The sequence below is a fragment of the Streptomyces sp. NPDC047049 genome, from assembly GCF_040643995.1.
GTDB classification, from domain to species: Bacteria; Actinomycetota; Actinomycetes; order Streptomycetales; family Streptomycetaceae; genus Streptomyces; species Streptomyces mooreae.
In genome coordinates this window covers 57672-110799 of record NZ_JBEYVM010000025.1, presented here as the reverse complement: position 1 = coordinate 110799, position 53128 = coordinate 57672, and the positions used below count along the sequence as shown (strand labels likewise).

Annotated in this window: 43 protein-coding genes and 1 pseudogene (1 of these 44 running past the window's edge); 23 read left to right on the top strand and 21 right to left on the bottom strand. The window is 72.7% G+C overall.

Annotation, left to right across the window (positions count from 1 at the left end; all coding sequences use genetic code 11):
* Positions 1–193: 193 nt before the first annotated feature.
* The gene (locus tag ABZ851_RS34150; RefSeq protein WP_361136151.1) at positions 194–1585 is read right to left on the bottom strand and encodes an MFS transporter; all 1392 of its coding nucleotides are present in this window, start codon (positions 1583–1585) and stop codon (positions 194–196) included.
* Positions 1586–1803: 218 nt separating this feature from the next.
* Here ABZ851_RS34150 and ABZ851_RS34145 point away from each other — a divergent pair, with 218 nt between their 5' ends.
* Complete coding sequence (locus ABZ851_RS34145) at positions 1804–3066, top strand: type ISP restriction/modification enzyme (protein ID WP_361136148.1); 1263 nt, start codon at positions 1804–1806, stop codon at positions 3064–3066.
* Between the two features lie 265 nt (positions 3067–3331).
* On the opposite strand, the gene ABZ851_RS34140 is transcribed toward ABZ851_RS34145, so the two are convergent.
* The 3 genes from ABZ851_RS34140 to ABZ851_RS34130 all read right to left on the bottom strand — a co-directional run bounded on the left by ABZ851_RS34140 (position 3332) and on the right by ABZ851_RS34130 (position 5548).
* Entirely contained in the window at positions 3332–3595 is a 264-nt protein-coding gene (locus ABZ851_RS34140; RefSeq protein ID WP_088796964.1) for a hypothetical protein, read from the bottom strand.
* 271 nt (positions 3596–3866) lie between these two features.
* Positions 3867–4673, bottom strand: a complete 807-nt coding sequence (locus ABZ851_RS34135) for an SGNH/GDSL hydrolase family protein (RefSeq protein WP_336053285.1) — start codon at positions 4671–4673, stop codon at positions 3867–3869.
* A gap of 164 nt (positions 4674–4837) precedes the next feature.
* A complete protein-coding gene (locus ABZ851_RS34130; protein ID WP_361136143.1) occupies positions 4838–5548 on the bottom strand; it encodes a YoaK family protein in 711 nt (236 codons plus the stop codon).
* 297 nt (positions 5549–5845) lie between these two features.
* On the opposite strand from ABZ851_RS34130, the gene ABZ851_RS34125 reads away from it, so the two are divergent.
* From ABZ851_RS34125 to ABZ851_RS34100, 6 genes are all read left to right on the top strand, one after another.
* Entirely contained in the window at positions 5846–6208 is a 363-nt protein-coding gene (locus tag ABZ851_RS34125) for a hypothetical protein (protein ID WP_361136140.1), read from the top strand.
* A gap of 1 nt (position 6209) precedes the next feature.
* On the top strand, positions 6210–7304 hold the full coding sequence (locus tag ABZ851_RS34120) for a GNAT family N-acetyltransferase (protein WP_361136137.1): 1095 nt from the start codon (positions 6210–6212) through the stop codon (positions 7302–7304).
* Between the two features lie 475 nt (positions 7305–7779).
* Positions 7780–8595 carry a glycosyltransferase family 2 protein gene (locus tag ABZ851_RS34115; protein WP_361136134.1) on the top strand — a complete coding sequence of 272 codons (816 nt, stop codon included), beginning with the start codon at positions 7780–7782 and terminating at the stop codon, positions 8593–8595.
* On the top strand, positions 8592–9683 hold the full coding sequence (locus ABZ851_RS34110) for a glycosyltransferase family 2 protein (RefSeq protein WP_361136131.1): 1092 nt from the start codon (positions 8592–8594) through the stop codon (positions 9681–9683). The genes ABZ851_RS34115 and ABZ851_RS34110 overlap by 4 nt, the downstream gene beginning before the upstream one ends.
* A complete protein-coding gene (locus ABZ851_RS34105; RefSeq protein WP_361136128.1) occupies positions 9680–10483 on the top strand; it encodes a polysaccharide deacetylase family protein in 804 nt (267 codons plus the stop codon). Before ABZ851_RS34110 ends, ABZ851_RS34105 begins: the two co-directional genes overlap by 4 nt.
* Before the next feature lie 45 nt (positions 10484–10528).
* Entirely contained in the window at positions 10529–14035 is a 3507-nt protein-coding gene (locus ABZ851_RS34100) for a lipopolysaccharide biosynthesis protein (RefSeq protein ID WP_361136125.1), read from the top strand.
* Between the two features lie 62 nt (positions 14036–14097).
* On the opposite strand, the gene ABZ851_RS34095 is transcribed toward ABZ851_RS34100, so the two are convergent.
* Positions 14098–15444: a xylan 1,4-beta-xylosidase gene (locus tag ABZ851_RS34095; RefSeq protein ID WP_361136122.1), complete on the bottom strand. Its 1347-nt coding sequence runs from the start codon at positions 15442–15444 to the stop codon at positions 14098–14100.
* A gap of 127 nt (positions 15445–15571) precedes the next feature.
* Between ABZ851_RS34095 and ABZ851_RS34090 the strand changes: the two genes are divergently transcribed.
* Positions 15572–16684: a DUF5925 domain-containing protein gene (locus ABZ851_RS34090; protein ID WP_361136119.1), complete on the top strand. Its 1113-nt coding sequence runs from the start codon at positions 15572–15574 to the stop codon at positions 16682–16684.
* A gap of 105 nt (positions 16685–16789) precedes the next feature.
* Here the strand turns inward: ABZ851_RS34090 and ddaH are convergent, their stop codons facing one another.
* Positions 16790–17566, bottom strand: coding sequence for a dimethylargininase (gene ddaH / locus ABZ851_RS34085; protein ID WP_361136116.1), 777 nt, complete (start codon positions 17564–17566; stop codon positions 16790–16792).
* Between the two features lie 150 nt (positions 17567–17716).
* Positions 17717–18103 carry a GntR family transcriptional regulator gene (locus ABZ851_RS34080; protein ID WP_361136113.1) on the bottom strand — a complete coding sequence of 129 codons (387 nt, stop codon included), beginning with the start codon at positions 18101–18103 and terminating at the stop codon, positions 17717–17719.
* Positions 18104–18404: 301 nt separating this feature from the next.
* On the opposite strand from ABZ851_RS34080, the gene ABZ851_RS34075 reads away from it, so the two are divergent.
* Positions 18405–19340, top strand: a complete 936-nt coding sequence (locus tag ABZ851_RS34075) for a GNAT family N-acetyltransferase (protein WP_361136110.1) — start codon at positions 18405–18407, stop codon at positions 19338–19340.
* Between the two features lie 22 nt (positions 19341–19362).
* Here the strand turns inward: ABZ851_RS34075 and ABZ851_RS34070 are convergent, their stop codons facing one another.
* Entirely contained in the window at positions 19363–20061 is a 699-nt protein-coding gene (locus ABZ851_RS34070; RefSeq protein WP_361136107.1) for a class I SAM-dependent methyltransferase, read from the bottom strand.
* A gap of 195 nt (positions 20062–20256) precedes the next feature.
* Here ABZ851_RS34070 and ABZ851_RS34065 point away from each other — a divergent pair, with 195 nt between their 5' ends.
* The 3 genes from ABZ851_RS34065 to ABZ851_RS34055 all read left to right on the top strand — a co-directional run bounded on the left by ABZ851_RS34065 (position 20257) and on the right by ABZ851_RS34055 (position 24880).
* Positions 20257–22770 carry a SpoIIE family protein phosphatase gene (locus ABZ851_RS34065; protein ID WP_361136104.1) on the top strand — a complete coding sequence of 838 codons (2514 nt, stop codon included), beginning with the start codon at positions 20257–20259 and terminating at the stop codon, positions 22768–22770.
* 314 nt (positions 22771–23084) lie between these two features.
* Positions 23085–24146, top strand: coding sequence for a lytic polysaccharide monooxygenase (locus ABZ851_RS34060; protein WP_361136101.1), 1062 nt, complete (start codon positions 23085–23087; stop codon positions 24144–24146).
* 146 nt (positions 24147–24292) lie between these two features.
* Positions 24293–24880, top strand: a complete 588-nt coding sequence (locus ABZ851_RS34055; protein ID WP_361136098.1) for a helix-turn-helix domain-containing protein — start codon at positions 24293–24295, stop codon at positions 24878–24880.
* A gap of 138 nt (positions 24881–25018) precedes the next feature.
* Here ABZ851_RS34055 and ABZ851_RS34050 read toward each other — a convergent pair whose 3' ends face one another.
* The gene (locus tag ABZ851_RS34050) at positions 25019–25870 is read right to left on the bottom strand and encodes an alpha/beta fold hydrolase (protein ID WP_361136095.1); all 852 of its coding nucleotides are present in this window, start codon (positions 25868–25870) and stop codon (positions 25019–25021) included.
* 341 nt (positions 25871–26211) lie between these two features.
* Between ABZ851_RS34050 and ABZ851_RS34045 the strand changes: the two genes are divergently transcribed.
* On the top strand, positions 26212–26868 hold the full coding sequence (locus ABZ851_RS34045; RefSeq protein WP_361136172.1) for a pyridoxamine 5'-phosphate oxidase family protein: 657 nt from the start codon (positions 26212–26214) through the stop codon (positions 26866–26868).
* 32 nt (positions 26869–26900) lie between these two features.
* On the opposite strand, the gene ABZ851_RS34040 is transcribed toward ABZ851_RS34045, so the two are convergent.
* Entirely contained in the window at positions 26901–28028 is a 1128-nt protein-coding gene (locus tag ABZ851_RS34040) for a helix-hairpin-helix domain-containing protein (protein WP_361136092.1), read from the bottom strand.
* Positions 28025–31648: a DNA polymerase III subunit alpha gene (gene dnaE, locus ABZ851_RS34035; protein WP_361136089.1), complete on the bottom strand. Its 3624-nt coding sequence runs from the start codon at positions 31646–31648 to the stop codon at positions 28025–28027. The genes ABZ851_RS34040 and dnaE overlap by 4 nt, the downstream gene beginning before the upstream one ends.
* A gap of 357 nt (positions 31649–32005) precedes the next feature.
* Here dnaE and ABZ851_RS34030 point away from each other — a divergent pair, with 357 nt between their 5' ends.
* Positions 32006–32221 (top strand): tautomerase family protein, encoded by a 216-nt coding sequence (locus ABZ851_RS34030; protein WP_361136086.1) that lies wholly within the window; start codon positions 32006–32008, stop codon positions 32219–32221.
* Positions 32222–32319: 98 nt separating this feature from the next.
* Here the strand turns inward: ABZ851_RS34030 and ABZ851_RS34025 are convergent, their stop codons facing one another.
* On the bottom strand, positions 32320–33078 hold the full coding sequence (locus ABZ851_RS34025) for a DeoR/GlpR family DNA-binding transcription regulator (protein WP_361136083.1): 759 nt from the start codon (positions 33076–33078) through the stop codon (positions 32320–32322).
* Between the two features lie 72 nt (positions 33079–33150).
* Between ABZ851_RS34025 and ABZ851_RS34020 the strand changes: the two genes are divergently transcribed.
* Positions 33151–34341: an MFS transporter gene (locus tag ABZ851_RS34020; RefSeq protein WP_361136080.1), complete on the top strand. Its 1191-nt coding sequence runs from the start codon at positions 33151–33153 to the stop codon at positions 34339–34341.
* Positions 34338–35135, top strand: a complete 798-nt coding sequence (locus ABZ851_RS34015; RefSeq protein WP_361136077.1) for an alpha/beta fold hydrolase — start codon at positions 34338–34340, stop codon at positions 35133–35135. Before ABZ851_RS34020 ends, ABZ851_RS34015 begins: the two co-directional genes overlap by 4 nt.
* Before the next feature lie 168 nt (positions 35136–35303).
* Here the strand turns inward: ABZ851_RS34015 and ABZ851_RS34010 are convergent, their stop codons facing one another.
* Complete coding sequence (locus ABZ851_RS34010; RefSeq protein ID WP_361136074.1) at positions 35304–36074, bottom strand: SDR family oxidoreductase; 771 nt, start codon at positions 36072–36074, stop codon at positions 35304–35306.
* A 187-nt stretch (positions 36075–36261) separates the two neighbouring features.
* Here ABZ851_RS34010 and ABZ851_RS34005 point away from each other — a divergent pair, with 187 nt between their 5' ends.
* Both ABZ851_RS34005 and ABZ851_RS34000 read left to right on the top strand, forming a co-directional pair.
* Positions 36262–36945 (top strand): TetR family transcriptional regulator, encoded by a 684-nt coding sequence (locus ABZ851_RS34005; RefSeq protein WP_361136071.1) that lies wholly within the window; start codon positions 36262–36264, stop codon positions 36943–36945.
* A 370-nt stretch (positions 36946–37315) separates the two neighbouring features.
* Positions 37316–37753 (top strand): subtilase-type protease inhibitor, encoded by a 438-nt coding sequence (locus ABZ851_RS34000; protein WP_361136068.1) that lies wholly within the window; start codon positions 37316–37318, stop codon positions 37751–37753.
* A gap of 188 nt (positions 37754–37941) precedes the next feature.
* Here ABZ851_RS34000 and ABZ851_RS33995 read toward each other — a convergent pair whose 3' ends face one another.
* From ABZ851_RS33995 to ABZ851_RS33985, 3 genes are all read right to left on the bottom strand, one after another.
* The gene (locus ABZ851_RS33995) at positions 37942–39018 is read right to left on the bottom strand and encodes a S1 family peptidase (protein ID WP_361136065.1); all 1077 of its coding nucleotides are present in this window, start codon (positions 39016–39018) and stop codon (positions 37942–37944) included.
* A 433-nt stretch (positions 39019–39451) separates the two neighbouring features.
* The gene (locus ABZ851_RS33990; RefSeq protein ID WP_336053258.1) at positions 39452–40375 is read right to left on the bottom strand and encodes a slipin family protein; all 924 of its coding nucleotides are present in this window, start codon (positions 40373–40375) and stop codon (positions 39452–39454) included.
* A gap of 262 nt (positions 40376–40637) precedes the next feature.
* Complete coding sequence (locus ABZ851_RS33985) at positions 40638–41537, bottom strand: S1 family peptidase (protein ID WP_361136061.1); 900 nt, start codon at positions 41535–41537, stop codon at positions 40638–40640.
* A 310-nt stretch (positions 41538–41847) separates the two neighbouring features.
* On the opposite strand from ABZ851_RS33985, the pseudogene ABZ851_RS33980 reads away from it, so the two are divergent.
* Together ABZ851_RS33980 and ABZ851_RS33975 are read left to right on the top strand one after the other, a co-directional pair.
* A pseudogene (locus ABZ851_RS33980) lies at positions 41848–41994 on the top strand (ABC transporter substrate-binding protein); the annotation flags it as partial.
* 382 nt (positions 41995–42376) lie between these two features.
* Entirely contained in the window at positions 42377–42826 is a 450-nt protein-coding gene (locus ABZ851_RS33975) for a cell division protein SepF (RefSeq protein ID WP_336053256.1), read from the top strand.
* Positions 42827–42932: 106 nt separating this feature from the next.
* Here the strand turns inward: ABZ851_RS33975 and ABZ851_RS33970 are convergent, their stop codons facing one another.
* Positions 42933–44162 (bottom strand): acyl-CoA dehydrogenase family protein, encoded by a 1230-nt coding sequence (locus tag ABZ851_RS33970; RefSeq protein ID WP_361136057.1) that lies wholly within the window; start codon positions 44160–44162, stop codon positions 42933–42935.
* A gap of 180 nt (positions 44163–44342) precedes the next feature.
* Positions 44343–45995, bottom strand: a complete 1653-nt coding sequence (locus ABZ851_RS33965) for an MFS transporter (protein WP_361136054.1) — start codon at positions 45993–45995, stop codon at positions 44343–44345.
* Positions 45996–46206: 211 nt separating this feature from the next.
* On the opposite strand from ABZ851_RS33965, the gene ABZ851_RS33960 reads away from it, so the two are divergent.
* Together ABZ851_RS33960 and ABZ851_RS33955 are read left to right on the top strand one after the other, a co-directional pair.
* Positions 46207–47400 carry a glycosyltransferase family 39 protein gene (locus ABZ851_RS33960; protein WP_361136051.1) on the top strand — a complete coding sequence of 398 codons (1194 nt, stop codon included), beginning with the start codon at positions 46207–46209 and terminating at the stop codon, positions 47398–47400.
* A 286-nt stretch (positions 47401–47686) separates the two neighbouring features.
* On the top strand, positions 47687–48721 hold the full coding sequence (locus tag ABZ851_RS33955) for a phosphatase PAP2 family protein (protein WP_361136047.1): 1035 nt from the start codon (positions 47687–47689) through the stop codon (positions 48719–48721).
* 103 nt (positions 48722–48824) lie between these two features.
* Here the strand turns inward: ABZ851_RS33955 and ABZ851_RS33950 are convergent, their stop codons facing one another.
* Positions 48825–49040: an I78 family peptidase inhibitor gene (locus ABZ851_RS33950; RefSeq protein ID WP_088796989.1), complete on the bottom strand. Its 216-nt coding sequence runs from the start codon at positions 49038–49040 to the stop codon at positions 48825–48827.
* A gap of 532 nt (positions 49041–49572) precedes the next feature.
* Between ABZ851_RS33950 and ctaD the strand changes: the two genes are divergently transcribed.
* Positions 49573–51258, top strand: a complete 1686-nt coding sequence (ctaD, locus tag ABZ851_RS33945; protein ID WP_361136044.1) for a cytochrome c oxidase subunit I — start codon at positions 49573–49575, stop codon at positions 51256–51258.
* Here ctaD and ABZ851_RS33940 read toward each other — a convergent pair.
* Positions 51143–52183: a YafY family protein gene (locus ABZ851_RS33940; protein WP_361136041.1), complete on the bottom strand. Its 1041-nt coding sequence runs from the start codon at positions 52181–52183 to the stop codon at positions 51143–51145. The two genes, ctaD and ABZ851_RS33940, sit on opposite strands and share 116 nt — an antisense overlap.
* 71 nt (positions 52184–52254) lie before the next feature.
* Positions 52255–53128, bottom strand: the 3' portion of a protein-coding gene (locus ABZ851_RS33935; RefSeq protein ID WP_361136037.1) for a hypothetical protein. It continues 104 nt past the right edge of the window; 874 of the gene's 978 nt are visible here — the last part of the coding sequence; its start codon lies off the right edge, out of view; its stop codon occupies positions 52255–52257.

Sequence of the window (53128 nt, the reverse complement as noted above, 5' to 3'; positions counted from 1 at the left end):
CACCCCACCCGCGCAGGCCCGTCACCGCACCCCAACAGCCCCGCGCAGCGGACCCGCCCCGCGCAGCGGACCCGCCCGCCGCCAGGCGCAGGCGCAACGGACCCGCCCGCCGCCAGGCGCAGGCGCAACGGCGAGCGCACCGCGAAGCGGGCGAAAAACGACGAGTACCCCCCACGGCGGGAAAGCCAAAGCCTCAGATCCTCTCCAGGCTCCGCCCAGAACTCCGCGGCCCCAGCAACGCCACGTCCACGCACAGCAGCAGCATCAGCCCGGCCGAGCCGGCGAACACCGCGGCCGGGCCCAGGTCGTTCAGGATGCTGAGTGCCACGAACGGCAGCACGACCGACGTGAGCCGGGACAGGGAGTAGGCGATGCCGATCGCGCTGCTGCGCAGGGCGGTCGGGAAGATCTCGGTCTGGTAGACGTGAAAGGCGTTGGAGAAGACATTGCTGCACACCGTCAGCAGGAAGCCGAAGGTGACGATGGCCCAGGAGGCGGCGGCGAAACCGAAGGCCAGGCCGCAGGCGGCGATGCCCAGTGCCGAGGCGATGATCAGGGTCCGGCGTTCGATCCGGTCGATGAGCGGGACGGACAGCGCGGACCCGACCGGATAGCCGCAGAAGCTCAGCGCCGCGTACAGCAGCGACTCGGTGACGGTGTGGCCCTTCGCGGTGAGCACCACCGGTGCCAGCGACCCGAAGCCGTAGTAGCCGACGGTCTGCAGCACCTGGAAGATCCACCACATGACGGTGCGCCGCCGCTGGTCGCCCCGGAACATCTCGGCCAGCGGCACCTTCCGCTCCGGTACGGTCTCCGCCTCCGGCACCGACGGCAGGCTGCCGCCGCTCTCCCGGGCCGCCCGCTCCTCCAGCCCGGCCACGATCCGTTCGGCTTCCTCGCCGCGCCCGTGTACCACCAACCAGCGGGGGGATTCCGGGAGTTGGCGGCGCATCACCTGGAGGAACCCGGCGCCCAGCGCACCGGCGACCAGCAGCCAGCGCCAGCCCTCGACGCCCAGCGGCTGATGGGCGGCCACCAGCCGGGCGCCGAGCAGCGCGGCCACCGGAACGCCGAGGAACCCGAAGGTGTACGCATGCGCGATATAGCGGCCGCGTACCGCCCGGGGCAGGAACTCCGCGAGATAGGTGTCGACCAGCACGAGTTCGGCGCCCAGCCCCAGACCGGCCAGGAAGCGCAGCGCGAGGAACCAGGACAGGTCCGGGGCGAAGGCGCACAGCAGCGAGAAGACCGAGTACGCCGCGAGGTTGATCAGGAACATCCGGCGCCGCCCGAAGCGGTCGGCGAGCACCGAGAGCACATTCGCGCCGACGAACATCCCGAGGAAGCCGGCGGCGATCACCCAGGACTTCGCGGTGGGCCCGAGGTGCCACTGTTCGGCGAGGGCCGCGGCCAGCACCCCGCCGAGGAAGATCTCGTAGAGGTCGAAGAAGGCCCCGATGCCGACGACGAGGGTGATCCGGCGGTGCCACCGGGACGGCGGCAGCCGGTCCAGCCGTGCGGCGGCCCGGATGCCGGTGGGGGTCCCCCCGCGCCGTTCAGGCGTGGGAGAGGTGGTGTCCGTCATGGCGGTCCTCCCCTGAGCAGGTCCCGGCGCGCAGGACGGAGCCAGGTCCGCACCGCGTGGTCGGGCGTACGGCGAGGACCGTACTCCTCCAAGATCAGCAAGCGGAAGACCGCCTTCCCGGCCGCCCGGACGGTGGAGGTGGCCTGCGGATTCGGTGCCGCGGCCGGCCCGGTGGATACCATGCCGGGGTCAACCGAACGGTCCGGGAGGGGCTCCGCGTGACGGCGAAGCAGGACGCGCCACGGCTGTCCGATCTCATGCCCTGGTCCGTGGCTCCGCTGCGGCTCGGCCGCTCCTGGGTGCTGGCGCCGGACCCGGCCACGCTGCGGGCCCGCTGGTCGGCTCTGGTGGACGCCGAGGACGCGGCGGACCGCGAGCGGCTGTTCCGGCCGTCCCGGGCCCGGACCCTGCACTCCGCCGTCGGCCAGCTGCCGGGCCAGGCCACGGCGACCGAGCGGCTGTACCGTGTGGGCGGCCCGTGCCCCGAGCCGGTGCGGGTGACGCACGGCCCGTTCGACCAGCAGTGGCTGCTGCCCGATCACCGGCTGATCGACGGCGCCCGGCCGGAGTTGTGGCGGGTGGCGGACGAGCGGCAGCTGTTCGTGGTCGAGTGGGGGCCGGTGCCGCAGGTGCCCGGCCCCGCGGTGGTGTGCTCCGCGCTGCTGCCCGACGGGCGTTCCCCGGCCGGCCGCCCCGGCCGGATCCGCCCGTTCTACCGGCGTCCCGGCGGACACGAGCCCAATCTCGCCCCTGGCCTGCTCACCCTGCTCGGCCGGCGCCTGGACCGCCCGGTGGCGCCGACGGACCTGCTGGCCTGGCTCGTCGCGACCGCCCGGCACTCCCCCGACGGCTGCACGGTGCCGCTCACCGCCGACCCGGAGCTCTGGGACCGCGGCGTCGCCCTCGGCGAGCGGCTGCTCTGGCTCGCCACCCGCGGCGCCTACGCACCCGGGGCGGACGGCGGGCGCGGCGGCGAGCGGCCCCGGATGCCGGGCGGCCGGCGCCCGTACGTGCGCTCCGCGCTCCCCGCCCGCGGACTGCCGCAGGAGGTCGCCTACGACCCGGCGGAGGAGGCGCTGCTGCTCGGCGGCGGCCGGATCTCACCGGTGCCGCCGGGCGCCTGGGACTTCCACGCGGGCGGCGTACGCGTCCTGGAAGCGTGGCTGGCCGTGCGCACCGGCACGGCCGCGGCGGGTACGGACGCGCCCGAGGCCGGCTCGCTGGCGGCGCTGCGCCCCGCCGGCTGGCCGCAGGAGTGGACCTCGGAGCTGCTGGAGCTGATCACCGTACTGGCGCTGCTGTCCGAACTGCGGCCGCAGTGTGAGGAGTTGCGGCGGTACGCGGAGGACGGCGCTCCGCTGGTGACAGCCGGCGACCTGCGGGCAGCCGGCATCCTCCCGGCGCCGGTCTCCGCGCACCGTCCGGCCTCGGTGTTCGATCATCACGAGGAGGGCCCGGAAGGGCAGTTCGCGCTGCTGTGAGTCCGGCCTCGCGAAGGGACCCGGAGGCCCCGTAGGCACACAAAACCACCCGTTGCCGGGCAACGGGTGGTGGGGATTGCTGCGCCGGCCGGGTGGGGACGGGGCCGGAGCAATCGAGCGGATGCCGCACGGCATCTTCGGGGCAAGGATTCCCGCCCCGGCGAGCACACCGACGAGCTGCCGGCGCCCTGAGTCTGACGAGCGATCGGACCGCGGTGCCGCGCCGGGACGGTGTGATCGCCCGAGATGCCGCTTCAGCAGCGGATCAGCCGTGACCCCCGAACAGCGAGCGCCGCAGCCTGCGCAGCGGCGCGAACAACGACACCCTGGCGCCGCGGCTGTTCCTCGCACGCGAGTGATCGCGCGCGGTGAGCTCCTGCATCAGCGAAGTCGCGCCCTCCACCTCGCGCTGCGGGATGGCGGGACCACCCAGCACCGCGAAATGGCGGTCGAGACGCGCACTGGACGCACCGCTCCCGCAATTGATGGCAGGGACTCGCGCCCTGCTACGCACTGTTATCTGTTCCATGACTCTCCCCACCCTACGAGGGCACCCGGCCCGGGCAGGGTAACCCTATCTCTCTCAGAGGACACGCGTGCAGACCGGTCAACGGATTCACCTGCCTCGCCTTGACGTTGACGAACACCATACGGAATGTCACGTACACCGCATGGGCCAGGGCGAGTTGAGCGTCATCGGGCTGCCGCGGGGGCGTGCGGGGCGCCTGACGGGGCGCCAGGGGTCACGGGGAGAGACCGGAATCGCACCGCCTCTCCCCGGCGACCGGCGAGCGGGGTGATTACGCAGCGGAGGCGAACACCGGCAGATAGCCGCCGGACTGTCCGGTGGCGGTGGGGTGGTAGGACTCCAGCACGGGGAGGGTCACGCTGTGCAGCCACGCGCTGCCGGAGCACAGCTCATGGCCGGAAAAGGTGGCGTTGACATCGGCGAAGGTGAAGCCGTGGTCGGCGGCCCGCTTGGCGGTCACGCCGTTGATGTCGTCGGCAGCCGCGTTGATCGCGGCACGGGACTTCTCGGAGAGGCCGGCGATACAGCTTCCGGCGAGCTTGTAGAAGCGGGGGTAGCCCACGACCACCACATGCGCGGCCGGGGCCTTCCGGGAGATGGCGCTGTACACCCCGTCGAGCTGACCGGGCAGGGTGGTGTCGATGTAGGTCCTGGCCTGCGCCACCCGGGACAGACAGGCGCTCTCGCCCTGGAGGGCACAGGTCGTCATGGTGTCGGCGAATCCCGCGTCGTTGCCGCCGATGGTGATGCTGACCAGGCCGGTGGAGCTGTTGAGCGGAGCGAGCTGGCCGCTGAGAACGTCACCCGTTCGGGCGCCGGAACAGGCGGTGAACTGGAAGGAGGAGGGGGAGTGCGCGGCGGCCCACAGGGCCGGGTAGGCCTTGCTGCTGCGCTTGCAGGAGCCGCTGGCGCTGTCGTAGCTGCCGGCCCCCACACCGGAGGAGTAGGAGTCGCCGAGGGCCACATAGCCCGTGGCGGCGGGGAGTTGAGCCGATACGGCGGCGCTCGCGCCGGTGAGCGCGAGCGTCATGGTGACGAAGAAGGCGGATGTCAAGGCCGCACATCGGGACAGTCTCATGAAACCTCCCTTAGCAGGGTCTCTGCCACTTTCGTGGTAGCAAAACTCGCGGGTAGCCGGAAGTGTCCATGCCAAAAGTCATCGGCAGTTCACGGCAAATATCCCGATACGGGGGGATGTTCGCCCTCCCGTCACGGGCCCCGGGCCGGTGCGCGGAAGGCCGGTCATTCCTCGGTGGGGCCCAGCCGGCCGGTGAGGCCGGGGACGAGGAAGGCGGTGACCGCGATGACGACGGCCACCAGCAGGATCACCAGCGTCGGACGCGTCCCCAGACCGAGCAGTCCGGCACCGAGCAGGCCCCCGGCGAACATCGCGGACACCGAGACCAGCCGGCGGCCCGCCACATGGCGGCCGTACCCCAGGCGCTTGTCGTGCCCCAGCGGTGAACCGCTGACCAGGGCTGTCATCGCCCGGGTCTCCACCGTCGTCGTGAAGTCCGGGGCGGCGGTCCGTATGGCGGTGACATTGCGCATGCCCATCGCCACCGCCATCAGCCCGACGACCACCAGGCGCCGGCCCGGCGGCAGGCCCCGGACCGGCCCCCACTCCCATGCGGCCACCGCGGCCCCGGCCAGCAGCGTGGCCTCCGTGGCCAGCGCGACCGGGAACCACTGGCGCCGCCGCACGGCCAGCGCCGATTCCCACCGCGCCCCGAGCGCCGCGCCCAGGGCGAAGGCGCCGAGCGACACCACTGTCGCCAGGACCGGCAGTCCGCCCTGACCGGCGATACCGAACCCGAGGAAGAGCAGATTGCCGGTCTGGGTGGCGGTGAAGACCTGACCGAGCGACAGAAAGCTGACGGCGTCGAGCACCCCGGTGGCCACGGTCAGGCACACCATGATCACCGTCAGGGCGATTCCGCTCGGCGGCTCCACGGGCACGGCTCCTTCCGGCGGTCACCTCACCTCGCGGCACGTCCCACCAGTCTCCGGACGGCCGGCCTGCGCTGCCGCCATTGCGCCGTCCGAGGGCGGCCCGGCGCCGCGGCCCACTGCTCCGGCCCCGCACGGTTGCGCAGGTTTCCGGCCTTCGTCATGTCTTGACGGTGCTCCGAGCGTTGCGCGACATTGAGGCCCGGCATCCGGCGCTTATGGGGGGCAAAGCTGCCCATGCACACCGAGACCATCACTCGTCACGACTCGCACGACCCGCCACCGCCCGGGGAGCGGCCGGTGAGCGCCACCGCGTCGCTGGTCGCGGGGATGGCGGTCGGCATCGGCCTCATGGGCGCCGTCCTCGCGCTCGCCGATATCGGCTCACCCCTCCGCGCGCCGTTCACCCTCTTCTTCCTTCTGATGGCACCCGCCGGCGCGCTCGCCGTGCTGCTGGGCCGGATGGATCCGCTCGGCCGCACGGTCGCCGCCGGGGCCGGGGCGCTGGCCGTCGATCTGCTGGTGGCGCAGACCATGCTCGCGCTTCATCTGTGGTCCCTGCGCGGCGGCGTGCTCGCGGTGGCGGGGCTCAGCGGCGCCCTGCTGCTGGCCGGCGCGGTACGGCGGCGCGCGGGCCGGGCCCCCGGAAGCCGGGCGGGCTGAGATGGACGTGGCGGTGTACCGCCCCGGCGAACTCGCCGGGGCCGACCGGAGTGCCTGGACCGCCCTGCAGTCCCGGGCCCGGTCCCTGGGGGCGCCGCAGCTGGCGAACCCCTTCCTCTCCCCCGAGTTCACGCTCGCCGTCGGCCGCTGCCGGAGCGGCGTACGGATCGCGGTGCTCCACGAGCACGGCGAACCGGCCGCGTTCCTGCCCTTCCAGCGCTCGGCGCTCGGGACCGGGCGGGCGGTCGGCCTGGGCGTCTCCGATGCCCAGGGGCTGGTGCACCGGCCCGGGTTCCGCTGGGACGCCCGGGAGCTGCTGCGGGCCTGCGGGCTGTCGGTGCTGGAGTTCGATCACCTGGTGGACGGCCAGAAGCCCTTCGAGGCGGCCTCGTTCAGCGGGCACGCCTCACCCGTCATCGACGTGGACCAGGGCTTCGAGGCCTATCTGGCAGGACTGCGGGCCAGGTCGCCGAAGTTCACCCGGACCACGCTCGCCAAGGAACGCAAGCTCGGCCGGGACATCGGGCCGCTGCGCTATGTCCACGACGAGCGCGACCCGGCGGCGCTGCGGACACTCATGCAGTGGAAGTCGGCGCAGTACCGCAGGACGGGTCGCAGCGACCGCTTCGCGCACCCCTGGATCGTCCGGCTCGTCCAGCACCTGTTCCACACCCGCAGCGCTTCCTTCGCGGGGCTGCTGTCGGTGCTGTACGCGGGAGAACGGCCGGTCGCGGCGCACTTCGGGCTGCGGTCGGAGTCCGTCCTCGCCTGCTGGTTCCCCGCCTACGACCCCCGGTTCGCGAAGTTCTCCCCCGGGCTGGTCCTGCATCTGCGGATGGCGCAGGCGGCGGCCGCGGAATCCCTCGGGTATCTGGACCTGGGGCGCGGTGCGAAGGACTACAAGGACTCCCTCAAGACCCGTGAACTCATGGTGTCCGAAGGGTGGGTGATGCGGCGGCATCCGGTGGCGCTGGGGCACCGGGCGCGGCGCGCGCCGGTGCGTGCGCTGCGCAATGCGGTGCTGGCCAGGCCGGAGCTGTTCGCGCCCGCCGACCGCCTGCTCAAGCAGGTGGGCCGGATCCGGTCGGGGCGGTGACGCATAACCCGGCAGCGGCGGTCCGTACCGGGGTTTTGCGGAGTTCTCCAGGGCGCAACGGGGCGTGCGCCGGTGCATAAATACGGGCGTGCCCCGAGTGCACCGGCCAGTTGCCGCAAAGGGTTTTTGACGCGGAAGGGCGTGCCCTACAGTCCCTGACATCAATACCGACGCACATCCACCCGCACCGGATGATCATCGCAAGACGGCTCTGGGGAGAGCCCGCGCGACACGATGCAGCGACCGGTGCGGTGCGCAGTGGGGGGGTCCCGTGCGCGCGGTCCTCAGCTTGCCGATCACAGCTCGCCGAGGGCCGGAGCACGGGCCGCGCAGCCGGAATCACGCGTGCCTGCTCGCCCTGTCCGTACGGTGAACCCTGCCGTGCGACCGGGGTGTGAACCCCCCTTTCGAACCGGATAACCACACGGACCGCCCGGGGGTGGGCGGTCCACCGGACGAGAGGGCAAGAAACCCGATGAGCTCGTTCCTTCGCCCGGCCGATGCGGAAGAACCACCGCTGACGCTGCTGCCGGACCAGACCGTCTACCGTCCCGTTTCCTCACATCTGGCCATCGCTCCGCCGGTCAGTGTCGTCATCCCGGCGATGAATGAAGCGGAAAATCTCCCGTATGTCTTCAAGACCCTGCCGGACTGGATCCATGAAGTGATCCTGGTCGACGGGAACTCCACCGATGACACGGTCCGGGTCGCCCGTGAGCTGTGGCCGGACGTCACGGTCGTACCGCAGCGCGGCAAGGGCAAGGGCGATGCGCTGATCAGCGGTTTCGCGGCCTGTACCGGCGAGATCATCGTGATGGTCGACGCGGACGGGTCGGCCGACGGCGGCGAGATCGTCAGCTATGTCTCGGCACTGGTCTCCGGGGCCGACTTCGCCAAGGGCTCGCGGTTCGCCAACGGCGGCGGCACGGACGACATGACACCCGTCCGCAAGCTCGGCAACCGCGTACTGACCGCCGTGGTCAACACCAAGTTCGGCGCCCGCTACACCGATCTCTGCTACGGGTACAACGCCTTCTGGCGGCACTGCCTGGACGAAATAGCCCTGGACTGCGCCGGGTTCGAGGTCGAGACGCTGATGAACATCCGGGTGGTCAAGGCCGGGCTGCGGGTGCAGGAGATCCCCAGCCACGAGTACCACCGCATCCACGGCGTCAGCAATCTGCGGGCGGTGCGGGACGGGCTGCGGGTGCTGAAGGTGATCCTGCGCGAGCGGGGCTCCAGGAAGAACCGGGTGGCCCGGCCCGCGCTGATCACCGGGAACGCGCGGTGAGCGCGGCGAGACCGGCGGCCGGCCCGGCACCACGGATCTCCGTCGTCATCTGCGTGCACACCGAGGAGCGGTGGGACGACATCCTCGCGGCGGTGGCGTCGGTGGAGAGCCAGTCCCGTCCCGCCCATGAGGTGCTGGTGGTGGTGGACCACCACCCCGCGCTGCTGGCCCGGCTCAGGGAGCGCTTCAGCAGCGCTCACGCGGGCGCACCCGCCTCCCGTGCGCCCGCAACTCCCGTGCGGATCATGGCCAATTCCGGCCCCCAGGGGCTGTCCGCGGGGCGTAACACCGGTGTCGCCGTGGCCGGCGGCGAGATCGTCGCCTTCCTGGACGACGATGCGGTGGCCGGGCGGGACTGGCTGTGCCACTTCGCCGCGGCCTACGCCGACCCGGCGGTGATGGCGGTCGGCGGGCGCACCGAGCCGGTCTGGGCGTCCGGTCGCCGGCCGGCGTGGTTCCCCGAGGAGTTCGACTGGGTGGTGGGCTGTACGTACCGCGGTCTGCCGCCGGGCAGGGTGCGGGTGCGCAATGTCCTGGGCGGCAATGCCTCCTTCCGCAGGGTGGCGCTCGATCTCGTCGGCGGTTTCTCCGTCGGGATCGGCCGGGACGCCGGGCGGCGCCCGCTGGGCTGCGAGGAGACCGAGCTGTGCATCCGGATCAGCCGCTCGCTGCCGGACGCCGTGCTGCTGATCGACGACCGGTCGGTCATCCACCACCGGGTCCCGGCCGCACGGGAGCGGTTCGGCTACTTCCGCAGCCGGGCGTACGCCGAGGGCCTGTCCAAGGCGCTGGTGACCCGCAGTGTCGGCGCACGGGACGGACTGTCGGCCGAGCGGCGCTACACGACCCGGGTGCTGCCCGTGGGGGTGCTGCGCGGGGTGCGCGACGCGCTGCTGCACCGGCCGGGCGGCGCGGGGCGGGCGGGCGCGATCGTGGCCGGCGTGACCGCCGCCGCGGCCGGTTATGCGTGGGGCACCGTACGGGCCCGGCGGGCACGGCCAAAGCCCTCCGAAAGAAGGGGAGTTGACCGTCCGGCGGACGGTACGGCCGCGGGGGCGGCACCGGAGCGCTCGGGGGCGGCGGTATGAGCGAACGGCCTCCTGTGGTGCCGATATTGATGTACCACGCGGTGACCCCGGCTCCGGCCCCCGCCGTACGGGAGCTGTCCGTGCCGCCCGAGGCCTTCGCCGCGCAGCTGGCGGTGCTGGCCGACGGGGGCTTCACCCCGCTGACCACCGCTGCGCTCGCGGCGGCCTGGCGGGGCGGCGGACCGCTGCCGCCCAAGCCGGTGCTCATCACCTTCGACGACGGCTACGAAGGCGTGTACCGGCACGCGCTGCCCGCCCTCGCCCGGCACGGCTTCCCGGCCACTCTCTTCGTCTCCACCGGCTGGCTGCCCGGCCCGTACGACACCGGGGGCGCCCTGGACACCATGCTCGACTGGGACCAGGTGCGGGAGCTGGCCGCGGCGGGTGTGGAGATCGGCGGGCACAGCCACAGCCATCCCCAGCTGGACGGCCTCGGTGACGCGCGGCTGCGGCACGAGGTGCTGCGGTGCAGAGAGATCATCGCCGAGCAGGTCGGCACACCGCCGGAATCCTTCGCCTACCCCTACGGCCACTCCAGCCGGCGGGTACGGCGGACGGTGCGCGCTCTGGGGTTCTCGCAGGCGCTCGCGGTGGGCAATGCACTCGCGGACCGCCGTCAAGGGCCGTATGCCCTGGCCCGGCTGACGGTGCGGCGCCGTACGGGCACCGAGGAGTTCGCCCGGATCATCGAGGGCCGCGGGCTGGTCCGCGCCTTCGCCCGGGACCGGGTGCTCACCAAGGGGTACGCGGTGGTCCGCAGAGCGCGGCAGGCGGTCCGGCTGTGCACACCCGGCGACTGAGCACACCGCGGCACGCCCGCGGCGGAGGAAGGGGCGACCGAGCCGGTGTCTGACACCACCACCAAGGCCGAGGAGCACACGGGACCAGAGCCCCGGGGAGGCGGCGGCCGCGCGCGCCGGCTCCCCGGGCGGGGCGGTGGGAGTCCGCTGTTCCGCAACGCCTATGCGCTGATGCTCAACACCGGCGTCTCCGGGCTGCTCGGCCTGGGGTTCTGGCTGGTCGCGGCCCGCTACTACACGGAGACCGCGGTCGGCCAGGGCTCGGCGGCCATCGCCGCGATGAAGCTGCTGGCCGGGCTGACGGCGGTGACCCTGACCGGCGCGCTGGCCCGCTTCCTCCCGGTCGCCGGGCGGAGCACCGGCCGGCTGGTGGTGGCGGCCTACGCGGGCAGTTCGGCCGTGGTGGCCGCCGCCGCGGCCGTCTTCCTGCTCACCCTCGGCCTGTGGGGGCCCTCGTACCGCTTCCTGCACGGTCCGCTGAACGGTCTCGGCTTCCTGCTGGCCGTGGTCGCCTGGTCGCTGCTCACCCTGCAGGACGGGGTGCTGACCGGGCTGCGCAGTGCCCTGTGGGTGCCGGTGGGCAACTTCTCCTTCTCCACGGTGAAGCTCGGGCTGCTGGTGGTCTTCGCCGCGGCGCTGCCCACCGCCGGGGTCTTCGTCTCCTGGGCCGCGGCGATCGCGGTATCGGTGGTTCCGCTGGGCTGGCTGGTGTTCCGGCGGCTGGTGCCCCGGCATGTACGGGCCACGCACCGCACGGCACGGCCGCCGTCGCTCCGGGAGATGGGCCGCTTCCTGGCCGGTGACTCCACCGGGTCGCTGTTCTCGCTCGCCGTGGTCTATCTCGTGCCGGTCCTGGTGGCCTCGCAGGTCAGCGCGGCGGACAATGCGTACTTCTACATCACCACCACCATCGGCGGCACGGTCAATCTGCTCGCTCTCAACATGGGCGCCTCGCTGACCGTCGAGGGGGCGCACGATCCGGCCCAGCTGGCCCACCACACCCGGGACGCGCTGCGGCGGATGGCCCGCCTCATGGTCCCGGTCTGTGCCGTCCTCTTCCTCGGCGCCCCCCGCATTCTGGGGATCTTCGGCCCCGGGTACGCGGAAGCGGCGACACCGCTGCTGCGCTGGTTCGCGGTGGGGGCCGTGCTGCGGGTGGTGTTGGAGGTCCATTTCGCGGTGCTGCGTGCCCAGAGCCGTACGTCCCCACTGGCCGCTCTGCAGGGCCTGTTGTGTGTGCTGGTGCTCGGGCTGACACTGGTGCTGCTGCCGCGGATGGGGCTGACCGGCGCCGGTGTCGCCGAGATCTCCAGCCTGGCGGTGATCGTCGCGATCGCCGGTGTCCGGCTGAGCCGGGTACTGCGCGGGACGGTGCCCGCGCCGGCTCCCCGCACACCGGCGGGCGGGCCCGACGGGGTTCGGGCGGACCTGTCCGTCCACGGCGAGCTGGGGGATGCGGTGCGAGGGGACCAGGCACAGGGCACGCCTGCGGTCACCACCGTGTCCCGCCCGCTGTTCGGGGGCGGACCGCCGGGCCGCCCCCGCGCGCCCCTCGTACGCCTCCGGAGCCGCCCCGATCTCGCCGTCTGGGCGCTGCTGGCCGCCGCGCTCGCACTGTTCTGGCTGCCGCTGCGCGGGATGGGGGACTCCGCGCTGGACCGGATGAACGGGCTCGGGCTGATCTCGGTGCTGCCCGTGGCGACGCTCGCCGGGACCGTCTTGCTGGTGGCGGCCTTCGGCGCGGCGCTGTCGCTCTCCCGGCCCCGGCGGGCGCTGCTCGCCGCGGTGCTGCTGCTGACGGTGGTGGCGCTGCATACGCTGCCGGCCGTACTGGAGACCGAGCCGCGCTTCCCGACGGCCTGGCAGCATCTGGGGTTCCTGGACTACCTCGGCAGAACCGGCTCCGCGGTACCGGACCTGGACGCCCGCTGGAGCTGGCCCGGCTTCTTCGCGGCGGTGCAGTTCGTCGCCGGGGCGTGCGGGGTCACGGACCTCACCGAAGTGCTGCGCTGGTGGCCGCTGACGGTGGAACTTCTCTACCTGGCGCCGCTGTTCCTGCTGCTGCGGGCGGTACGGGCGAGCTGGCGGGCGAAGTGGTGCGCCCTGTGGCTGTTCGCGCTGTGCGGCTGGGTGGGCCAGGACTACTTCTCCCCGCAAGGGTTCACCTACCTCCTCTACCTCGCCTTCGTGGCCATCCTGCTGGTGTGGTTCCGCGACCCCCGGCCGACGTGGGGCCGCCGGCGGCCGGGCGAGGCGGAGGTGCGGCCGGCCGGCCGCGGTCAGCTGGCGTTGCTGCTCGGCGTGCTGATCGCCCTGTTCGCGGCGTCGGTGGCGGGCCATCAGCTCACCCCGTTCGTGATGCTCGGTGTGCTGACCTTCCTGGTGCTCGTCCGCCGCGCCTGCCTCTACGGCCTGCCGCTGCTGTGCGGCGTCCTGGTCCTGGCCTGGATCGGGTTCCTGGCCGAGCCCTACTGGTCGGGCCACTTCGACGAGCTGTTCGGCGGGCTCGGCGGCGTCGGCGGCAATGTCGCCTCGTCCGTCACGGACCGGATCGGCGGCGGCGACCCCACCCACAAGCTGGTGCTCTACGCCCGGGTGGCGCTGGCGGGCGGGGTCCTCGCGCTGGCCTGCTGGGGAGTGCTGCGGCGGCGGTGGGCCGGCTTCTCCGAACGCGCGCTGCCGGTGCTGGCCTTCGTGCCCTTCCTGGCGTTCGGGATGCAGTCCTACGGCGGCGAAATGGCGCTGCGGGTCTTCCTGTTCGCGCTGCCCGGCGCCGCCGTGCTGGCCGCGCTGGCGCTGTTCCCGCACGAGACCGGCGCCCGGCGCGGTCTCGGGCCGCTCGCCGCGCTGCTGACGGGCCTGCTGCTGACCGCCGGCTTCCTCGTCGCCCGCTGGGGCAACGAGCCGTTCGAACGGATCCGGCCCGGCGAGGTCGCGGCGATGGAGTACGTCTACGCGCACGACCGGCCGACCGCACGGCTGCTGTGGCTGAGCAGCGACCCGGTCAACAGCGTCACCCCGGCGATGCCCTGGGGCGCCAGGGAAATGGAGCGGGTGCAGTACGAACCGGTCCTGGCACCCCGCGATCCGGACCGGGTGGGCCCGGTCGTGACCGCCCTGCGGAAGGCGGGGCCGCAGTCGTACCTCATCGTGGGCCATGGCCAGTCGGAGTCGCTGCGGCTGGATTCCGGGTACCGCACCCACTGGGAGGCCCGGCTGCGGGCCGCCCTGGACCGGCGCCCCGAGCTGCGGCGGGTGCTGGCCAACCGGCACGCGGCGGTGTACGAGCTGACGCGGCGTCCGGCGGGCGAGGTCCCGCCGCCCCGGCCCGGCAGGGCCGGTCCGCAGGTGACCTGGACTCCGTGGTCGGTGCTCGGTGCGCTGGCGGCACTCGCGCTGATCGTGGTGCTGACGGCCCGCGAGGTGCTGCGGGTCGCGGTCGCTCCCGGTGTGCGTCAACTGCACTGGATCCAGGGGCTTTTCTGGTTCTCGCTGCCGCTGCTGGCGGTGTTCCTGGCGTCGCTGGTGCAGCGGTTCCTGACGATGTCGTGAGGGGTGCCGCGCGCACGCCGAGGAGCTGCCGGGGAACGCGGCACGCACGGGTCAGGTGCGGGTCAGGTGCGGTCGATCCACCGCACCTGGTAGCCGTCGAGCGTGACGTCCTCGCCGTCCACTCTCACCACGGCACGGCGGTCCCTGGTGTTGACCAGCAGCGCCGTCCGGTCATCGGCCAGCCCCCGGACCGTCGTCCCGCCGGTGGCGAGGTCCTGCGGACGCTTCCCCGGCGGAAAGGCGCGGGAGAAGTGGGACAGCAGGTCCATCATGGGCAGCTCCGTGCCCCCGTCGTCCCGTTCGGTGCTGGTCCACAGGCATCCGGGGCAGCGCCCTCCCCGGTTCTCCGGGTTCCAGTAGAACCCGCTGCCGGCGCCGCCGGACGCCATCTCGATCAGCGCGGTGGCCTGTACGGCGGTGCGGCGGCGCTCGCTCCAGCCGGCCCGGTCGTCGCCCTCGTCCGGGACCTCGACGTACCACTCCGCCCACCACAGCGGCAGCCCGCTCTCCTTGCGCAGCCACCGTCCCACATCGGCGAATTTCCGGGTGGCGGCGAACGCGTCCGGGGCGTACCGGTTGTCCTTGCTGTAACTGGAACCGTCGACGACCAGGAAATCCGCGCCGGCCTTGTGCCGGTTCCAGTACGCGAAGGCGTCGAGGGTGCGCCGGTCGACGCTGCCCCAGGGGCCCTTGAGGGCGGAGGCATAGGTGTCGTCGCCCGGGACGTAGCTGTCCATCACGAGATAGGGACCGCCCACCTGATTGGCGCCGTTCACCTTCTTCACCGCGCGGTAGACCAGGTTGTAGAGGCGGGTATAACCCTCGTAATTCCAGCGGCCCTTGGCGTCGTCGAAGAATCCCTTGAATTCGTTCCAGACGACGAAGTGCCGGACGTCCGGATAGCGCTGGGCCACCTTTCCGGCGAGCGCGGCGAAGTCCGCGTAATGCGCCGGGTCGGGTGCCTTTTCCAGGGCGCTCCAGTCGGTGTGTCCTGCCGTGCCGCCCTTCATCCAGTCCGGTGCGCAGCACAGGGTCAGCACGGGGGTGCCGCCGGTCTGCCGGATCAGCGCGAGCCGGCGGTCCAGGCCGTCGAAGTCATAGCGGCCCGGACTCGGTTCGGGGTTGTCCGCGCCCCAGCCCATCAGGTGCTGGTTCTGCGGCATCGGGTGGGCGGACAGCAGCCGGGCGGCCCGTGCGGTGGCCGCAGCGGTGCCGTCGTCCGCGCTGAACTGGGTGTGGGTGAACCCCCAGCCGACCGCGGGGCCGGCGACGCGCGGGCGCGCGGGCCGCTTCGCGTCCCCGCCCTCGTCGCCAGGCAGGGAGCAGAGGGCCAGCAGTACCGCCAGCACCGCCACCCCGGCCGCGATCGTGAAGCCCCGGCCCTGACGTTCCCCACCATGGCGTCGCACAATGGGCAGATTAGCCAGCGATCCACCCGCTACGCCCGAGTTTCTGGGTAACAGTTCTGTTCTGGTGCGGGGAAAACGCCGGGATAATCCGTGTACGCGGCGGGCGGCTGTGACAGATCATGGCGGCATGTGTGCCGATCACGTCCAGCCGTCTGCCACCGAGGAGTCCCTTCCGCTCCGGCTGACCATGGACGACAGCGATGCGCCCGCCGATGTCGTCGACGCGCTTTTCCTGGGGCGATTCGCGAAGGGAGAACAGCCGTACGCCCGCGGCCGGTCCCTGGACCGGGTGAAGTCCGGCCTGACGCTGCTGCCGCCGGGCGCACGGGTCCTGCGCTCGGCGAAGGACGAGGACCGCAGCGCCACGCTCGCCGAGGGCGACGGTTTCACCCTGCTGGTCTCCCGCTGGAACCGGGGCGCCGATGTGACGGTCACCGCCGTCACCGACGAGCTGGCCGAGAAGGTGCTGGGAGCCGCCACCGACGGTGCGCAGGACGAACCGGAGCCGCAGCCGGAGAACGTGGCCATGGGCTTCTGGTACTTCTCGCCGCGTCGCGGACCGCACCGCACGTCCCGGCAGATCTCGGCCGGCACCTGGGAGGAGATCCGGCCCAACTACACCGCGCCGGTGGCCGAGGCCATGGACCGGCTGATGAAGGTGGCGCCCGAGGAGATCGCCGGACGGCTGCTGTTGCTGCACGGTCCGCCCGGTACGGGCAAGACCTCCGCGCTGCGCACGCTCGCCCGCTCCTGGCGCGACTGGTGCCAGGTGGACTGCGTCCTGGACCCGGAGCGGCTGTTCCACGACGTCGGCTATCTGATGGACATCGCGATCGGCGAGGACGACAGCACCGGCAAGGGCCGCTGGCGGCTGCTGCTCCTGGAGGACTGCGACGAGCTGATCCGCGGCGAGGCCAAGCACGCCGCGGGCCAGGCGCTGTCGCGGCTGCTCAATCTGACGGACGGACTGCTGGGCCAGGGCCGTAACGTCCTGGTCGGGGTGACCACCAACGAGGATCTGGAGCGGATGCATCCGGCGGTGATCCGCCCCGGCCGCTGTCTGGCCCGGATCGAGGTCGGGCCGCTGACCCGCCCGGAGGCCGTGCGCTGGCTCGGCACGGAGCAGGGCATCCCACGCGCGGGCGCCTCGCTCGCCGAACTGTACGCACTGCGGCGCGGCACCCGGCCCGCTGCGGTGCCGCCCCAGGACTCGGGTGCCGATGCGGGGCTCTACCTGTGAACCTCTGACGGGGTGTGTGCCGCCCGCCCCGTCCCTGCACCCGTCCCCGCGGATTCCAGGGCACCGCCGGGAAGCCGGCAGCGGGCAGCCATGGGTGCCCCACCGTCAGGCATACAGTTCGCGCAGCCGTACGGACAGGCAGGTCACGCAGCCCTCCAGCTTCTCGAACTCGCTGATGTCGACGACGGCCGGCTGGTACCCCAGGTCGGTGAAGAGTTCCGCGCTCCTGGGGGCGGAGGCGGCCATCAGCAGGGTGCCGCCGCCGAGCAGTACGACATGAGAGCCGGATTCCTCGGGGACGGGCAGGAAGCGGGTGAACACGGCGGGGTCGTCGACCAGGGGCGGATGGCCGATGACCGTGCCGTCCGGGAGGGCGGTCACCGCGGATTTGAGGTGCAGCACCCGGCTCACCGGCACGGCGATCACGCGGGCGCCCAACGGTTCGAAGACCGCGCGGAGTTGGCGTATGCCCTCGGCGTTGGTGCGGCCGCCGCGGCCGACGTAGAGGGTGTCGCCGACCTTCAGGACATCACCGCCGTCGAGGGTGCCGGGCTCCCGGATCTCGTTGACCGAGCAGCCGAGCGCCTCCACGGCCGCGCGGGCGCCGGGCACCTCGGCCCTGCGGACACCGGCGCCGGGGCGGGCGAGCAGCGCCACGTTGCGGAACATCACCACGGCGTCCTCGACGAAGACCGCATCGGGGCAGTCGTCTGCGGGGCCGGCCTCGACGGTGTGCCAGCCGTGGTCGCGCAGCACCTGGACATAGGCCTCCCACTGGCGCAGGGCGAGCACGGGGTCGACCGGATGCCGTTCGATGTGGGTGACCAGGCCCTCGGCGAGGCGGGGTCCTGGACGGCGGACGAGCGCGTGCTTGCTGGGCATGCGGATCCTTTCGGGCCTGGGGCCTGGTGCGTGGGGCGTGGGCCGTGGGGCGTGGGCCGTGGGGCCGTAGGGCGTGGAGGCTGTGGGGCGTGGGGGCCGTGGGGCGTGGGGGCCGTGGGGCGTGGGGGCCGTGGGGCGTGGTGGTGCGGCTCAGGCGTCGGGGTAGGCGGCGCGCAGGGCGTCCTCGACGGCGGCGAGGGCGGCACGGTGGTCCAGGCCGAGGCGCCGGGCGCGGCGGGCGTAACTCTCGGCGGCCGCGGCGGCTTCCTTGTCCGCGGCCTCCCCGGCCGCCGCGATGAAGCTGCCGTTGCGGCCCCGGGTCTCGATCACCCCGTCGGTCTCCAGGGCGCGGTAGGCCTTGGCGACGGTGTTGGCGGCCAGGCCGAGTTCTTCGGCCAGACCGCGGACGGTGGGGAGTTTGTAGCCGACCGGGAGGCCGCCGTCCCTGGCCTGGTCCGCGATCTGGGTGCGTACCTGCTCGAACGGCGCGGCGGCCGCCGCCGGATCGATGGTGAGGGTCAAGGTCTGCGGGGACACGGTGGCGCTCCTGGTGCGGTGGGTGGGGCGGGCGGATACGTGGCGGCCCGTCCCCCGGGGTCTCGGCCCCGGGACACGCGCCGTGCCCGTACCCGTCCGTCGGTGCGCGGTTTTGTCGCATCCATTGTGCGTCAGGAGCGCGGGGCGTGCGGGAAGGTGGCGCTCCTCGGAGGGATGACACGGATCGGGGGCGGCACCGATCGGGAGTGGCACCGGCCGGGAGCGCACCGCCCGGGAGAGCCATCGAGGGCGCGGAAAAAGAAGCGGCGCAAGGGCGCACCGGCGCGTACCGTCCGCCGTCATGACCTCTACCGTTACCGTGCGCGACTACCGCCCCGCCGATGCCAAGGCCGTCGCCGACCTGCGGCGGGCCGTTCTGCCCTACCGGCTCGCCACCCCGCGGGGCATCGCCTGGGAGGTCTCCACCGCCCCCGCGGCGCAGCGCCTGCGGCTGTGCGTCGCGCAACGGGACGGCAGGATCGTCGGCGCGGTCCAGGCAGGTCTGCTGCACGACGCCGAGGCCCCCGGCCAGGCCACGGTGTCCCTTCAGGTCCATCCCGGGCACCGCGGCCGGGGTGTCGGCCATGCCCTGCTGACCTCGGCCGAGGACCACCTCTTCGCGGCCGGTGCCGAGCGGATCTTCGGCTGGGCGGCCGACGAGCCCGGCACACCGGCCTTCGCGCAGCGCCGCGGTTACCGCCGTGCCCGCCCGGCCCACTACCTGCGCCTCGACCTCACGGCGGGCGGCCTGCCGCCGCTCCCCGCCGCGCTGCCCTCCGGCGTCCGGCTGTACACCGGCGCGGACTTCGAGTCCGACCCGCGCCTGCTGTACGCCGCGGATACCGACGTCAGCGCCGACGAACCGGGCGAGGTGAGCCTCGACGCCATGGCCTACGAGGACTGGCTGCTGCATGTCTGGGAACACCCCCATCTCGATCCGGACCTGACCTCGGTGGTGACCGTGGACGGGGAGATCGCCTCCTTCGCCCTGGCCGCGACGGACGGTGACACCCGCTACTCCTCCGCCATGACCGGCACCCGCCGCGCCTTCCGCGGCCGGGGGCTGGCCGGGCTGGCCAAGGCCTTCTCCCTCCACCGCGCCCGCGACGCGGGCTGCACCGAGGCCTTCACCCACAACGACGCCGGCAACGCGGCGATGCTCGCCGTCAACCGCGCCTTCGGCTACCGGCCGTTCGCCGCGGCGTGGCGGTACGTGCGGGAAAGGGCGGCGGACTGACCCGCCCTGACACGCCGCCCGGTCACGTCGGTATGCCGGGCGGGAACCCGGCGATCAGCGCATACCGCTCGTCGGCCACCTCCTTGCCCCACAGCACCGGGTCGTGCGAAAGGTCCTCGACGTGGGTGTGTGCCGCCAACGGCGCGACCAGGGCGGTGAGTTCGCCGGCCGGGATGCCGATCCGCCCGGCCTCGCCCCAGCGGCCCTCGACCAGCACCAGCCGCCCGCCGGGAGCGAGCAGCCCGGCCCAGTGGCGCAGGACGGCCGACGGGCCGGGCAGCGCCCACAGGACATGGCGCACCAGGACGGCATCGAACCGCTGCTCCCCCACCGGTGGTTCGGCGGCCTCCCCGACCAGGAACGCGGCATCGTGGCCCGCGAGCTTGCCGCGCGCCTGCGCGATCATGCGCGGGGAGCGGTCGACGCCCGTGACCCGGTGGCCCTGCTCGGCGGCGAGCAGGGCCAGGCTTCCCGTGCCGCATCCCAGGTCGAGGACGGCGGCGGGAGCGGACGGGAGCCAGGAACGCAGCCGCGCGGCCCAGGCGGAGCGGACGGCGGGGTCGCGGAGGCCGTGGTCGGGCTCGTCGTCGAAGGAGGCGGCGGCCTCTTCCCAGTAGGCGGCGTCGGCGGCCGGCAGGGGCGATCCCCCCTGGCCGGAACGGGGGTTGGGGAGGTCGGCGGAGGGCCGGGGAACCGGGTCGGCGGGCGCTTCGGTACGCATACGCCGATGGTGCCAGGGACCACTGACAACGCCGGGTGGAGGCGTTGCGGCCGGGCCGGGTGCGCCCCGCGGCGGGCGCCGGGAAGAGCGCCCGGACAGGGTGAGGGAGTACCGTTGTAGGGGCCGGTCGGATGCGGCGGCGCCGCGCCGGACAGCGCGCCTGCCGCATGGTGGGACCGGCATTGGACCGGTCAGATGAGTGCTTCCCAGAGCAGCCGTCTCTCCGGAGACGGGGTCTTCGACCTCACACGGACGGCCGTGGTGATGGCCGATCGCGCAGGGGTGGCGCAGGGCTGGACCGCGGGCGCCGAGCGGCTTCTCGGCTATCCGGTGTCCGAGGCCGTCGGCCGGCCGCTGGCGGACCTCTTCGCCGGGGTGGGCGCCGGCTCGGAGCAGGACCGCAGGTGGGAGAGCCGGCTGGCGTCGGCGGACGGCTGGAGCGGGCTGGAGGCCGTACGCCACAAGGACGGGCACCGGCTCGACCTGGAGTTCCGCGTGCTGCCGGTGATGGATGCCCCCAGCGGTTTCTCGCGTCTGGTCCTCGCCGCCGAGATGGCCCGGACGCCGTGGTCAGGGGCGAGCCGGTCGTTTCTGGAGGGCATTCTCGGCATGTCGCCGATCGGTGTGGCCATGGTCAACGCCGAGCTGCAGTTCGTCTGGCTGAACGACGCCCTGGAGCAGATGGGCGGTACCAGCCGCGAGCAGCGGCTCGGCAAGCGCCTGGCGGAGGTGCAGCCGGGCCTGGCCGTGGAGGCCATCGAGGCGGAGATGCGCCGGGTGCTGCGTACCGGCACCCCCTCGGTCGGCTACGAGTACCTGGGGCGCCCGCAGTCCGATCCCGAGCGGGAGCACGCCTACTCCACGTCGTTCTTCCGGCTGGAGGACGAGGCGGGGCAGGTGCTCGGCATCTGCTACATGGTCCTCGATGTCACGGAGGGTTACCGGGCCCGGCAGCGGATGGCGCTGCTGAACAAGGCGGGGGAACGCATCGGCAGCTCACTGGACGTCTGGCAAACCGCCCAGGAACTCGCCGATGCCGCGGTGCCGGATCTCGCCGACTTCGTCACCGTCGATCTGCTCGATGCCCTGCTCTCCGGGGAGGAGGCGGCCGACCCGCTGGATGCGGCGGATCTGCTGACCATGCGCCGGGCGGGAGCGCAGTCCGTCCACGAGGGCTGCCCCGAGGCGGTGGTCGCCATCGGGGAGCCGGCCGCCTATCCCCCGTCGGCACCCGTGGTGGCGAGCCTCACCAAGGGCGATTCCACGCTGCTCCGGACGCTGGAGACCGCCGACGGCGACCCGTCGGACGAGGACCCGGTCCGGGCGGCGCGTCTGCGGGCTCTGGGCTTCCACTCGCTGATGGTGGTACCGCTGCGGGCGCGGGGCGTCTTCCTGGGAGCGGCCACGTTCGCCCGCTGGCAGGCCACCGGGCCGTTCCAGCCCGACGACCTGGTGCTCGCCGAGGAATTCGTCGCCCGCGCCGCGATATCCATCGACAACGCCCGCCGGTACACACGCGAGCACACCGCGGCCCTCACCCTCCAGCACAGCCTGCTGCCGCGCGCGCTGCCCGAGCAGTGCGCGGTGGAGGCCGCCTACCGCTATCTGCCGGCCGATTCGCTGAGCGGGGTCGGCGGCGACTGGTTCGATGTGATTCCGCTGTCCGGGGCCCGGGTCGCGCTGGTGGTCGGTGATGTGGTCGGCCACGGGATGCATGCCGCGGCCACCATGGGGCGGCTGCGCGCCGCGGTGCAGGCGCTCGCGGACCTGGACCTGTCCCCGGAAGAGGTGCTGGCGCATCTGGACGACATGCTCAACCGGGTCGCCCACGACGCGAACGCCGACGACGGGGTCATCGGAGCCACCTGCCTGTACGCCGTTTACGACCCCGTCAGCTGCCGCTGCACCCTGGCCCGCGCCGGCCACCCCGCGCCGCTGCTCGTCGGCCCCGACGGCGCGGGCGAGCTGCTGGACCTGCCGACCGGCCCGCCGCTCGGGCTGGGCGGTATGCCCTTCGAATCCGTCGAACTGCCGTTGCGGGAAGGGAGTCTGCTGGCTCTGTACACCAACGGGCTGCTGCTGGGGAAGGCCCTCGATCTCGACGGGGGGATCACCAGGCTGCGGCAGGCGCTGGCCGATCCCAAGGCTCCGCTGGAGGACCTCTGCGAGACGGTGATCGGCGGTCTGCCGGGCGGGCGGCCGGTCGACGATGTGGCGCTGCTGCTGGCACGTACCCGGGCCCTGCCCCGGACCCGGCTGGCCACGTGGGAGATCCCCGCCGATCCGTCCGCGGTCGGCGAGGCCCGCCGGAGCGCGGCCCGCCTGCTGCGCGAATGGGGTCGGGAAGAGCTCGGCTTCTCCACCGAACTGATCGTCAGTGAACTGGTCACCAATGCGATCCGGCACGCCTCCGGGCCGATCGGCCTGCGGATGATCCGCGCGGGGGAACTGATCTGCGAGGTCTCGGACGCCAGCAGCACCTCCCCGCACCTGCGCCATGCGCGGACCACCGACGAGGGGGGCCGCGGGCTGTTCCTCATCGCCCGCTACGCCCAGCGGTGGGGCACCCGCTACACCGCCCAAGGGAAGATCATCTGGGCCGAACTGCCGCTCGGCCCCACCACCGGGACCGCCCCGCCGGCCGACCTCGGCACGCTCCTCGAAGACCTCGACGACCAGGCGGACTTCACGGGCGCGGAGGGGCGGTGAGGCCGGGGAGCGGGAACAACGGGGAGATGGCGGTCCGGGGAGCCGGGCGGCCGGGCCGGCCTGCGATGCCCGTTTCCTCCCCGCCTGCCTGTGCCCCCGCTTAGCCGCTCCTTAAGCCCGTCATAAAGATCCTCAGGAACCGCTCTCCATCGGCAAATCCGCTGTTCAGCAGGGCTAGCGTGCTTCTCGTAAGGCGGCGCTGCGGGCCGCCGGCGCCGCTCTCCGGGGGAGGCGCCGTGGCCCGTGTCCCGACCCCCCACCGCGGTGCCGCCTCGCACCCCCGCTCGATGCAACGGATGAAGGAGACCCCCACGATGACCGCTCGTCGCAAGGCCACCGGGATCACACTGGCCGGAATCGGCCCGCTCGCGCTCACCGTGCTCACCGCGAGCCCGGCCGCCGCGCACGGTTCGATGACGGACCCGGTCAGCCGGGTGTCGGCATGCTACGCGGAGGGGCCCGAGAGCCCGAAGTCCGCGGTGTGCAAGGCGGCCGTGCAGGCCGGCGGCACCCAGGCCTTCTACGACTGGAACGGTGTACGGGACGGCGAGGCCGGCGGCCGGTCCAAGTCGCGCATCCCGGACGGCAAGCTGTGCAGCGCCAACAACCCCGAGTACAAGGGCCTGGACCTGCCCCGTGCCGACTGGCCCGCCTCCAGGATGCGGGCGGGCAGCCACACCTTCCGCTACAAGGCCACCGCCCCCCACAAGGGGTACTTCGAGCTGTACCTCACCAAGAGCAGCTACCACCCGGCCAAGCCGCTGAAGTGGTCCGACCTGGAGTCGAAGCCGTTCGCGAAGGTCACCGACCCGAAGCTGGTCAACGGGGAGTACGTCTTCAACGGCAAGGTGCCGGCCCGGTCCGGGCGCCATCTCATCTACAGCATCTGGCAGCGGTCGGACAGCGCCGAGGCGTTCTACACCTGCTCGGACGTCGTCTTCGGGAAGGACAGCGGCCAGGCGGCGGCGAAGCCCGCGCCGACCGCCTCGGCGCCGACCGCCCGCCAGCTCGCGGCGGGCGCCGGCAAGTCGTCGATGGACATGAGCGGGCACGGCCACGGAGGCAGCGGCTCCGGCACCCACACCGGTTCCGGTGCCCACACCGGTTCCGGTGCCCACACCGAGGCCGGCACCCACACCGGTGCGGTCACCCAGGCGGACGCCGATGCCCCCGCGCCGGGCGGCAGTTCGCAGGCCGGCGGCAACGCCCCACAGGCCCAGGGCGGCGGCAAGCCGGCCGGCGGGCAGCAGCTGGCGGAGACCGGTGGCGACAGCTCCACCGCCCCGCTGGCCATCGGCGGCGCCGCCGTCCTGGCCGCGGGCGCCGGGGTGCTGCTCGCCACCACCCGCCGCAAGGCCGCCCGGCACCGCGGCTGACGGCCACGCCGGCGCTGACGACCGCACCGCGGCCGTCCCGGAAACGACGCCGCCCCTTCGCCCCGGGGGCGGCGTCGCCGCGCGCCGGGCCGTCCGCTCCGCTCCGGAGGATGCCCTCCCCCATAGTGGAGAGTAGCCTCTAGAACATGGCCAGGCCGTCCCGCTTCGCTACCCCGCAGCTCCTCGACGCCGCTGTACGGCTGGCAGCCGAGTCCGGGCCGTCGGGGGTCACCATGTCCGCGGTCGCGGCGGCCGTCGGCGCACCCAGCGGCTCGCTCTACCACCGCTTCGCCGGCCGCCCGGCACTGCTCGCCGAGGTGTGGCTGCGTACCGTCGAGGACTTCCAGGAGGGCTACTTCGAGGCCCTGGAATCGTCGGAGGACCCGCGCGCCGGGGGCCGGGCGGCCGCCCGTCACATCGTGGCGTGGAGCCGTACCCACCCGGCACAGGCCGCGCTGCTCCTGTACGGGGAGCACGACTTCGGGTGGGACGACTGGTCCGACGAGCACCTGCTCCGTGCGGAGGAGGGGAACATCCGGGTGCGGGCGGCCATGGCAGCGCTCGCGGGGGCGCTGGGGCTGCACGGCAGGGCGGGCCTGGACCGGGTGACGCTCGCCGTCATCGACCTCCCGCTGTCGCTGGTGCGCCGCCATCTGCACGGCGGCTGCCCGCTGCCGCCGCACGCCGAGGACCTGGCGGAACGGTGCACCGACGCCCTGCTTGCGGGCGACTGAGGGCAGCGGCCCACCGTTCGCACGGGACGCCTGACGGCAGCGGTCCCCCATCCGCACAGGGCGACTCACGGCAGCGGCCCGCCGCCGTACGGGACGAGCCCACCACCCCTACGGGCGGTGGGCCGCACCCGCTCCCGGTCAGCCCGACACGCAGGTGGTCGGGGTGGCGTGCGCCGGGTCGAGGGCATTGGCCGTCTCGTGGAAGGCGACGCGGTCGGCGAGCCCGATGGCCACATGCTCGGAGAGGTCGACGGCGCACAGGTCCTGGAGCACGACGTTGTGCACGTCGGGGCCGCTCAGGAACTGCGTCCGGTAGGGGGTGACGACCTCGTCGTACCTGGTCGCGATCACCGTGTAGTGCACCCCGGGCACGGTGTCGCCGCCCTCGTTGAGGCGGTTGAGGATGTCCGAGCCGACGATCTGGTCGGACAGCCCCGGGGTCGCCTTGTCGAGGTACTGCTTGGCACCGGGGAAGTAGGGCAGCAGGCGGGTCAGCCCGTCCAGGTCGGTGCCGTGGTTGTCGGGGGCCAGCCCGACCAGCGCGTTCACCTTCTCCGCGCCACCGTGGAACTTCATGTAGACCCGCGGCATCATGCCGCCCTGCGAGTGGCCGACGATATCGGCCTTCGAGGTGCCGGTGGCGGCCAGCACCCGGTCGACGTAGTCGGCGAGCTGCTGGGCCGAGGCGTCGACCGGGCCCAGCCCGTGGAAGAACGGGACGCCGGGCAGCTGCCCGTAGTCCAGGGAGAAGACGCAGTAGCCGCGGGCCACCAAGTAGGGCGCGAGACCGAGCCAGTTGTCGATGGCATTGCCCAGGGTGCCGTGCACCAGGACCACCGGCCGCGGGTGGTCGGCGGAGGGCTTGCAGGAGTAGTCGTTCCAGCCGCTGCGGACGGTGGGGGCGTCAGCGGCGGCGGGGGTGGTGGTGAGACCGAGGGCCAGCGCGAGGGCGGGGAGGAGGGTGAGCGTTCTTGACCAGCGCAGCTTCATACGATGCTCCTTGCGGGGTGAGGGGACTCCGAAGTGCTCGGTGAGCCGTTCACGCGATCCGGATCGCAAGGGCCAACGCAGTTGACTGGCAAGTAAGTTACGGCTGGGTAAGCACGGAGTGCCAGCGGTGCGACGGTGAAGGAAGCCACACACGACCCTCACCGGACGTCCGGGACGCGGCGCGCCGGCGGTGTACCGGTACCCGGTTCCGTACGGGACGGCCGCCGGGGACAGGAGCCGTCCCGTACAGTCAGTAATGCCTTGACCAGTGACATCACAGCCGACAGCGCCTTGACCAGTGACCGCGGTACGAAGGGCATGAGGGGACACCGATGACACCGATGACACCGATGGAGACGGCGGGGACAGCGGATCCGACCGGCATGGTGGAGGTCTCGTCGGAGGGGGAACTGCGCGAGCTGATCGGCGAGCCCAGCTCCCATGCGGCGAACAAGACCCGCCACCGGCTGCACGACCTGGACCGGCGGTGGCTGGCCCGCTCACCGTTCTGCGTGATCGCCACCGCGGATGCGCAGGGCCGGTGCGATGTCTCGCCCAAGGGCGACCCGGCGGGCTTCACCCATGTCCTGGACGACACCACCCTGGTGATCCCGGACCGCCCCGGCAACAAGCGCCTGGACGGCATGCGCAACATCCTCGGCAACCCGCATGTCGGGCTGGACTACTTCCTCCCGGGGCGCGGTGACACCCTGCGGATCAACGGCCGCGCCCGGCTGCTGCGCGACGCCCCGTTCTTCGACGAGCTGGTCATGAAGGGCAACCGCCCGCGGCTGGCGCTGCTGGTGGAGGTCGAGGAGGTCTTCTACCACTGCTCCAAGGCGTTCCTGCGCTCGGAGCTGTGGAATCCGGAGACCTGGCAGCCCGACGCCCTGCCCTCGCGGGCCCGGATCGTCAAGGGCGTCGAGCTCCCGGACATGCCGCTGGAGGAACTGGAGCGGCACTACGGCCCGGAGTACGCGAAGAAGCTCTACGGCTGAGGCACCGGGGCGCATCCTCGGACAGATGCCTTCTACGGCCGGACGCCCCCGGGGCCGAGGGGCTTGGTGCCCGGGGACGGGGGCGTACGGCCGTGCGGGCCGAGGGTTGCCGCGGGGCGTACGCTCCCGGTACCGAAGCGCGCCCTGGCCCGGTCGACGGCCGCCTCGATGCGGTGCGCCTTGTCGTCGGAGGGGTCGAAGGTCAGCTGCCGCGCGGCGAGTTCGGCAGGGCACAGGCCCTCCGCGCGCAGCGCCACGGACCGTACCCGCGCCCGCTGCAGCCCGAGCGCGGCGTGCAGCGCATAGGCCGTCCCGGTCAGCGCGGGCCCGTGGGCGGTCGGCCCGTCCAGCCGCCGGGTGCGGGTCGTGGTGGAGCGGTCGGCGTAGCGGACGGTGAGGGTGAGCGCACGGGCCACCTGCCCGCTCGCGCGCATCCGGGCACCGAGGTCGTCGGCGAGCGAGAGCAGTGCGCGGCGGCGTCTGGCCGGGTCCAGTTCGTCGTGGGCGAAGCGGTGTTCCGCGCCCATCGAGCGGGCCGCGGCGTTGGGCGTCACCGGCGTCGGGTCGATGCCGCGGGCCCGCTCGTACACGAGGCGGCCGGTCTTCGCGCCGAGGATCCGCTGCAGGGTCGCGGGCGGTGCGGCGGCGATCCGGCCCACGCTGTCGAGCCCGTACGCGCACAGGGCGCGGGCGGTGGCCGGGCCGACGCCGTGCAGCGCCGAGGCCGGGCGGCGGTCGAGGAAGGCGGCGACGGCCCCGGTGTCCTCGGGGACGGCCCGGATCTCCCCCGGTGCCGCCGTCTGCGCCGCCATCCGGGCGAGCAGCGGGTTGGCGCCGATCCCGATCGTGCACCGTACGCCGTGCCAGGCCAGCGCGCGCAGCCGCACCAGTTCGGCGATGCCTGCCGCGTCCCGGTCGAAGTAGCGCAGCGCACCGCGCACATCCGCCAGCGCGGCGTCCGGCGGCAGCGCCTCGATCACCGGGGTGAACTGCGCGAGGAGCCGCAGCAGTTGCTCGAACTCTCCGGCGCTCACGGGGGTGTCGTCGGCGGCCCGGAAGCGTATGTGGAGCATGCCCGGCTGCCGCGGGGCGCCGGACGGCTCCGTCGGTGCGGTGGGCGGGCCCGGCGGTGCGGCGGGCGGCCTCGGCGCGGGGGTCATCCCGCGCTCCCGGGGCTGGAGTGCCACAACTTGCGTCCGGTGGCGGCGCGTTCGCCCGCGGGCTGGAGATCGGCCCACGGGTGCAGCTCATAGCCGGTCTCCAGCCGGATGGTGCGGCCCGGGGCGGCGTCGGCCGGCGCGGACTCCCGGCCCGGCCCGTGCCCCTCCCCCGGCCCGTCCCGCCCGTCGTCCACCCCGGTCGCCGGCTCGTGCTGCCCCTCCGGCTTCTCCGGTCCCGTCGCGAGGCGGGCGGCGACCGCCTCCAGCCCGCCCTCGCGGCGGAGTTCGGCCAGTTCGGCGAGGTTCCAGGCGGCGGCGCCGACCACGCTGAGGCTGCGCGGCCCGCGCCGCTGGACCGTACCGCGCACCAGCAGCAGCCAGGAGTGGAAGACGGTGTGCGCACACGCCTCGTGGGAGTCGTCGAAGAAGGCGCAGTCGACCAGGCCCGTGCTGTCGTCGAGGGTGGTGAAGATGACCCGGCGGCCGGAGCGGATCGGCGGCGTCTGGGTGGCCGCCTTGGCCCCGGCGACCAGCACCGTCTCGCCGTGCCGGGCATCGCGCAGCAGCCGGGCCGGCAGCGCGCCCAGCTCGGCGAGGAAATCCCGGTGGTCGGCCATCAGATGGCGGGAGGTGTCCATGCCGAGGACGCCCAGCTCGGCGCTGAGCCGTTCGACATCGCTGAGGTCGGGCAGCCCCGCCGGCTCGACCTGATCGGCCGGTGCCGCCCGCTGTGCGCCCGCGCCGTCCAGGGCCCCGGACGGCAGCGCCAGCTGACCGCCGGACGCCTGCCGTCCGTGGCGGTGCAGCTCGGCGAGGTACAGCAGCAGATCCCGCCGGTTCGCGCCGAAGGCGTCCAACGCGCCGACCCGGGCGAGGCGTTCGGCCACCGGGCGGCTCGGCCTGGCCCGCTGCCACAGGTCCTGGAGGGAGTGGTAGGGCTGCCCGGCCGCGATCCGCCGCGCCTCGGCCTCGCTCATCCCGTGCACATCGCGGAACGCGAGCCGCAGGCCCCAGACCGCGTCCCGGGATCCCTCCGGCCCGGACACCAGTTCGATCCGGTGAGTGACCGCCGACCGGTTCACGTCCAGCGGCAGTACCGGCACCCCGCGCCGCCGCGCGTCCGCGAGCAGCAGCCGCTTCGGGTACATCCCGGGGTCATGGGTGAGCAGCCCGGCGTAAAAGGCCGCGGGGTGGTGCGCCTTGAGCCAGGCGGACTGGTAGGTGGGCACCGCGAAGGCCACCGCATGCGCCTTGCAGAAGCCGTACGAGCCGAAGGCCTCGACGATCTCCCAGGTGCGCGCGATGACGTCGGGCGGATAGCCGCGCCGCTCGGCGCAGCGGGCGAACCAGGCGCGGAGCCGGCCCTGCAGCTCGGGGTGCGACAGGGCGCGCCGCTTCTCGTCCGCCTCGTCCCGGGCGCAGCCCGTCATGATCCGCAGCAGCTCGATGACCTGCTCGTGGAACACCACCACCCCGTAGGTCTCGCGCAGCGGTTCCGCCAAATCCGGGTGCGGATAGCGGACCGTCCTGCGGCCGCGCCGGGCCTCGATGAAGGGCCGCACCATATCGGCGGCGACCGGCCCAGGCCGGAAGAGGGAGATGTCGACGACCAGATCGTGGAAGGTGGCGGGCTGCAGCCTGCCGACCAGGTCGCGCTGGCCCGGCGACTCGATCTGGAAGCAGCCGAGCGTCTCGGTCGAGCGGATCAGGTCGTAGGTCGCCCGGTCACCGGGCGGCACCTGCGCGGGGTCGTCGAGGTCGATCCGGCGCCCGGTGGCCCGGCCGATCTCGGCGACCGCATGCGCCATCGCGGACTGCATCCGTACGCCCAGCACATCGAGCTTGAGCAGCCCCAGGTCCTCCACGTCCTCCTTGTCGAACTGGGACATGGCGAGCGGGGACGCGGCGGGCGGCCCGGCTTCCCCGCCCCCGGCGTGCGGGACCTCGGTGCTGGTGGGCACGACGGGCGTGCGGTCCAGCAGCGTGGCGTCGGAGAGCAGCACCCCGCACGGGTGCATGGCGATCCCGCGCGGCAGCGCGTCCAGCGCCTCGACCAGCTGCCACAGCCGCTCGTCGCCGGCCTCCCGCACCCCGCGCAGCTCCGGCAGCTCGGCCAGCGCCGCCCGTGCGTCGCGGGCGCGGATGTGCGGGAAGGCCTTGGCCAGGCGGTCCACCTGCGCCGGGTCCATGCCCAGGGCGGCGCCCACATCCCGTACGGCGTGCCGTACGCGGTAGGTCTCCGGCATCGAGACGGTCGCGACCCGCTCCGCGCCGAAGCGGTCGAAGATCGCGCGGTAGACCTCCAGCCGGCGGGCGGACTCGACGTCGATATCGATATCCGGCAGCGCCGCCCGGCGCTCGGACAAGAAGCGCTCCATCAGCAGCCCGTGTGCGACCGGATCGGCGTGGGCGATGCCGAGGAGGTGGTTGACCAGGGACCCGGCGCCGGACCCGCGGGCCGCGACCCGGATGCCCATCTCCCTTACGTCATCCACCACTTGAGCAACCGTCAGGAAGTACGAGGGGTAGCCGAGCCGTTCGATCGTGCGCAGCTCGTCGTCCAGCCGCGCCCAGCGCCCGCGGTCGCGGTCGTAGCCGCGCAGCACCATCCCGGCAGCGCAGCGCGAGCGCAGCACCCGGGCGGCGGTGCGGTGGCCGGCCCCGACCAGCCGGGGCTCGGGGAAGTGGACCCGGCCGAGCCCGATGTCGTCCTGCGGGTCGACCAGACACGCACCGGCGGTCTCCTCGGTCATGGTGAGCAGCCGGTGGGCCAGGCCGCGCCGGAATCCGGCCGCCTCGGCGATCCGCTCGGCGGCGTGGCGCATGGTGGCGGCGTCCTTGAGCCAGCGCTCGCCGCTGTCCCAGGACTCCGGCCGGTGCCGGTCCACCGGCACCAGGCGGCGGGCGGAGTCCAGGACGTCGGCGACCGGCCCCTGACCGGGGTCGGCATAGCGGACCGCGTTGGTCAGGACGGCGCGGACGCCCTGGTCGACGGCGAAGCCGAGGGTGCGGGCGGCCAGCCGCGGGGAGCCGGGGCCGCTGCCGGGCCGCCCGTGGTCGACGACCTCCAGGCACAGCGCCTCGCCGTACAGCTCGCGCCAGGGGGCCAGGAGCCGGGCGGCGCGGTCCGGGCGGCCGGCGGACAGCGCCCGGCCGACCTCGGAGTCCGGCCCGAGCAGCACGGTCAGCCCGCCCGTGGCGGATTCCAGGGCGCTCCACGGGAGGACGGGCCGCTCGGCCCGGCCGGCGTGGGCGGCGGAGACCAGCCGGCACAGGGCGGCCCAGCCGGCCGCTCCGTCACGGGCCAGGAAGACGGCGCGGGCGGCGGACTCGTCGAGGAAGGCGCCGCCGCGCACCGGGGTGCGCCGCCGCGCGGTAGCGGTGCCGACGGGGCCCGCCTCGTACTCCGCCACGGCGAGCTCGGTACCGAACAGCGGACGGATTCCGGCCTCGGCGGCGGCCTTGGCGAACCGTACGGCCCCGGAGAGCCCGTCCCGGTCGGTCAGCGCGAGGGCATCCATCCCGCGTTCGGCGGCCCGCTCGGCCAGCCGCTCCGGATGGGAGGCGCCATAGCGCAGGGAGAACCCCGAAGCGGTGTGCAGATGCGTGAACCCGGACATCCGCACCTCCTGCACCTCACCCGCCCCCGGCTGACCTTGCATCTCTCGTGTCTCTCGTTCCTCCCCTCCACCATAACCCGCCCATCGAACATTCGTACGAACATGCGCCCCGGGGTCGCCGGCACCCGTAAGTGCGGCGAGGAGCGACCGCGCCCGGGCGGGGGAGCCGGTTCGAAACGGGGCGGGCGTGACGCCCGGCGGAGCGCAGGGGCCCGCGCTCCCGCACGCCACCGGAGTCGATCTGCGACACTGGTAGAAACATGCCTGCACAAGCAGCCGTTGACGTCATCAGCGTCACGGCTCCGCGGAAATCAGCGGCATGGCGGCCGGATCTCACCATCACGTGGGAGGTATCCGATGCCCTTCGTCGACATCAAGGTGATCGCAGGGGTCTTCACCCCCGAAGAGAAGCAGAAGATGGTCGAAGAGGTCTCCGAGGCGTTGATCGCCATCGAAGGCGAGGCACTGCGACCGGTGACACATGTCGTGGTCACCGAAACGCCCAGCGGCGCATGGGCGATCGGCGGTCAGGCCATGACGGCCGAAGACGTCCAGGCCAAGAGGGCCGGTTAGCCGAGGCGGCATCCGCCTGGCCGAAGAGCACGGTACGCGGCACACCGAAGCCCTGTCGTGGGCGTCGGCCTGGGACAAGCATGGTGCCCCGCGCGTGATCACACCTTCCGTACGGTGACGCCGGCGGCCGCGATCGCGCCGGTCTCGTCCTCCGGGGCGGCTTCGTCGGTCACCAGAGCGTGCAGCGCGGCGGCGGGCGCGACGAAGGCGAGTGCGGTGCGGGACAGCTTCGCGGACTCCGTGACGGCGATGACGCGGCGAGCGGAGGCGATCGCCGCGCGCTTGACCGCCGCGTCGTCCAGGTCGTAGGCGGTCAGGCCGTCCGCCGCGGTGAGTCCGCAGCAGCCGATGACGGCGGTGTCGAAGCGCAGCGCGGCCAGCGAGGCCTGGGTCAGCGAACCGGTGAGCGCCAGCTCCCCCGCTCGTGGGCGGCCACCGGGCACCAGCAGGGTCACCTCCGGGGCTCCGGACAGCGCGTTCACCGCATGCAGGGAGAGGGGCGCGACGGTCAGACGGCGGCGCTCCAGCGCACGAGCCACCTCGAGGCAGGTGGTGCCGCTGTCGAGGACGACGGACTCCCCGTCGGCGATCAGGCCCGCGACCTCGGCGGCGATGCGCCGTTTGACGTCCGCCCCTTCCTGCGCCCGCAGCGCGAAGGGCGGCTCCTCGCCCCGCAGCAGCAGGCTCCTGGCCCCTCCGCGGTAGCGCTCCAACACGCCTTGGTCCGCAAGGGCTTCGAGGTCTCGGCGGATGGTCATTTCCGATGCGCCGGTGAGCGCCGCCAGTTCCGCGACGCCGATGCGGCCCGCCTCCCGTACGGCCTCGGTGATCTGCCTCAGTCGATCTGCGCTACCCATCCCCCAATTGAACATTCGTCGCGTTTGAAACTCAACCTTTCGCCACCGGATTATGTTCGTTATGTTCGAAGCGTGGATAGATACCTTCGAGCCGGCCGACTGGCCACCTTCGCGTACTTCGCCCTGAACGGCTTCCTCATGGGGATGTGGATCGTCCACATCCCTGGTATCGAGCACCGCGCAGGCATCAGCCATGCCGTGCTCGGCTGGCTCCTGCTGCTGCTCGGTGCGGGAGCGTTCGCGGGCATGCAGGCCACCGGCCCGCTCACCGACCGTTTCGGGTCCCGTACGGTCGTACCGCTCAGTGCGGCACTGTGCAGTGCCGCGGTCGTGCTGCCCGGCCTGGCCGCGAACGCCTGGACGCTGGGGGCGGCACTCCTCGTGCTCGGCGTCGGCAACGGCTGTCTGGACGTCAGCATGAACGCCCATGCCGTCCAGGTCGAGCACGGTTACCGGCGGCCCGTCATGTCCGCCTTCCACGCGGCCTTCTCCATCGGCGGGGTCCTTGCCTCGCTGGCCGGCGCACGCACGCTCACCTGGAACCTGAGCCCGGTGACAACCCTCGGCGCGGTGGCGCTCGCCGGCCTGGCCGTCGCCGCACTCGCAGCCCCCGCGCTGCTGCGCCCCACCGGCGCCCGCCACCCCGTGGACGCCGCCGGCCCTGCCGCGCACGCCCCGCGCAAGACGCCCCGCCACATCTGGGCACTGGCCGCCCTGGCACTGATGATCATGCTGTGCGAAGGCGTGGCCAACGACTGGAGCGCACTCCACCTGCGCCATGTCCTGGACGCGCCCGCCGCCACCGCCGCACTCGCCTACGGCTCCTTCGCCACCTCCATGACCCTCGGCCGTCTGCTTGCCGACCGGGTGGCCGCGCGCTTCGGCCCGGTGGCCCTCCTCCGCCACGGCGCCTCCGTCGCCGCACTCGGTCTGAGCGCGGCGGCCCTCTCCCCCTGGATCCCCGTAGCGCTGGCCGGTTGGGCCGTGTTCGGGGCCGGGCTCTCGGGATGCGTGCCCCAACTCCTCAGCGCGGCGGGCCATACCGATCAGGGCACCGCCGGCACCTACGTCTCCCGCGTCGCCGGCCTCGGCTACCTCGGCATGCTCGCCGGGCCCGCCGTCATCGGACCGCTGACCCACCTCCTGCCCCTCAACCTCACCTTCTTCCTTCCCGTGTTGTGCTGTGTCATCGCCGCCGCCACGGCCGGCATCGTCCGGCCCGCCCGTCACACCCCTGCTCTCCTGGAGGCCAAGGCCGTATGACCGGTACCGGCCACAGGAGTCCGCACCACGAAACACTCCGGCCGTTCACCATCGACTGCGACGGCGAAACCCTCAGTTGCACGGCAGCCGAGCCGCTGCAGCGGACACCCACGAGCCCCCGCACCCCCCTCACGACGGTGGTCCTGCACGGCGCGGGCACCAGTGACAAAGCCCGTCACACCGCGCTGCTGACCGACTTCGCCGCCCGCGGACACCACGCTCTCGCCTGCGACTTCTCCGGGCACGGCAACAGCACCGGTCAGCTCCGGGAGCTGAGCCTGCAACGCCGGTTCCGCCAGGCCCGCACCATGATCGACCACTGCGTCCCCGCCGATGCCGGCCTGGCGCTGATCGGATTCAGCATGAGCGGGCAGACCGTCGCCGACCTCGCCGCACACTACGGCTCGCGCGTGGCGTCCATCGGACTGTGCGCCCCGGCGGTCTACGCGGCCGACGCCTGGGCCGTCCCCTTCGGCGCGGGCTTCACCGAGATCATCCGCACACCCGGGAACTGGCGCACCTCCCCCGCCTTCGAGGTCTTCCGCTCCCTGTCCACCCGGGCAGTACTCGTCACACCGGCCAACGACGCGGTGATCCCCCCAGCGGTCACCGAAGCCATCGCCGCCGCCCTGGGCACCTCGCCCGCACACTTCACCCGCTTCGTCCACCCCGGAGCCGACCACCGACTCGGGTCATGGTTCGCCGACCACCCCGTCCCCCGCGGCCACTTCGTCACCGCCGTCCTGCGGGGGACGCCCTATGAGGGCACGTTGCCGCCGCCCCGGCTGGGCTGAGGGGCCACCGAGGCCCTGGTCAATGCCGCGCACGGCCCCATGCACGAACCCCGAGGCACTGAAATCCGGTGCCCCTCGCAGAGCCGAGGCCGGAGACAGTCCCCCTCACCGAGGTCGCGCAGTCGGCCTGACGGCCCGGCCACCGGAGCCCGCCTGCCGCCCCCTGGCTCACATATGCGTGCCGCCGTCGATCCGGATCTCCGTGCCGGTGATGAACGCGCCGTCCTGTGAGGCGAGCATCGCGATGACGCCCGCGACCGTTTCCGGGCCGGCGAAGCCCTCGCCGAGGGCCGGGGTGAGCTTGTCGAACAGGCTCGTATCGGCGTCCTCGGGCAGGCCGGGGACGCCGCCGCTGGTCATGCCGCTGGCGATGGAGCCGGGCGCCACGCAGACCGCGCGCAGCCCCTGCTTGCCGTACTCGCTCGCGATGGCGTGCGTCATGGACTGGATGCCGCCCTTGCTCGCCGCGTACGCCGACATGTACGGGTGCGCGAACGCGGCGGAGGTGGAGCTGAAGTTGACCACGACCGGCGCGCGGCCTTCCAGGAGCGCGGGCAGCGACTCGCGGATCATCAGGAACGTGCCGGTCAGGTTGATCGAGATGACCTGCTGGAAGTCGGCCAGGGCGGTCTCGTGGGTGTGCGAGGCGCGCAGGATGCCGGCCGCGTTGACCAGGACGTCCAGGCCGCCGAGGCCGGCCACCGCGGCGGGGACGGCGGCGCGGACCGCCGCCTCGTCGGCGATGTCCAGCACCGTGGTCTCCAGCCGTCCGGCGACGCCGTCCGCGGCCGCACGGTCGGCGGTGGCCCGCAGTCCTGCCGCGTCGATGTCCGCCGCCACCACCCGGCCGCCCTCGGCGAGGATCCGGTGGACGGTGGCCCGGCCGATGCCCGAGCCGGCTCCGGTGATCAGGGTGCGGCGGCCGTCAAAGCGGTTCATGGTCCGGTTCCGTTCTCGATGTGCGTTGGTGCGTTGGCGCGGTGATGCGGTGATGCGTTGGTGCGCTCGTGCGCTGGTGTGCTGGTGCGCCGGCACGTCGGCGCAGTGGCACAGTACGTCTGCCTGGCACGTCGTGCCAATCTCACGTTACGTGCCACTACGGCGCGGAGTTCCGTAGGCTGACGCCATGCCGACCCCACCCCTCCCGGCCCCGCCACCCCGCACCTCGCTCACCGAACGGCGCAAGGCCGAGACCCAGCTGGAGATCGCCCGTACCGCGGCGGCGCTCTTCGCCGAGCGCGGCACCGCCGTCACCGCCGACGACATCGCACGCGCCTCGGGAGTCGCGCTGCGCACCTTCTACCGCTACTTCCGCACCAAGGAGGAGGCGGTGCGGCCGCTGCTCGCCGACGGGGTGCGGCAGTGGACCGACGAGCTCGCCGCCGCACCGGCCGGGCCGGGCGCACCACCCGTACGCGAGGTGCTGGAGCGGTCGGCCCGCCGGTCGCTGACCCCCGCCGACGAACCGGCCGCGGAGGCGCTGCGCTGGACCCGCGGGCTGCTGCGGGCGATGCCGGACGATCCCGCGCTGCGCGCGGTCTGGCACCGGGTCCACCACGATGCCGAGGAGGCGCTGGTACCGCTCCTGGCGCGGCTGACCGGCGCGGGAGGGCTGGAGGTACGGCTGGCCGCGGCCGCCGCGAACACCGCGATGCGGATCGCGGTGGAGGAGTGGGCGGCGGGGGACGGGGCGCCGGACGGCCCGCGGGGGCCCGGCAAGCTGGTGGTGCGGTGCCTGCGGGCGCTGACGGCCGGGCTGCCGCAGCTCGACGGGGCGCACGACCGGGAACACCGACCGCCGGCCCGGTAAGCCGAGCCGGCGGTGGCCGGTTCTTACCTCAGCGGGCGCGCCGGGCGACACGGAGGGTGCCTCAGGCCCCCCTCTTCGGCCAATCGCCGGAGATCGAAACCCGCCCGAACGGCCGGTCGGCGGCCGGATCCCTCCCTTCCGGGTGCGGGGGACCTTTGCCAGGGGCATGACCGGCACACCATCCGCACTGGCCGAGCCCGCCTTTCCCCCGGGCGACCCGCACCGCCTCCGGTTACATTCGCGCCATTACTCTCAGCTTTCGCCTAATGACTCAAAGCGATCGCCTTATGCCCGCTCAAGATGCTTTCGGGGTGCGGTTGGGCCAGACTCCCGTCCGGTATCTGCACCTTCGAGCAAGGGAGTGTTCGTCATGCGGTACATCACTGGGGCGGTCGCGCTCGGCGCGGCACTGGTCCTGGGCACGCTCGCCACCACCGCACAGGCCGCCGCACCGGCGCAGCCGTCGCGGACCGGTGGCCTGTACGCCCCGACGGAACTGGTGCTGACGGTGGGCCAGGGCGAAAGCCGTGCGACCGCCACGGTGCAGCGCGCCGTGACGCTCAGCTGTATGCCCGGGGCCAGGGGCAGCCACCCCGACCCGAAGGCCGCCTGCGCCCAGCTGCGGGCGGTGGCCGGTGACTTCAACGCGATAACCGGCGCCCCCTCGGAGCGCCTGTGCACCAGGGAGTGGAACCCCGTCGTGGTCACCGCGGACGGCGTGTGGCAGGGCAAGCGGGTCTCGTACAGCTACACCTTCGCCAACGCCTGTGCGATGCGCAGCGACAGCGACGTGGTCTTCGAGTTCTGAGCCGATCCGATCTGAGCTCGGCTGAGCTGCTTCTAGATCCCCGGGCACCGGAGGGTGGTGCCCGGGGATCGTCGTGTGCGGCGGGCACCGGGGCCGGCGCCCGCCCCCGGAAGCCGAAGCATCCGGGAGCCGGTGCCGCGCGCCAGGAGCGGTGCCGTGCGCCGGAAGGGTGCGCTGCCGCGCGGGGGTCAGCCGATCTGGGCGCCGTAGGCCTTCAGGGCCTCCGGGACCGGCTGGAAGAAGGTTTCGCCACCCTTGGAGCAGTCGCCACTGCCGCCGGAGGTGAGGCCGATCGCGGCGTCGCCGTCGAAGAGCGCGCCACCGCTGTCACCGGGCTCGGCGCAGACATCGGTCTGGATCAGGCCCTCGACCGTGCCCTCCTGGTAGTTGACGCTGGCGTTCAGCGCCTTGACGGTGCCGTCGTGGACCTGAGTGGTGCTGCCGCTGCGCTGCACCTTCTCGCCGACGGTGGCCTCCGCGGCCTTGGTGATCTTCTGCGTGCTGCCGTTGTAGAGGTCGACCTCGCTGGGGTGCGGGGTGTCGCCCGTGTACTTGGCCAGGGAGAAGTCGTCGCCCGGGAACTTGGAGTCCTCGGTGGTCGCGATCGCCGAGCCGCCCTGCTTGTCGGACCAGCTCTTGATCTCGTTCCCGCAGTGGCCGGCCGTCAGGAAGTACGGCTCGCCGTCCTTGACGACGTTGAAGCCGAGCGAGCAGCGGGCCCCGCTCCCCCAGATCGCGTCGCCGCCGCCGATGAAGGGTGTGAACTCGCCCTTGCTGTGGCGCACCTCGACCTTGTCGCCGAGGGCCTTGGCGACCTTGGTGAGCCGGTCCAGCTTGGCGCCCTTGACCGTGCGGTCGGCGGTGACCACGACCTTGTTGCTCTGCGGGTCGATGCCCCAGGACGTGCCGGGGATGGTCGCCTTCGACTTCAGCGTCCGCCGGGCCGAGTCGAGCTGGGCGAAGGTGTGCTTGACGAGTCTAGCCTCCGCCCCCTTCGCCCGCACGGCCTGGGCCTGCGCCTTGTTCACCACATTGACGACCAGCTTCTTGGCCTTGGCGTCGTAGAAGGAACCGGCCGTGTCCGTCTTGAGGTGGGAGGCGAGGGCCGACGCCGCGGTGGAGGTCAGCTTGGCGAGCGCGGGGGTGCGCGCGGGGGCCGTGGACGCGTTGGCGTTGGCGAGGGTGACAGTGGCGGTGGCCGCGAGCGCAAGGGCTCCGGCACCTGCGACGATGACACGCCGGTTGGGTATGCGACGGTGCTTCAAGTCAGAGCCTCCGTGGGGGGAAGAGCCCGGAAACTGTGGGGAGTTGCCCGAGCCCGGAGAGTGAGGAGTCAGGGCAGGAACGGATCTGCCCGGGGGGGGGCGGATCCCGGGAGGCGCGCCCATGCCCACGTGCGGAGCCGAGTATTGCCATCCGCCTCACTCGCGCACAAGACCGGGTTCCGGTCTCACATACGGGAGTTCACGATTTCGCCACACGAGGGTCACACCGATGTCCGCACACCTCGACCCCGAGTGCGGACATCAGCAGGCACACCGGGCACCCCGGCGGACGGCAACGTGTGAGGACTATAGCTGGCCGGAAAACGGCGGCCGGGATCCGGCCCCCGTACAGCGGAGAACGCCGTATGTGACTGCATAATCAGGCACATACGACGAAAAAGCAGACATCAGGAACGGAGTTCCCGCTCCGCGGCTACGACAGCTCCTCGGCGTCCGGAAGGTCCTCCAGCTCCGGGGGCGGCGCACCCTCCTCACCGCCCTCGACGGCCGCACCCGAGGTCCCGGACCGCGCCGGACCGTCCGGGCGCCGCCCGGCGGCCCGCTCCGCCTCGGCCGCCGCGGTCTGTGCCTGGGCCTGCAGCCCGGAGCGCTCCAGGAACCGCAGCAGTTCGACCGGGAAAGGCAGGACAAGGGTGGAATTCTTCTCGGCGGCGACCGCCACCACGGTCTGCAGCAGCCGCAGTTGCAGCGCCGCGGGCTGGTCGGACATCGCCAGGGCCGCCTCGGCCAGCTTCTTGGACGCCTGCAGCTCGGCATCGGCGTTGATCACCCGGGCCCGCCGGTCCCGGGTCGCCTCCGCCTGGCGGGCCATCGACCGCTTCATCGTCTCCGGCAGCGAGACGTCCTTGATCTCGACCCGGTCGACGGTCACCCCCCAGCCGATGGCCGGGCTGTCCATCATCAGCTCCAGGCCCTGATTGAGCTTTTCCCGGTTGGACAGCAGGTCGTCCAGTTCGCTCTTGCCGATGATCGACCGCAGTGAGGTCTGGGCCATCTGCGAGACCGCGAAACGGTAGTCCTCGACCCGGATGACCGCGTCCGCGGCGTCCACGACCTTGAAATAGACGACCGCGTCGACCCGGACGGTCACGTTGTCCCGGGTGATGCCCTCCTGGGCGGGCACCGGCATCGTGACGATCTGCATGTTGACCTTGCGCATCCGGTCGATGCCCGGAACGATCATGGTGAACCCAGGCCCGCGCACCTCGGAGGCCAGCCGCCCCAGCCGGAGCACCACACCCCGCTCGTACTGCTTGACCACCCGCGCCGCGGCCACGAGATACACGGCCCCCACGGAGGCCAGCGCCACCCCGGCAGTCACCAGCTCTTCGACCATCACGGCTCCCTGACATGTGCCGCGCGCCGTCCGAATCGCGCTTTTTACCATGGTATGCCCGGCCAGGGAAGGCGGGCGAGGAAACCCACACCAGGCGCCACCGGGCGCGACCGGGCCCCCGTCCACCGGTGGACGGGGGCCCTCGTGCTGCCGGAGAAGGGTCCGGTGTGCCGCTGGAGCCGGACCCGGCGATCGGTACGGTTGCCCGCCGTACGGGCCCGGTGCGCGCGGGCCGGGCCGTACGGAGGTCAGCCGGCCGGCGTCAGTAGACGCTCACCCCGTAGGCGCTCAGCGCCTCGGTGACCGGCTGGAAGAACGTGGTGCCGCCGGACGTGCAGTCGCCGCTGCCGCCGGAGGTGAGGCCGAGCGCCTTGGTCCCGGAGTAGAGCGGGCCGCCGCTGTCGCCGGGCTCGGCGCAGACGGTGGTCTGGATCAGTCCGGAGACGATGTCGCCGCCGCCGTAGTTGACGGTGGCGTTCAGCGCGGTCACCTTGCCGCTGTGGATGCCGGTGGTGGAGCCCCGTCGGGTGACCGACTGGCCGACGGAGGGGGTGCCGGCGCTGGTGATGTCCTGACTGCCGACCGTGCCCGCGTGGGAGACCGAGCCGGTGTACTTGATGATGCCGTAGTCGTTGCCGGGGAAGCTGCTGCCCACGGTCGGGCCGATGCTCGCACCGGAGCCGGTGGTCCACGGCGGGTTGCCGTCGGTGCAGTGACCGGCGGTCAGGGCGTAGTAGGTGCTGCCGCTGCGGACGTTGAAGCCCAGCGAGCAGCGCCAGCTGGGGGCGTAGATGGCGTCGCCGCCGGAGATGAACTTGCGGAAGGTGCCCGCGATCCGGTCGATGCGGACCGCATCGGCATTGCTGCCCGCGGCCCGCTCGATCCTGGCGATCTCCGCCTGGGAGACCGTGCGGTCGGCGGTGACGACCAGGGTGTGGCTCTTGCTGTCGACCCGCCAGGCGGTGCCCGCGACATCCGCGCCGCGTATCGCCTGGCCGACGGCGGTGAGCTGGGTGGCGCTGAACGTCCTTGCGGGGGCGGGGATCTGCGCGTTGGCGGTGGGGATGGCGATGGCACCGACGGCCACCAGTCCGGACGCCACGGCGATCAGCCGGGTGCGTCTCGCTACGCCGCTGCGGGGGGTGGTGCGCTCGTTCCTCACTGATTCCTCCGAGGGGATCGGGGGGCCGCCGGTGGGCAGCCCGTGAGGCGCAGCCGAAGGGCACGCGAGAATCCGCACGTTCATTTTCAGCGTGCCCCTGACAAGCGCTGAGCGGAGTTTCGGGCGCGCCACCCCCGCAGCGCAAGAGGTCCACACGATTGTCTTGTGCCGGATACACGTGCTTCATGGCCGCACCGCCGCAACGCTCCGCCCCGGCAGCCTCGTTGACGGCTGCCGGGGCGGCGCTGACCCCCTCGGTCAGGGGTGGGACGGATCAGCGGACGACGCGGTTCCGCCCGCCGGCCGGCGGAGCGACGGCCAGGGCTTCGCGGTCCGCAAGGACAGCCCGCTGAAGAAGGTCGGCTCACTGCGGCAGCCGTGCGGGCTGACGGTCGCCACCGGCGCCGGCACCACCTCCGGGACGACGCCGGAGGAGAACCGGCACCGGTGCGCCCAGGCCACGGCACCGACCGGACCCTCAAGAAGTGGGGCGCCGGGCCCTCCGCCCTGACCGCATCGCGGACCAGCCCGCCGGAGGCCCGCTGATCCGGGCCCGTCGGACGACGGGACATGTGCGCTGGTCCCGCGTATGAACCTACCGGCCGGTCCGGTCCGCCTGCCGCTGACCGATTCCCGTCCGGGGCGGGTCAGGTACCGACCGTGAGGCTCTTCATACTGTCAGTTTCCTTACGGGGCGCGAAAGGTGATGACGCGCCACCCTCTTTGCACCAGATGTGTCACGAACCCCCCGTGCGGCGGCTATCCACTTGGCACACTGTCGGCCTGATGGACGACGATAGGGGTACACACACAGACACCGCGGGTGAGAGGAGGCGTCAATGGGATCGGTGCGCAAGGCGAGCGCCTGGCTTGGCCTCGTCGACGACAGTGATGACGAGCGCTACTACGACGACGACTACGCCGAGGGACCCGATGCCGGCGACCCGGGTGACAGCCCCTGGGTCACCGACCCCCGGGTCCGGGTGGCCGACGAGAGCGCCCAGGACCAGGGCACCCGCATCGCCACGGTCACCCCGGAGAGCTTCCGGGACGCCCGCGGCATCGGTGAACTCTTCCGGGACGGGGTCCCGGTGATCGTCAATCTGACGGCCATGGAGCCCTCCGACGCCAAGCGGGTGGTGGACTTCGCGGCCGGCCTGACGTTCGGTCTGCGGGGTTCGATCGAGCGGGTCGCCACCCGGGTGTTCCTGCTGACCCCCGCCGACTACCAGGTCGTCAGCGGCGAGGCCCGCGCCCACCGCAACGGCGGTTTCTTCAACCAGAGTTGAGCGCGACCCGCGTGCTCTTGGCCGGGGGTCCGGGGGCTCGCGGCGGCAGCCGCCGGTGTGCGGGCCCCCGGATCACGCAGCGACCGGCCTGAGCGGGCGGGGCCGCTCACCGGAAGGCGTCCAGACCGGTGAGCGCCTTGCCGAGCACCAGCTGGTGCATCTCGACGGTGCCCTCGTAGGTGAGCACCGATTCCAGGTTGGTCGCATGCCGCATGACGGGGTACTCCAGCGAGATCCCGTTGGCCCCGAGGACCGTCCGGGCCGTGCGGCAGATCTCGATCGCCTCCCGTACGTTGTTCAGCTTCCCGAAGCTGATCTGCTCGGGGCGCAGCCGCCCCGCGTCCATCCGCTGCCCCAGATGGTGGGCCAGCAGGATTCCCTTGTGCAGTTCGACGGCCATGTCGGCGAGCTTGGCCTGGGTGAGCTGGAAGCCGCCGATGGGCTTGCCGAACTGCTCCCGCGTCGTCGCGTAGTCCAGCGCCGCCTGGAAGCTGGTGCGGGCGGCCCCCATGGAGCCCCAGATGATGCCGTAGCGGGCATGGCTGAGGCAGCCGAGCGGGCCGCGCAGCCCGGTGACCTCCGGGAGCACCGCGTCGGCCGGCAGCCGTACGTCGTCCAGGACGAGTTCGCTGGTCACCGAGGCCCGCAGGGACCACTTGTGCTTGATCTCGGGGGCCGAGAACCCGGGGGTGCCGGCGGGGACCAGGAAGCCGCGGATGCCGTCGTCGGTACGGGCCCAGACCACCGCGACGCCGGCCACCGAGCCATTGGTGATCCACATCTTGCGCCCGTTGAGCACCCAGTCGCCGCCGCGCCCGCCCTCGCGCTTGGCGTGCGTCCGCATCGCGGCGGGGTCCGAGCCGATGTCCGGTTCGGTCAGGCCGAAGCAGCCGATGATCTCGCCGGCCGCCATCCGGGGCAGCCACTGCTGCTTCTGCTCCTCGGAGCCGAAGCGCCAGATCGCGTACATGGCGAGCGAGCCCTGGACGGAGACCAGGGAGCGGATTCCGGAGTCGGCGGCCTCCAGCTCCAGGCAGGCCAGGCCGTACTGGACGGCGGAGGCGCCCGTACAGCCGTAGCCGGTCAGGGACATCCCCAGGGCGCCCAGGGAGCCGAGTTCGCGGGCGAGTTCACGGATACCGGGCAGCTCACCGCGCTCGTACCAGTCGGCGATGTGCGGCAGGACGCGGCCCGCGGCCCACCCCCGGACGGTGTCCCGGACGGCACGGTCCTCGTCGGTCAGCAGGTCGTCGAGGCCCAGCGGGTCACCGGGGTCGAACGGCGGGACCACCGGGGCTGCGGACACCGGGGAGGTGGCGGACGGCTTTGCGGGCATGGCGGGGCCTCCGGCGGGTTCAGCGCTGGCGAAAAACTAGCAGCGGTAGTTATTCGCTTCCGACGGTACGGCCCCCGGTGCCGCGCGGCAAGGGTCACCGCCGCGCGGCGGGGCGGGCAGCCATCGGTCGGGCAGGCACGCGCAGGGCGGGGCAGCGACGCCCGCAGGGAGAAACGCCGGTCAGCGGCCGGAACTCGCCGGGGCGGGCTCACCGCTGCCGCGGCCGGCACCGGCCGTGCCGCCGCCCGGGGCAGGCTCCCCGTCCGCTTCCGCCCGCTCCGTGGACTCCGCCGCCCGGCGCGGCAGCCGCAGCGCGATCCCCGCACCGACCAGCAGCAGCACGGCGCTGGCGACGAGCGTGACGTGCAGCCCGTGGACGAAGGACTCCCGGGCGGCCTCACGCAGCGCCACCTTGGCACCCTCGCCCAGTCCGGCGGCCACCTTGTAGGCCTCGCCGAGGGAGTGCGCGGCCGAGGCGGAGGCCCGCCCGGGAACGCCGTCCACATGCGCCAGGCCCGGGGCGTAGGCGGCGTTCATGACGCTGCCGAGCAGGGCGACACCGATCCCCGCGCCGAGTTGGTAGGAGGTCTCCCCGATCGCGGCGGCCCCGCCCGACTGTTCGGCGGGCGCCTCGCTGAGCATCGACTCGTACGCCCCGAACAGCGTGGACTGGAAGCCGAAACCGAGCAGGACGAAGCCCGCGGACAGCAGCCAGGGGCGGTCCTGGCTGCTCATCGCGGTCAGACAGAGCACCGCGACGGCGGTCAGCACGAAGCCGAGGGACACCATCGCGCGCGGGCCGAGGGCCTGCAGCATCTTCGAGCCGGTCAGGCCGGCGGCCATCGCGGCGAAGACCAGCGGCAGCATCCGCAGACCGGTCTGCAGCGGGCTCAGTCCGAGCACGAGCTGGAGGTACTGGACAGCGATCAGCTGCAGGCCCACCAGGGCGAGCATGGCCAGCACGATGCAGCCGACGGAGGTGCCGAAGGCCGGCCTGGCGAACAGCCGCATATCGATCAGCGGGTGCGTGCGCCGGCGCTGGCGGCGTACGAACAGGACCAGCAGCAGCATGCCGAGGACGATGGGCAGGAGCGTGGTCGGGCCCAGCACGGCCGCGCCGCTGCCGATCCGCTTGACGCCGAGGACGATGCCCAGCACACCGAGCCCCGCGACGACCGCGCCGATCACGTCCCAGGGACCGTTGCGCTCCCCGCGCGACTCGGGCAGCAGCCACCGGCCTATCAGCAGCATCGCGGCCATCATCGGGATGTTGATGAGGAAGACCGAGCCCCACCAGAAGTTCTCGACGAGGAAGCCGCCGAGGACCGGACCGACCGCGGCACCGACCGCGGCCACCGCGCTCCACACGCCGATGGCGACCGCGCGCTCGCGCCGGTCGGGGAAGACCTGCCGCAGGATCGACAGCGTGGCCGGCATGATCATGGCGCCGCCGATGCCGAGCAGGGCGCGGGCCACCATCAGGATCTGCGGGTTGGGCGCGAGCGCGGCGGCGGCCGAGGCCAGGCCGAAGAGGCCGTAGCCGAGAAGGAGGACACGGCGGCGGCCGACCCGGTCGCCGAGGGTGCCGAACAGGATCAACAGCGAGGCCGCGATCAGCGGGTAGACGTCGACGATCCAGAGGAGTTCCACCGGGCCCGGCCGCAGGTCCTCGGTGACGGAGGGCACGGCGACGTACAGGATCGTGGTGTCCAGTGCGACGAACAGCAAACTGACGCAGAGCACGATCAGCACGGTCCAGCGGTTCGCGCCGCCGCCGGTGAGCCGGGGAACACCAGCCGTCCGTCCACTGCCGGACGCGGTCGTCCCGGACATGCAGCACCTCCAGTCATGCTCTCGCGGCCACGGATCAGGGCGCGAAAACGCCCCGGTGGAACCGGCGGCACAAGCGAGTAGAGACGTCAGACTACGCGAGTCCCGGTGGCTGCCGCGTGGCTCACCTCACGAAGAGACGCACATCGCAGCGCCGTGCGTTCCCCACCCCGCCGTCGGCAATCGTTCTTCGGCCACCTGGATAATCTTCCGGATGAACGATCTTGCCTCCGCGGCCGTTCCCGCCCGGCCCCTGTGCGACGTGCCCGCCGCACGGGCCGCGCTGCGCCGGGCCGCGCCCGCGCTGGCGGCCTTCGCGGCGATCCGGCTGCTGGGGCTCGTCGTCCTCGGGGTCTGGTCCACGGTCAACGGCAAGGACTGGCACACGCTGCTGGCCGTCCGCTGGGATGCGCTCTGGTACACCCGGGTCGCCGAGCAGGGCTATGGCTACACGGTGCAGCTGCCGCACGGCGCCGTCCACTCCGACCTGGCGTTCTTCCCACTGCTGCCGTCTTTGGAGCGGGGCCTGTCGGCCGTGGTGCCGCTGTCGCCCGCCGATGCCGGGCTGGTGGTGTCCTGGCTGGCGTCGCTGGCCGCCGCCTGGGCGCTGTACGCGACCGGCGAGCGGCTGCACGGACACCGGGCCGGGGTCGCCCTGGCGGCGCTGTGGGCCGCGGTGCCGGTCGGGATCGTGCAGTCGATGGCGTACTCGGAGTCGCTGTTCACCGCGCTCGCGGCCTGGTCCCTGTATGCCGTGCTGACCGGGCGCTGGGTGTGGGCGGGGGTGCTGGCCTCGCTGGCCGGGCTGACCCGGCCGGTGGGTGCGGCGGTGGTCGCGGCGGTGTGGGTCACCGCGGCGGCGACGCTGTGGCGGCAGCGGACCGGCGGCGTATGGGGGCGCGCGGCGCTGCGCGCGCAGCCGGGCCTGCTGCCCGGCGTGCTGCTCGCCCCGCTCGGCTGGGGCGGGTACTTCCTGTGGGTGGCGGCGCGGCAGGGCTCGTTCACCGGCTATCTGGACGTCCAGGCGGGCTGGGGCAACGGCTTCGACGGGGGGATCGCCTTCGGCGCCTTCCTCGGGGAGCTGCTGTCGGGCCCCTCGTTCGCGGCGGGACTCGGGCTGCTCCTCGGCGTCGGGCTGGTGCTCTGGCTGTATGTGCGCGGCGTGCGGCAGGGCCAGCCGCTGCCGCTGGTGGTCTACGGCGGCACGGTGCTGCTGCTCGCGCTGACCGCCAAGGGCTACTTCGGGTCCAAGCCGCGGCTGATGCTGCCGGCCTATCCGCTGCTGCTGCCGGCGGCGGCCGGGCTCGCGCGCCGGCACCCGGTCCGGTCCTGGCTGGCCGTCGCCCTGGTGGCGGCCGGCTCCGCGGCGTACGGGGCGTTCTGGCTGAACGGTTCGGGTCCACCGTGACCCCCTCGCAACCCTTGGTGACCGAACGAACGCTTTCCGTGACACCCCCGCGGGGGAACGTCGCGCGACCCCCGGGCGACAGACCGATAAACTCCGCCGGGAGAAAAGCAGATAAGGCGCTCATGGTGACGACACGCGGGCCCCGGGAAGCGATTGAGAATCGCCGGGAATTCCCCGCCAAATCCCAGCTCCGAAGCCCCGATTGAGACACATTCCACATCACATCGTCATTACAAAGCGCACAGTTTGACCAAGCACCTACATCACACGCGGTAACGTCGATTGAGTGCGTACCGATGACAAGCTCGACCAGATGGAGGAGCAGCGCCCGACCGATCGCGTCCGACCGCCCCGCATGACCCGGACCCGCCTGTGGCTGTTCTGGGGAACGCTGGCGGTGTACCTCGCGATCGTGGCCGGGGTGCTGGCTACTACATGGCTGGTCACGTTCGACTGGCAAGTCATGTTCTTCAGGCCGTACAAGCAGTGGCCTGAGATCCATGCCTTCCTCGACTACTTCGTTGTACTGGGGCAGCGCGGACCGACCGCGGTGGCGGTGGCGGCATGGCTGGGCTGGCGCTGCTGGCGCCAGCGCAACCTCCACCCGCTGCTGGTGCTCGGCGCCTCACTGCTGCTGCTGAACGTCACCGTGGGCGCCGCCAAGCTCGGCATGGGGCGGCTCGGCCCGCACTACGCGACCGTGGTGGGCGCCAACGAGATGGGGCTCGGGGGCGACATATTCCCCTCGGGTCACACCGCGAACGCCGTGGTCACCTGGGGTGTGCTGGCCTACCTGGCGACCACCTCGCTGCGCCGCCGCACGCTGTCGGTGATCGCCGCGCTGGGCGCGCTGGGCGTCGGCATGACCACCGTCTACCTCGGCACCCACTGGGTCAGCGATGTGCTGCTCGGCTGGGCCGCGGGGCTGCTGGTGCTGCTGGCGATGCCCTGGCTGGAGCCCGGGATCACCTGGTTCGAGGACCGCCTGATGGGCATCCTGCTGCGGCTGTGGCTGCGGCTGCGCCCCGATTCGCTGCGCGGCCCGCTGCCGGTCGGCTCGCTGGCTCCCGGGGTGTCCCGGCAGCGCATCGCCCCCGACGGCGAGGTGCTGGTCCGCGAGACGATCTCCGCCGGCACGGGCGGCCGGTCCGCCGCCCACAACCCGGACACCTGGCCGCACCACCCCTCGCGCCCGTACACCATCCGTTCGGAGCGCGCCCCGGTCACCCCGGCGGGCAGCCGGCGACCGCCGCACGCGGACCGTTCGCGCACGACGCCGCTCAGCCCGATCTCCGGGCGCGGCCGCAACGCGAACGGCTGAGCACGGCGCAGGCGGCGGGGCCGGTACGCACACCCCCGCCCCGCACCGAAGGCCCCGGCCGCTCCCCACAAAGCGGCCGGGGCCTTCGTCGTGCGTACGGCGCTCAGCCCTGCCAGGTGCGGTGCACCGTGCCGTCCTTGACCTCGAAATTGAGGCGGCCGGCCAGGTACTCCATGGTGATGATCGCGCCCGGCGGCAGCGAGCGGACCGTGGTCCAGCCGCGCCCTCTGGCCTGTTCTTCGGCGTCCTGCTGGGCAAGGCCGACATACGCCTCGATGTCGTCCTGAGGGTTGTCCGGAAGGTTCGGTACGTCAGCCATGACAGCCACCGTAGGCGCCCGGGCCGGCCCGCGGAACCCCGGCCCCCGCACACCTCGGTGACCTCCCGGTCCGGCCTTCGTCACACTTGTGTCACAGCGAACGCTGGTGCGTTTGCCGGAGCTTCCGTCACCCTTACGCGCCGCGTGACGGCGCAACCGGGTGGAAAATTAAGCGGCCGGAATTCCGCCTTGATCAAATGCGAAACGTGATGGGTAACTCGGCGCATCGCGGCCGGCCGTCCGAAAATAATCCCCGGTGAGTTTCGGATTACCCGTATCTGGCGTTCTTTATCGGCCGCCGGGAATTGTCCAACGAGACACACTCCGCACACATTTCCCGCACATCGCCCCGCTTGCCGCCTCCGCGCCCGCTCCGGCCCCTTCCGCCCGCCGTACGCCGGAGCGACCACCGGACCGGCCACCGGACCGCCTGATCCCACCGGAACGGACCGGAGCGCCACCTCGCTCTGCGCCCCCCGCGCGAGCATCATGTGCCGGGCCCAGTACACCTTCGACGAACGGGGCGCAGCGGATGGTTACCGACACCGGCCAGGCGGAACTGCGGCCCCCCGGGGCGCGGCGCCGCGGGGCGGTGCTGGTCGACTGGCTGACGACCACCGACCACAAGAAGATCGGGCACCTCTATCTGATCACCGCGTTCGGCTTCTTCCTGGTGGGCGGTCTGCTGGCGCTGGTGATGCGCGCCGAACTGGCCCGGCCGGGGCTGCAGATCATCGGTGCGGAGCAGTTCAACCAGGCGGTGACCATGCACGGCACGATCATGCTGCTGCTCTTCGCCACCCCCGCATTCGCCGGTTTCGCCAACGAGATCATGCCGTTGCAGATCGGCTCGCCCGATGTGGCCTTCCCGCGGCTGAACATGTTCTCGTACTGGCTCTTCCTCTTCGGCGGCCTGATCGTGCTGGGCAGTTTCCTCACGCCGTTCGGCGGCCCGGCCTTCGGGTGGACGGCCTACGCCCCGCTGAATTCGATGGTCCGCTCCCCCGGCGTCGGCGCCGATATGTGGATCATGGGGCTGGCGCTGGCCGGCTTCGGCACCATCCTCGGTGCCGTCAACTTCATCACCACGATCATCGTGCTGCGGGCGCCCGGGATGACGATGTTCCGGATGCCGGTGTTCACCTGGAACATCCTCTTCACCTCGATCCTGGTGCTGATGGCGTTCCCCGTGCTGGCGGCGGCGCTGCTGGTGCTGGAGGCGGACCGGCAGTTCGGGTCGGTGGTGTTCGAGGCGCGGTGGGGCGGTGCGCTGCTGTGGCAGCACCTGTTCTGGTTCTTCGGCCATCCCGAGGTCTACATCATCGCGCTGCCGTTCTTCGGCATCATCACGGAGATCATCCCGGTCTTCTCCCGCAAGCCGATCTTCGGCTACGTGATGCTGATCGGGGCGACGATGGCCATCACGGCCCTGTCGGCGATGGTCTGGGCGCACCACATGTTCGCGACGGGGGCGGTGCTGCTGCCGTTCTTCTCCCTCCTGTCGTTCCTGATCGCGGCGCCGACCGGGGTGAAGTTCTTCAACTGGATCGGCACCATGTGGCACGGCTCGGTGTCCTTCGAGACGCCGATGCTGTGGTCGGCGGGGTTCCTGGTGAGCTTTCTGTTCGGCGGGCTGACCGGCGTCATCCTCGCCTCCCCGCCGATGGACTTCCACGTCACCGACACCTACTTCGTCGTCGGCCACTTCCACTACGTCGTCTTCGGGACGGTCGTCTTCGCCACCTACGCGGGCTTCTACTTCTGGTGGCCGAAATTCACCGGCAAGATGCTCGACGAGCGGCTGGGAAAGATCCACTTCTGGACACTGTTCGTCGGCTTCCACACCACGTTCCTCGTCCAGCACTGGCTGGGCGCGGAAGGCATGCCGCGGCGCTATGCCGACTATCTGGCCGCCGACGGCTTCACGGCCCTCAACACCCTCTCCACCGTCGGCTCCTTCCTGCTGGGCCTGTCCACGCTGCCGTTCCTCTACAACGTCTGGAAGACCACCCGCCACGGCTCCCGGATCACCGCGGACGACCCCTGGGGCTTCGGCCGCTCCCTGGAGTGGGCGACCTCCTCGCCGCCGCCGCGGCACAACTTCACGACTCTTCCGAAGGTCCGTTCCGAGTCCCCCGCCTTCGATCTGCACCATCCGGAGGTGGGGAAGCAGCCGACGGCGACGCCGCCGCCAGTGCCCGGGAGAGCCGGTCCCTGATCTCCCGTATGCGGCTTTGCAGCTCCGGCGGCTCGCGGACCTCGAAGTCGAATCCGGTCAGCACGATGTGGAGCACCATCAGCTCCAGGCTGTGCGCCCCGGTACGCAGCAGACAGGACTGCTCGTCGACGGCTTCGAGCGTCCCGGCGGCCGGGCCGATGCGCTCCGCGGCGCGCTCCAGCGGGGCGTGCAGCAGCACGGTGGCCTGCCGGGCGTAGACCCGGGTGGAGATCCCCCGGGAGACATACGCGGCGAGATCCGCCGCCGGCGGCGGGCGGGGCGTGAAGCGCGGCCCGTGCGGCGGGGTGGGGGTGAGGCGGTCGACGCGGTAGGTGCGCCAGTCCGCACGGTCCACGTCCCAGGCGACGAGGTACCAGTGGCGCCGGGCGCAGACGAGGCGGTGCGGCTCCACGATGCGGCGGGAGCAGGTGCCGTCGTGGGTGGTGTAGTCGAAGCGGAACTGCCGGCAGTCGCGGCAGGCGTGCGCGAGCTCGGTGAGGAGGTTCGGGTCCACCCGGGGACCGCCGCTGCCGGGCAGCGGGACCGTGAAGGCGTTCAGCGCACCGATCTGGCGCTGCAGCCGGTGCGGCAGCACCTGCTCCAGCTTGGCCAGCGCGCGTACGGAGGACTCCTCGATGCCCTCGACGCCGCCCACCGCCGCCGTGCGCAGCCCGACCGCGACCGCCACCGCCTCCTCGTCGTCGAGCAGCAGCGGCGGGAGTTCGGCACCGGCGCCGAGCCGGTAGCCGCCGGCCTTCCCCGGCGCGGAGTGGACGGGGTAGCCCAGCTCGCGCAGCCGGTCGATGTCCCGGCGCACCGTGCGCGGGGTGACGTCGAGCCGGTCGGCGAGCTCCGCGCCGGACCACTCCCGGTGGGCCTGCAGCAGCGAGAGCAGGCGAAGCAGACGTGCCGAGGTCTCCAACATGGCCCGAGTCTCGCAGCCTTCGCGGACAGCCGCGGTCCTCGATGGCCACCGGGACCGCGGGCGCCGCTCCGTCAGTCCCCGGCAGGCCCCGCGACCCGGACGGCCAGGTCGTTGTCGAGCGTGTAATACGGGCCGATCCGCAGCTCTTCCGCCGCGGCCGGCACCGGCAGCGCGGGGTAGCTGAAGACCTGCTTCTTGTCGGCCACGTCGTCGAGGAGGCGCGCGATGCGCACCGGCCGGGCGCCCTCGGCGGGGCGCAGCCACAGGTCCCAGGGCTCGCTGCCCTGCTGCCACCGGCCGGCCAGCTCCTCGTAGGGCAGCGTGAAGGTGAACCCGGAGCCCTCGACGGTCAGCGGGACGGTGACCGTGGCCGGTGCGGCGCCCGGAGAGTCCGGGGCGCGGCGCGACCGTGCCTCGGCGCGGGCACCGGAGCCCGGCACGGTGCCGTAGAGCCGGCCGGAGACCGTCATGCCGTCGGGCGCGACAAGGATGTCACCGGCTTCGGCGTGCGGACCGCGCAGCCAGCTGCGCAGCGCGAGGTTGCCGAACTTGGTCGCGTACGGGATGCGCACACCGAGCCGGCCGATGCCCGCCAGCGGCCTGCGGTCGACCAGCGACCGCAGGTCGTTGACGCCCGGCAGCAGGCGTCGCGGGTCCCGGCCGTCGCCGAGGTCGGCGTAGGCGTTCCAGCGGCCCTCGGCGAGGGAGACGGTGCTCGGCAGCACCGCGCGCAGGCGCCCGGCGCCGTTCGGGCCGAGCGGCAGCCGTACCTCGTCGTCCGCGCCGTCGCCGCCGCGCAGCCGCAGCACCAGCGCCGCGCTCCAGGCGGTGGGGGTGTCCTGGGGGACGCTCAGGTCGAAGGTGAGGCCGCCCGCGGAGTCCGCGATGCAGTCGGCCCGCAGTGCGGCCGGCTCCGCCTCCGTGCCCCGCTCCCCCGTCCGTTCG

Excerpts from the sequence above, each read along its gene's own strand:
- ABZ851_RS34150 (WP_361136151.1), bottom strand. The coding sequence starts at position 1,585 with ATGACGGACACCACCTCTCCCACGCCTGAACGGCGCGGGGGGACCCCC.
- ABZ851_RS34140 (WP_088796964.1), bottom strand. The coding sequence starts at position 3,595 with ATGGAACAGATAACAGTGCGTAGCAGGGCGCGAGTCCCTGCCATCAAT.
- ABZ851_RS34135 (WP_336053285.1), bottom strand. The coding sequence starts at position 4,673 with ATGAGACTGTCCCGATGTGCGGCCTTGACATCCGCCTTCTTCGTCACC.
- ABZ851_RS34120 (WP_361136137.1), top strand. The coding sequence starts at position 6,210 with ATGGACGTGGCGGTGTACCGCCCCGGCGAACTCGCCGGGGCCGACCGG.
- ABZ851_RS34115 (WP_361136134.1), top strand. The coding sequence starts at position 7,780 with ATGAGCTCGTTCCTTCGCCCGGCCGATGCGGAAGAACCACCGCTGACG.
- ABZ851_RS34105 (WP_361136128.1), top strand. The coding sequence starts at position 9,680 with ATGAGCGAACGGCCTCCTGTGGTGCCGATATTGATGTACCACGCGGTG.
- ABZ851_RS34090 (WP_361136119.1), top strand. The coding sequence starts at position 15,572 with ATGTGTGCCGATCACGTCCAGCCGTCTGCCACCGAGGAGTCCCTTCCG.
- ddaH (WP_361136116.1), bottom strand. The coding sequence starts at position 17,566 with ATGCCCAGCAAGCACGCGCTCGTCCGCCGTCCAGGACCCCGCCTCGCC.
- ABZ851_RS34075 (WP_361136110.1), top strand. The coding sequence starts at position 18,405 with ATGACCTCTACCGTTACCGTGCGCGACTACCGCCCCGCCGATGCCAAG.
- ABZ851_RS34070 (WP_361136107.1), bottom strand. The coding sequence starts at position 20,061 with ATGCGTACCGAAGCGCCCGCCGACCCGGTTCCCCGGCCCTCCGCCGAC.
- ABZ851_RS34065 (WP_361136104.1), top strand. The coding sequence starts at position 20,257 with ATGAGTGCTTCCCAGAGCAGCCGTCTCTCCGGAGACGGGGTCTTCGAC.
- ABZ851_RS34060 (WP_361136101.1), top strand. The coding sequence starts at position 23,085 with ATGACCGCTCGTCGCAAGGCCACCGGGATCACACTGGCCGGAATCGGC.
- ABZ851_RS34055 (WP_361136098.1), top strand. The coding sequence starts at position 24,293 with ATGGCCAGGCCGTCCCGCTTCGCTACCCCGCAGCTCCTCGACGCCGCT.
- ABZ851_RS34050 (WP_361136095.1), bottom strand. The coding sequence starts at position 25,870 with ATGAAGCTGCGCTGGTCAAGAACGCTCACCCTCCTCCCCGCCCTCGCG.
- ABZ851_RS34045 (WP_361136172.1), top strand. The coding sequence starts at position 26,212 with ATGACACCGATGGAGACGGCGGGGACAGCGGATCCGACCGGCATGGTG.
- ABZ851_RS34040 (WP_361136092.1), bottom strand. The coding sequence starts at position 28,028 with ATGACCCCCGCGCCGAGGCCGCCCGCCGCACCGCCGGGCCCGCCCACC.
- dnaE (WP_361136089.1), bottom strand. The coding sequence starts at position 31,648 with ATGTCCGGGTTCACGCATCTGCACACCGCTTCGGGGTTCTCCCTGCGC.
- ABZ851_RS34030 (WP_361136086.1), top strand. The coding sequence starts at position 32,006 with ATGCCCTTCGTCGACATCAAGGTGATCGCAGGGGTCTTCACCCCCGAA.
- ABZ851_RS34025 (WP_361136083.1), bottom strand. The coding sequence starts at position 33,078 with ATGGGTAGCGCAGATCGACTGAGGCAGATCACCGAGGCCGTACGGGAG.
- ABZ851_RS34015 (WP_361136077.1), top strand. The coding sequence starts at position 34,338 with ATGACCGGTACCGGCCACAGGAGTCCGCACCACGAAACACTCCGGCCG.
- ABZ851_RS34010 (WP_361136074.1), bottom strand. The coding sequence starts at position 36,074 with ATGAACCGCTTTGACGGCCGCCGCACCCTGATCACCGGAGCCGGCTCG.
- ABZ851_RS34005 (WP_361136071.1), top strand. The coding sequence starts at position 36,262 with ATGCCGACCCCACCCCTCCCGGCCCCGCCACCCCGCACCTCGCTCACC.
- ABZ851_RS34000 (WP_361136068.1), top strand. The coding sequence starts at position 37,316 with ATGCGGTACATCACTGGGGCGGTCGCGCTCGGCGCGGCACTGGTCCTG.
- ABZ851_RS33990 (WP_336053258.1), bottom strand. The coding sequence starts at position 40,375 with ATGGTCGAAGAGCTGGTGACTGCCGGGGTGGCGCTGGCCTCCGTGGGG.
- ABZ851_RS33975 (WP_336053256.1), top strand. The coding sequence starts at position 42,377 with ATGGGATCGGTGCGCAAGGCGAGCGCCTGGCTTGGCCTCGTCGACGAC.
- ABZ851_RS33970 (WP_361136057.1), bottom strand. The coding sequence starts at position 44,162 with ATGCCCGCAAAGCCGTCCGCCACCTCCCCGGTGTCCGCAGCCCCGGTG.
- ABZ851_RS33965 (WP_361136054.1), bottom strand. The coding sequence starts at position 45,995 with ATGTCCGGGACGACCGCGTCCGGCAGTGGACGGACGGCTGGTGTTCCC.
- ABZ851_RS33960 (WP_361136051.1), top strand. The coding sequence starts at position 46,207 with ATGAACGATCTTGCCTCCGCGGCCGTTCCCGCCCGGCCCCTGTGCGAC.
- ABZ851_RS33950 (WP_088796989.1), bottom strand. The coding sequence starts at position 49,040 with ATGGCTGACGTACCGAACCTTCCGGACAACCCTCAGGACGACATCGAG.
- ctaD (WP_361136044.1), top strand. The coding sequence starts at position 49,573 with ATGGTTACCGACACCGGCCAGGCGGAACTGCGGCCCCCCGGGGCGCGG.
- ABZ851_RS33940 (WP_361136041.1), bottom strand. The coding sequence starts at position 52,183 with ATGTTGGAGACCTCGGCACGTCTGCTTCGCCTGCTCTCGCTGCTGCAG.